This is a genomic window from Rhizobium sp. SRDI943 (assembly GCF_057653695.1).
In genome coordinates, this window is sequence record NZ_JBYGKN010000004.1 from 1 (window position 1) to 56,460 (window position 56,460).

The window sequence follows — 56,460 nt, forward strand, 5'->3', positions numbered from 1 at the left end:
ATGGATCAGATGACGACCCGCAAGCCAACGAGCGAATCCTCCGCTGCGAAGATTACACGCCAAGCGCAGATGTTGTCAGCGCAGTTGCAGTCTCTTCGCACCCATATGTATCCGCCGGAGGCGATGAAATCGTTGCGCACCTTTACCTCGCGCGACGTGGCCACCATGCTTGGGATCGCTGAATCGACGCTCCGACAGATGTCGTTGGATGGCGAAGGCGCAATGCCCGAGAGGCTGGAGAATGGCCGCAGGAGCTACACGCTCGCCCAGGTCAATGAGATCCGTCGATACCTGGCGGTGAAGCGGCCCATGGAAGCCTTGGATTTCTTCCCGCGCCGGCGTCCCGGTGAGAAGTTGCAGGTTATCGCGGTTGCGAACTTCAAGGGCGGATCGGCCAAAACGACGACGACCGTTCATCTCGCCCATTATCTTGCTCTGACGGGTTTGCGGGTGCTCGCGATCGATCTTGACCCGCAGGCATCCTTGTCGGCCATGTTCGGCTATCAGCCGGAGTTCGATGTCAGCGACAACGAGACCATATATGCGGCGATTCGCTATGACGACGACAACCGCCGGCCGATGCGCGACGTCATTCGCAAAACCTATTTTGACGGAATCGATCTCATACCCGGCAACCTGGAGCTCATGGAATACGAGCATGAGACGCCGCAGGCGATCGCAAGCGGCGGCGGGCGCGGCGACGGGATCTTCTTCCGGCGGCTCGGCGCCGTCATAAACAGCGTCGAGGAAGACTACGATGTCGTCGTCATCGACGCGCCGCCGCAACTGGGCTATCTGACCCTGGGCGCGCTTTGTGCGGCGACCTCGCTGCTGATCACCGTTCATCCGGCGATGATCGACGTTGCCAGCATGAACCAGTTCCTGGCAATGATGAGCGATGTCATGCACGTCATCGAGGAGCGTGGCGGTGTTCTGGAACACGATTTCATCCGATATGTCATCACCAGGCACAATCCGAACGACGTCCCGCAGGTGAACGTCGTCGCGCTCCTGCGCTCCCTGTTCGGCGAGGACGTGCTGGCGCCAGCGGTGGTGGACACGACCGCGATTGCCAGCGCCGGCCTTGAGAAGAAGAGCCTTTACGAAATGGCGCGTGGTTCGGTTGGTCGAGACACGCTCACGCGCGCCCTGGATTCCGTCGACGCAGTCAATCTCGAGATCTTCAACCACCTCAAATCGGTATGGGGACGGTCATGACGAATGCCAAAGAACGCTCCAGTCGGATGAAAAGTCTGTTCGCGAATGTCGATTCCGCCGAGCTTGCCAAGCAAATCTCAGCTGGGCCTGCGGTGAAGGTCGGATCTGGAGCCGTCAAGTCGATGGACCGGGCCTTCGTTGCCGTCGAAGAGGAGAATGAACGCCTCCGCCTGCAATTGAGCGGCTCGGAAGCCATTGTCGAAATTGACTCCGCTCTTGTCGTTCCCTCCTTTGTCAGGGACCGCCTCGATATCGAGGGAGATCCGAATTTCCAGGGTTTCGTCGAGGGCATTCGGGAAAGCGGCCAGAGACTTCCCATCCTCGTTCGCCCCTCCCCCGACAAGCAAGGCTACTTTCAGGTCGCTTACGGCCACAGGCGCTTGCGCGCCTGTCAGATCCTTGAACGGCCGGTGAAAGCGATCGTCCGCGATCTTACCGACGATGAACTGGTGGTCGCTCAAGGTATCGAGAATACCGAACGCGCCAATCTCTCCTTCATCGAGCAGGCGTTCTTTGCCGCGACCCTCAAGGCGCGCGGCTTTCGGCGGGAGACGATCGCCGCCGCGCTCGGCAGGGCGGATGGCAAGCTGACCTACGTTTCGATGCTGATTGGAATCGCCGAACAGGTCCCCGCCGAACTGATCGGCATCATTGGTCCGGCTCCTTCGATCGGCCGCCCCAAGTGGGAAAAGCTCGCCGCCCAATTCAAGGATGGCAAGGCACCGGCTGCGGCCCAGACGATCATTGATAAGCTGACTTCGACGGCTGTATGGGCCGCTGCCACGAGTGACCAGCGCTTCGCCGCGCTGATGAGCGCGCTCGAACACAAGGCGGCTAGGGGAAACCAGGGCGAAGAGGTCGACCTCGGCGGCGGCGCCGTGATCACCGCGAAATCTTCGCGTTCTTCAACGCTTATCACGATTCCGGAAAGCAAGGTGCCGGGCCTCTCGGCCTGGCTCGTCGAAAGGCTTCCGGCGCTGGTGGAGGAGTACCGAAAGCAAACGGGAGAGACGCCGATGGGGTAGGCTAATTCAGAAATAGGAAAGGGCCCACCGACGGCAATCGGCGAACCCTTGAATCCTAGCCGACAGTACGAAAACGTCCCGTCGACATCAGCTCTTACAAACTGATTCTATGACGGACCGCTGGCACAATCAACCCCTGCGTAACAGCCGGGAATGAAAAACTGTGCCCGTCTGCTGGCTTTCATCAACAAGAATCTCGATGGAGCCGCACGCCAAGGCGTTGCGGGCAGCTAGCCCATGACAGAAGCAACGGCAATCGCATCGTTCAGACGCGTCAGTCCGGCCATTCTCGCAAGCGCGCGGATGGCGATGGCCAACGACATACCGGACACCTCGAAGTCGGAGATCTCTCTCCTGTTGAAAAAGGCAGCGCCGATCCTTGGGATCGACGGCACGACCTATCATGTCCTGGACATTCTCCTTGGCCTCTCGCGCGCCGATGACTGGAAAGGCGCCGGGCGACCGATCGTTGCCATCTCGAACGCCAAGCTCGCCGAATACACGCTGCGCTCCGAACGCACAGTGATGCGTTGCCTGCGCAGGATCGTTGAGGCTGGGATCGCCGCCTACCGTGACAGTCCGACCGGCCGGCGTTTCGTGTACCGCGACAATGACGGGATGGTTGCCAGCGGCTTCGGGCTTGATTTCACGCCGGCGCGCGTGCGGCTCGCAGAGATCAGGGAGAGCGTCGAGAACTACCAGAGGGAACTCAAGGCCAGCCAGGATGCACGTCGCGCGGTCACGCGGTTTTCCAGAGCAATCATCGATGCCTGCGAGGCGTTCCCGGAAAAGGCAGACATCTGGAGGAGCGCCGCACAAGCAATCATCGATGCCGTAGCCGGCCGGGCAGAACAGGCAAGCGGTCTCGAATCACTCCACGGAGAGGTTCTTGAGTACGCGGAGCAACGCTTCCGGGAACAAGACTTGTCATGCGCGGGTGACATCGGCGTCACCTCTAATATTAATACAACCCCTAAAAACCTTTCTGATAGTAATCAACGGACCCGCTCTAACGAGCGAGACATAATTTCCACTGACGACGGCTTCGCCGTCGATGTGGCTTATGAAAATAAGTCTGAAGCGGCTGCGGGTGACATGCAATCCCGATTGCGGCAGGCGGAAAAGACGGTTGGTGATATCCAAGTCGTCGTTCTAGCTGCGGTGCCGATTGGTTTGCTTCAGGTTGGGTGCCGCGCGGCGCAGGAATGTGTCAGCGTGGAGTTTGACGGATGGTCCGATGTAGTCGGGGCGGCTGAAACGATGCGGCGCATGATCGGCCTGTCGGAGACTGCATGGGTAGACGGTGTAGGGAGGGTCGGCCGATATGCTGCGTCCGCCATCTTGGCGACCGTGCTCGAAAAATCCTTGCGCGACCCGGAGCTAATTGCAAAGCCCGGGGGCTATTTCCGTGCAATGGTCGACCGGGCTGTCGATGGAAGTCTTCACCTCTCGAAAAGCCTTTACGGTCTTGCGGAAAGCGAGATGAACACACGGGATAGATAGGCGAAAAGTAACAGCTGTTACCCTGCCCTTGGCCTTGCGGGACGGATTAATCGCGACGAGGTTTTGGGGCGAAGCCGCCGCAGGAATGGGTCGAGTTCAGGGGCGTGGCCTCGCCATCTGGGGCGGATGGGCGGCAACGGGGCGGGCGAATACAGGAAGAGTGGTCGTTTCGTCGGGTATCCATTTTCGCCCGACGTCGATGCAGCCATATCCATCTGGCTTCCGCAACAAGACGGCGAGGGCGGTACAACTGCCCTGAAGTAACTTCAGACAAAGCTGTTGCCGAGAACTGCCATTCCTACTGTCGATTGAAATGGGATCTGCTTGGCTGCCGATCGAGGGCACCCCTCAGATCTGAATGTGTTGCCGGTGATAGCCCAGCGTCGACGGTTCTGGCGGTTGCGATCTCGCTCTCTGGCTGCGTGGTTCATACTTTTCGGGGATGAATTTTTGCGCGTCCTTGGAGCCACTCCGCTCGAGGAAGAACGTGGATGTTGGCGGGCATAGACGAATTCGAAGGAGCGGGGGCGGCCCACGGCGAGGGCATTGGGTAAGGACGTTCGCATATACGTCCATGATGCTGCGGGGTGGCAGCTGAGCGTGCGCGAGGGATGGAGTTTATGATGAGAGTGAGGGAGAGTCGTGAAGAAGGACGTCTTCGAATGTTCATTCAGCAACCCATGCCACCTGTCTCGGCCCGCCTGTGGCCCGCTCAGAGATCATGTGCATTGCTGCTTAAAGGGACCGAACGTCAGTCGGGGCGTGCGGCACCCGCCATGCAAAAGAAGTTCCAGGAAGGCCGGCAATGGCGTTTGCGCGATGGGTGCTGCAGGCCGTCTTGCTGGAGAGATCGACGGGTGGAGGGTTGCCTATCGTCGCTTCTGAAATGAAAGTTGCCTATCCACGGACGGAGAGGTCCGTGGGCAGGATCCGGTCGACACGCCCGTTTCGCGCTGTCATCATCGTGAATGTTTTTGTCGCTCGCGTTGGACCGACCAGGCGATCTTAACGAGAAACCCAAAAGGTAACAGCTGTTACCTTTTGGGCGTTGCGTGCCGACAAGGATGTGACCCTTCTCCTTCTTCAAAATGCTCAATCACCAAAGGCGACACTGCTTCCTGGAGCTCGGGTAGGTGCCGAGCGGTCTGACTTTCAAGGCGTAAGAGACGTGGAAGGGTCCGGCGCAGGGCGGCAGAAATCGGTGCCACTGGCGACGTCGACACTATGGCGTAGCGTGCACTTGATGCTGGAGCGGTGGCAGCGAGAATGACTTGCGGACAGAGGGCCGAGCGCGATCGTGATAGGCGGGGCCTAAAAAAGTAACGGCTGTTACCTTCTGCGACACGGCTTTAAGACACGCAATGATGCAGCGTTTGAACACGCAATCGTTTCAATCGCGGCATGCGCGCGAATTGCTCGATGACTTCACATCCGCCGCATTGCATGACTTTTTTTGGGCCCCCGTGTCGCCTCGACTGGTTCGGCCTCTTCGGTCCTTTGTCCAAGGGGACGCGGCGGTTGGGATCTATCTCTTTTTCTTAATCAGGGCAGATTTAGTGCATAGCGTGCGTGCCGGCGATCGCCGGTGCGCGTGAGCGCTTCTTTCTCCACCAAGTCATGAAGATCGCGCGTCGCTGTCGCTCGCGAGGTCCGCGTTATCGAAATGTAATTCTCAGCGCTCAATCCGCCTTTAAACCCCCCAGGACCTTCTCGAAACATCCGAGCGAGGGCCTTCTCCTGGCGCTCGTTGAATTGCCTGCGGAACCTGTCATAGAATTGCGCCTTGCTGATGTAGAAGGCCACCCGCATCAAGGTGGTCTGTTGTGCATCAAGGATGGTTCCCGCAAAATACACCAGCCATTCGGTGATATCGAGCGTGCGCTGATGCCGTTCGAGCTGATCGTAATAGGCTTTCCGGCCATTCTCGATCGTGTAGGCAAGTGCAATCAAGCTCGGTTGCCCGATATTTTGGGCAAGCGATTTTTCGGCGAGCGCTCGGCCAAGCCTGCCATTTCCATCTTCAAACGGATGGATGCTTTCGAAGTACAAATGGCCTATGCCGGCACGGGTGAGCGCGGGCAAGGGGAGTTCACCGTGCGGCGCCGTTTTGTTGAACCACTCGGTGTAGGCCGCCATTTCCGCCGGGACCTGCCTTGATGGTGGAGCCTCATAGTGGACGGTCGGATTGTCCAGACGGCCGGACACAATCTGCATGGCATCTTCATGCGTTCGATATGCGCCGATCGCTCCAAGATGGCGATTGCCTGTCATCAACATGCCGTTCCAGCGAAACAGGGTTTCATCATTGAGCGGGGCCGACCAAGTGTCGTACACATCGACCATCATTTCCGCGATGCCGCGCTCTTGCGGAGTTGATGGCCGATTGTCGGCATCGAGACCAAACTGGCGGCGCAATGAGGATTGCACGCTCAACCGATCAAGCATTTCGCCCTCAATCTCGGAGGTTTTCACTGCCTCGTCGCTTAAAAGCTCGATACGAAGCAGATTGCGTTCCTCATCGCCGACATGACGGACTGCGCCGATCACTTCCCCCGAGGACAGAAGGAATCGGCTTTCGAGTGGTTCAAGCGGCGCATGATCATAGATGAAATGCGGCCAACCTTCCTGCGTCCAGTTCCACTTCATGAGTTATAGGCACCTTTTCTATAACTCACTATAATGCATTGCGATGAGTGATAGAAATGAATTCTATCGCTCATGCAATGGATCGAAGGTGCTCGCGGAGACCCAGAGAGCACCTTGAAAGGTTAGAATCGACTATATCCAAAGGGCAGCAAACCCATATGTCGCCAATCAAACGCGCCTCGTCGGCTGCGTCACAACCGGCACTCATAAGCGTATGGCCTGAGGACGCGCTTCGTCCAACAGCGCCCTCGGATTGTTGATGACGCTCGCGCCCGGGTTTGGAAGACATTGCGATAGCAGCCACGGCTAAAGTGCACGGATTCACGGTCTTGACCCGCAATATGCGCCATTTCGGGCCCTGGGCGTTCAGGCACTCGATCCGTTTGAAACATTGCCGGAGTTATAGGTGAGGGGCTTTTTCTGGAAGTCCGGCCGCTCAAGTCAGATTGGTCGGGAGACGAGAACCTGGGCATACAGGCATGGGAAAGACGAAGATCATGGGGGCTCCTCTAGGCGATATGCATCTATCTATTCGCTAAGTAAGACTAATCAGAGCTTTGCCTATCGAGACTAGCGGCATTGCTTCCACATCGTGCTTTAGGGGGAAAGTTTCCTGCCCAGGGTAAACGACGATGCGTCGTGCCGGGTCGAGATCTTCACATGCAAGATAGAAGCCTTTCTCGAGTTTCGGTGTCAGGCTCCGCTTGATTTCGATAGCCCAAGGTCGTTCGCCCGGGGGCGTTAGAAGAAGGTCGATCTCGGCACCAGCCGACGTCCGATAAAAATTGCTCTGAGTTCCGGGCGGCGCTGCTGCAATCAAGGTCTCGATCACGAACCCTTCCCAGCTTGCTCCGGCGACCGGGTGCCCGAGCAGGTCCTCCTGAGTGGTCAGCCCCAAAAGGGTGTGGGTGATGCCGCTATCGCGAACATAGACCCGCGGTGATTTGACCAGGCGTTTGCCAATGTTCACGTGCCAGGGCTCTAGGCGTCGTACGAGGAGTAGATCAACCAGGAGATCGAGATAGGAGGCGACCGTCTTGCCATCGACGCCGAGCGAACGCGCAAATTCCGCGGCATTTAACAGTCCGGATTGGTGATGCGCGAGCATGGTCCAGAAGCGCCGCAATGTCTCGGCTGGAATGCGAGGACCAAGCAAGGAAATGTCTCGTTCCAGATAGGTTCGTATAAAGTCTTGCCGCCAGCGCTGGCTTTCACGATCACTCGCTGCTAGGAAACTATCCGGGAAGCCGCCTCGCACCCATAGCGTATTCAGATCGTCAACTGGCACTTCCAGGCCGTCGATCGGACCCATTTCAAGGTAGGCGATGCGACCTGCCAGCGTCTCACCCGACTGTTTCAATAGATCGATGGATGCGGACCCGAGCAGCAGGAAATGGCCAGCCTTCCTTCCATTTCGCCGGCCCCGGTCGATAAGCCCACGCAAATTCTGAAAAAGATTTGGTAGCCGGTGAACCTCGTCCAGGATAACGAGCTTGTCGCTGTGCTGGCTGAGATATAGTTCCGGCTCGGTGAGTTTGGCGCGGTCGGCATCCGATTCCAGGTCGAGATAGATTGATGGGCGCTGTTCGGCTATCGCGAGCGCCAGCGTCGTCTTGCCGACCTGACGCGGGCCAATGAGCCCAACGGCGGGGCTCGAATCGATCAACTCAATCAGTTTTGTAGATATTCGACGTTCAATCATCCTTGCATTTATGGAGGATAATTCCGCAATTGCAAGGATTACATATTGATGTTTGGGCTGCGTCAGTTGGCGCGTCGCTCGGCGTGTGCGATTTGAGGGTCAGTTCCTTCAAATGACCAGCCTTGCGGCCCGCCCGTTCTTCTGTTCTGCGTTGTTGTAGTAGCTTGCAGCCTGCGCACCGGTTTATGAAGGGACTGCCGCTTTCGCCGAACTGCGACCCAAAACATCACCATTGGCGAGGCAACCGGGCCAGGAGTTCTTTTTCGGCGAGCTTTTCGCGGACCATAAGATGAACGGTGCGACGGAGGCGCTCGAGGGGAAATGCTCGGTCGGGCCCTATCGCGTCAAGCGGATTCATATTGCGGTCGCATGGGGTCACGCAGGGCAATTCAGGTAAATAGGGCAATACAGACGGCCATCCAGATTAACGCCGTCCCCAGTACCATCGCTCGCCTGGCGACGACGACTTTGTCTGCATCGTCCTCCGCTACAGGTGTAGTCACAATCCAAGGCACGGAACCAAGTGCTGCAAATCCGATGATAGCCAGACCCATCACAAAATAGTCGAATGAATGCCAGGCCCCATGTTCATATACCCCCCAGTAACCCAGAAAGGCCATTCCGACTGCAAACATTGTGGCGGACGCCGAGCAGAGGCCTGTGACGGATCCGGTAGGTGCGCGCATGTTCCTTTTTTCACGTGTTTCCAAGTTCATGACGCGATATCCATGACGGTTGGCTGCCTCTCTGCAAATATGTCAGGAATTGAGCGCGGCGTGAAGCGCGTGTGACTGTCTGGGACGGCCGCGAAATTCCCCGCCTCGGCATGGGATGCTGGGCAATCAGTGGCCACTCTCCTGCGTGACAGAAGAGCGCTGCATCCGCGCGTCGCATACGAACATCATATATCACACCATTTGAGCTGCCCGTCCGCTTCGACGTGTCGCGCTGTTGTAGTAACTTGATGCTTGTTGAATCGAGCGGTGGCGGGACTGCTCCATCGCCTCGGGCAGGGGGATGCCACGGTTTGCCGCCTCGGTCAGATATCCAGATCGTAGCCCGTGCGCGGAAAACTCGCCGCTATCCAACCCAGCCATCACCGCCCGCTGCTTGATGATCGCATTGACCGACTGCGGATCGATCTGGCGCCGCGACACCGTGCCCCATCGCCCGATCGCCCGAAACACGCTGCCGCTCTCGATCTTGGCGGCCACCATCCAGGCATTCAGCGCATCCACCGGCCGACCGGTCAGATAGACAACGTCGTCCTCGTCCCCGCTGGTCGTCTTGGTGCGTCCGAGATGGATGGCGAGAGAGGGGAGGGAAGGGCCATCGTCCCCCGGGATTGGCGGCTCGACGGTCAGCTGCTCGCTGCGCAGGCCGGCGATCTCGCTGCGCCGCCGACCACCGGAGGCAAAGGCAACCATCAGGATTGCACGGTCACGGAGATCGCGCAGACTGTCGGTCGTGCAGGTTGCCAGCAGTTTTGCCAGCACATCGCCGGTGACGGCCTTGGCGCTCTTGCGACGCCGCGTCCGGGGGACGGCGCGAACGGCGAGGCGAATGGCTGATTTGAGGGCAGGGGAGGCGAAGGCGCCGTCAAAACCGCGCCATCTGGTGAGCGTCGACCAGTTCGCCAGCCGCCGGCGCACCGTCGATGGCGCGTGCGGGCCTGCGGATCTGAGAAAACCCTGGCTCCGAAGGTCTTCGTCGACGTCGGCCGGCATGCCGTGATCCGGATCGGTCTCGCGGTGCTGCGGATCCCAGAGGTGATGCGCGACGAATTTCAGCAGCAGCGCCTCGGGCGCCGGCCAGGGCAGGGATTGTCCGGTCGCCGCCAACCCCCAGGCTTCCAGATAGGCGAGATCGGAGGTCAGGGCGCGAAGTGTGTTGTCGCCCATGCCTTGGTTGACGAGGTGGCGCAGGGTCTCGACGTCGTGGTCGGTGAGCAGCTCGGCGAGCTCGTCGCGGCGCTCGATCGGCAGTACGGCGGCGATGGTGTCGAGCTCTTCGGCGCGGCGCTCCACGGCGGTCAGTGATGTCTTGGCTTTGGCCACGGACGCTCCAAAATAGCGGGCTTCGGCGGTCTACAGGACCGTGATTTGCTACGATTCTTTCTGATTTGGGCCGCCAAATCAATCTACCATCGATAAGAGCTACTTATCGATGGTTGTCAGGCCAACTGTCGGAACCACGTAGTGACGGACACAAACTAGCTTCTTGTGTCCGTTTGGAAACTCATTTACCATAATTTCAATGTCTTACGATCTTTCCAAATTGCCCAACCAAAGTCTGCTGCGGCCGATTTCAGACGCGGGATCTGCATTGACCCGTCTCGACGAGCGCGTCGCCCGTTCGCCGGTGGGCGACGGTTTTGTCGAACGGTCGCATTTTTCCGACGCCTGCGCCTCGCTGTGGATCGATGGCGAACTCGTCCATCTCGAAGACCTGGTCCTCCATGACGCTACCAAGGATATTCGCACGCCTACCCACGAGCTAACCATCGCCCGCGACGTTTTGAAAACCCGCCGGCGCATCGCCGCACAGACCCCCGGTTGGGCCTTGGGTGCCGATGGCCTCCGCAGCTTGCGTGGCCAGGCGGCGGCGGCTCCGGATGGCACCGAGACGAGCAGTGAGGCCGGGTCGTTCACCGACGATGTCGTCGGAGGAGGGGAGGGGGACGAAAGCGACGATGGCGCTGGCGTGCTCGACGCCGAGTTTGCCGCCATTGATGCCGTGCTCGCACGATCGGATGCCGCGATCGAGCAGGCAAAACTGCCCGGCCGCGCCGGTACATCGGAAAAAAATCCGCTGGTTTACGATCTTGACTGGGATGAAAACGAGCGGCTGGAGGAATGGCGCAGCGTGTTGCGTCAGGCCGAAAACCTGCCGGCGGTGCTGCAGGCGGTGGTCGCCCTCGATGCCTGGAACGAATTGTCGGTGCTGCAGCACGCGCCCTGGCTCGGCCGGCTGCTGTCCGCCGCGCTCCTGCGCCACGCCGGCATCACTACCGGCGCGCATCTTGCGGCGATCAATTTCGGCCTGAAAACCATTCTGGTCGACCGGCGCCGGCATCGCGACCGCGAGACACGGCTGCTGGCCATTCTCGCCGGCATCATCGCCGCAGCAGAGCTCGGCCTGAAGGAACATGACCGTCTGCTGCTTGCGCGAAAAATGATGGAGCGCCGGCTGGTCGGGAAACGCACATCGTCAAAACTGCCGGAGCTGATTGGGCTGGTGATCTCGCGGCCGCTGGTGTCGGCTGGGATGATCGCAAAAGAGCTTGCCGTCACGCCGCGGGCAGCGCTGCGGATTGTCGAGGAGCTGGGCTTGCGGGAGATGACCGGCAGGGGGAGGTTTCGGGCGTGGGGGATCGTTTGACTCAAAGGATCGACTTTTCTCGTGACGGAAGAGTTGGAGACTTGGTCGGCGGTCACCACGTTGGCCAGCGCCTCGCTCAGTGATCGGCTTGCTGAGGCTCATAGCTATGATGAGGGAGGCTGTGTGGAGCGCAAGATAAAAGAAATTCTCTTTGGCAACAGAGGTAGCCGGGCTGGCGCATTGCCGCTGGTGCACACCGCTCCCGCTTACTTCATTCAGAAAATCCTTCAGTCCAAGGAAATTCGGCCACGGCCATGTGACGTTTTTCTCGGCGAGCAGCTTGCTTATTTCTTCGTGGGCCGACCCGCCTATAAGTCGGTGGGCCATGACATCGCTCATTGGGAAATGCCCTCCTGTGTGATTGCTGATTTTCAGACTGTTCATTCCAAGCGCATGTATCCATTCGACAGTGGCGCGTTCGAAAGAGGCTTGGTGCCAAAATACGCCACAATGATCGACCGGGAGGATTACGCCCTTGAGCCGCAGCCCGACGTTGTAGAGCGTTATATTGGCACCTTCTTTGGCAGTGCTCGCGCATATTACATGGGTGAGGCCATCGACAAAAAGAGCTTCCTGCAGCGGCATGGCATCCTGCCGACGGAAGCTTCGCTCCACGCACTTATTTCGCTGCTCAACGGGGAGCGTATCGGCAAAGAGCTTGATGAGCGGCGATCATCCATTGAGATCCAGGTCGACCAGGCGATCCAGCTGGAAAGCGGAGCAATCAAGGCCGTCATACTCCCGGAGATTTATCTGCAGGATAAGAAATTCATTCGTGAGATTGAGACATTGGGAGCGCAGGTTATCACATATCCGCGGTATCCGTTAAACACAGATCATTTCTATTTTGCGATGTACGAGCGCTGCGCGGCATTCTACGAGAAAAATGGGTATTTCGATGTATAAATGCACTGGCGCTGCCTTTTTCCGAAACGGATCGACGGCGGAAGTTGGCTTTGCGCTGTTTTCACGTGAGGGAGCAAATCTTCAATTCGTGGCGGAGACCGACAACTATTTCAGAATTCAACAATTTGTGCCCATCATCGACACTCAAGACCTACAAATCCAGCCTGTGGATAGGGATGAGCAATATACTGTCGGCCAAGCTGTCCCGATCCCATCGCGGTCGTCAGCTTTCGGCTTCATTGTTGAAGATGTCGCGCGACTGATCGGCACATTGTAGGCACTGAACTTCAGCAAATGTGCGTCAGAGCCACTTCTCGGTGGAAACGCCGGGTCAGCTCTCAGTGGAAATCAACAGGACGGGCAACGCGTCCATGGTCGGCAGCATTACGCGCTGAAACAATCGGTCGAGATTAGCCTGAAATACGCGAGGAAGCTGCTCGCGGGGGGTCACGCCGACGGCCAGCCCAGAGTAGACCTCTGGTCTTTCAAGTAGCCCTTGAGACGCGCCCAGTGATCCGCGCTCTCCATCGCAGCAAAATTCCTGCAGAAGATCGAGTTTTGCTCTCCCGTACATCTGTCGTTTGATGAGCTTCAGTCGTGTGATCTGACCTTCCGTCTGCCCATTTGACCAAGGCGAGATGATTGCATTTCTCACAGCGTCCATGTCCTTTTCGACACCGCCAGCGAAAGATCCGACCAGGCTGCTCTTGGCAGCCTCAAGCCATTCATCAAGCTTTCGTGCTGTCTTCGAGCGGATCATGGATTGGAAATCACCAATGGCTGTCCGGGCGATCACCAGTTCCGGAACGTTTACTTCGATTGCCGCCACCAGGATCGCCTCGGATTTTACCAAGTCATCGCGTGCGGTGGTCAGCAGCCGGGCGATGACGCGCGCTGATGGCGTTCGCGCAAGGCCGCTCTGGTTGGCTTTCTCCGCGAGGCGTCGGCGTTGAGCCCATTGCGAAATGACGCCGCTCTGTCCGGGAAAACCCTTTGCTTTCATCTCGCGCCAAAGCGCCAAGGCGTTCCGAGCCCCTTCTTCCCAGCGGCTGTTGAGCCAGGGCAGCCAGCTATCCAGCGAACTTGGCCGTGTTCGGAAGACATCGAGGCGCTGGCCTCTCAAGACGTCGCGAACGAGCTTCCGGCTATGGCCGGTTTGCCGCACGATCTGCCGAATTGAGGTTCCCTTCTTAGACAGCTCCCGGACCGCCTCATTCGTTTCCTGACGGCGTAGATATCCCTCGTATTGCAGCTTCTCGGCGTAGGTCAAAAGCTTGGGATCAACGACATTGCTACCGACCGCCTGCCTGATCTGGCGCATCGACTTGCCGACCGCATCGAGAAATGCCCGACTGGAGTTCTCCATCAGGTGCCAGCGGTCGGCAACCTGCTCAGCATCAGGCAAGGCCTTTGTGATGGCCTCACCATAGCCGCCGCCCCGATCGCGAGCGACGATCGATATGGACTGGTGCCTGGCAAGCCATGCCCGAGACGTATCCAGAGCGCGATCCGGCAACAGGGTGACAGGCTTCCGGCGCTCCAGGTCGCAAACAATTGTTCCGTAGGTCTGGCCGCGCCTGAAGGCAAAATCATCAATGCCTATGACGGTGAGCTCATCGTTCTGATCAGTAGTACGGCGGCGAACCACCCGCAGCAGGGTGTCGTTACTCACCGGCATCATCAGGCGATTGGCAAAGGCCGCGGCCGGTCTGCCGCCAAGTGCCAAACCAAGGTGGTGGACGATTGTCTCAAGCCGTTGGGTGCGCCGACCATAACGAGCCAACACGCCGTCGCCGAACTGTTCGCAGAAAATGCGCCGACCGCACAGGACTGCATCGCACCAGAACCGGCGCGCCACGATCGTCAATTCTACTCGGCGGCCGCTGAGTGGTAGGTCAGCGGGTCGCCGCATATATCGACTTTGAACTCTCTTACTTGGCCGCCCGCAGTCCGGACAAATCCCCGAGCAGCGGCGCGATCGCAGCAAAATCTGAACGCTGTCCGCGACGATCTTCATCTCATCTACTGCGAGGCCGTCAGGGGCAAGCTTTGCGCGCTGAAATCGATGCTGCATATGCTGATCCTCCGATGAATCAGCCAAAACCTCGCCCACAACAGCAGCAATTCTGAGTCAGAGCCAGCTCTCAGTGGAAATCAACAGCATCAGGACTCTCTCCTGGTCGTTGACCGAAGCCCCTCGATCTCTCGCCGTTGCTCGGCATGTTTTTCTGGGTTCTGCGCCTTCAGCTTCTCAAGGTTGAGAATCTTCCAGCGGACGGCCGGCAGATCAGCCGCTTGCGGCAACCCGATGGCTTCGAAATCTGGTTTACCGTCGTGGAGTGAAAGCAGAAAGCGCATGGCGTCGTCGTCGAGCCGTGCAAGAAGATCCGTCGTCAGTTGCTCTCTTGCGGCTTTCAGCTCATCGAGGCTGATGGGCTGCGTCGTCATTCCCTCGAACTCTTTCACGAATGCGTCTTCCAGCGCTGCAAGCGAGGGCCTAACCAGCTCATGGGGCGGCCGCCCGGAACTTGCGACATAAATCAGGAAGGTCCGAAACAGCCCGTCGGTCAGTCCCTCGTTTTCATAAAGCAGCTTTACGTCGAACAGATCACGCGGATGCTGACGATCGACTGCTGCATGCAGCTTCCCGCCAAACAGGTCCTCAAACGAGACGACCTGCATCTCAGCGAACCCGAAGACGTCCTCGACTTTCTCGCTCACCCGGCGTCGTTCCGACGGATGAACGGTGCCCCTCGCGACAGGAGAAGTCTCCACTTTGATTTCGACGTTGCCCTGCCGGACCAGGAGGCGGGTATCATTGTTGCCGCCGCCGGCGATCCTCTGAACGCCAGTGTTCCGCAGATTGCGTAGAAGGTCCTACCGGATGTGATCAAGGATCGTGTCGATGTTCTTCAGCGTCGTTTGACGGTCTTCAACAGGCAAATAGGTCAGATCGATATCGACCGAGAGCCGAGGCATGTCGCGATAGAAGAGGTTGATCGCCGTTCCACCCTTCAGGGCGAAGGCTTCGTGGCGGGCGATGAATGGAAGGGTCCGCACCAGGAGTTCGACCTGGCGCATGTATTGGTCACGGGCCATACGGGGCCTCCTTTGGCATCAAGTCATCCGGGACTGTGATGCGATAGATGGGGTGCAGCCGGCCGCCTGGGGTCAGCGCCCGGTCGCCCTTGCCGAGATCGACGGAGGAGACGTCGATGTGCCGGCGCCAGGCGTGATTGTGCTTGTCAGCAAACACGAAGAAGAGGCGCTTGGTTTTTACGCTTCGGCATAGGGTAAGGAGTGTCGTCAATAATCTCGGGCGCAGATTGGCAAGGCTCTCGAACGCCACGTCCACCTTGTGGAAGCTTTCGCCCTTCGGGACTTCGTCTAGCATTTCGAGAATCGCGCGCTCGGGTGAGGACATTGGCATTGGCCAGCGCCATGGGCTTTGTGCCAGCTCTGGATCCTCGTCGTTGGAAAGGTCGAAATCCGCGTTTTCGACGCCGATTTTCCCTTCGCCGAACAGGACATTGCTCCTATTCTTTACATGGGCGTCCATCCGCAACTTCGATAGCCATGGCGGGATATCGGATCCGTAGAGATAGAGGGCAAATTCACCGCCGAACTTGAGGTAATGAGCATGGCCCCGCAGGGAGAGGGAACTGGCCCCGCCGACATGAAACTCGTGCCGCATGAGCCGGACGGCCGAGAGCAGGGGGATTTTCCAGCTCCCGACAGCTTCTGGATTAATATCCGAGGAGAATGGGCGGCGGTACACACCCGGCGTGACCGGCTCGAGCCAGCCCTGCTTGAGATAGCCCGACACGGATTGTCGCGAGATGGCATGGTCGGCCATCCACCGTGAGTCCACCAGGAAGCCGGGGGGTACTTGCTGGAGAAGGTGCTTTAGCTTGCTCTCTGTTTGTCCATTCATGTTTGACATTATGCCAAAAGATCAAAGCATACGCAAACTTTACAGGATATCAGTTATGTCAATTGAAAATTGACTTTCCTAGATCCCTGCAAAGCGGCTCACGCATTAGAATGTCTGGACACAGCACAGCTGCATTGGACGGGTCGTTGCGGGCGCAAGGCAGCTTGGGACAGTTGCCCGGGAGTACAGACGGGAGGTGTATCACCGACGGTCATATGCCGCGAGTTGATCTTCGTCGTTCCATAACCATCGCTGAAGCACAGGCGCGAGGTTAAGGATGGGCAACAACCGTTCCCGGCCAGTATGCCTATTTCTGTCAAAGTGGAAAACGCAGAAGCGGCCTTCGGTCCCCAGCACGTAAGTATCTGCCTGGATTAAAAAAATTGATGCCAATATACTCGCCGAACGACGGGTCCGCGGTTCATATCCCTTCAAGGCGAAGGGACGTAGGGTCTCGGCATTTCACTAATCGGCGGCATCCGGCCGTGGGGATGCCGTTAAGTGGTTGCGTTCTGAAGCTCGAGTTCCAGTACACTGAACCGCTTGCTGTCAGTTCACGGAGACGGGCCATCAAATCGATCATCTGTCAAATAGAGGCCACGGCGTCCGGTCTGTGCGACAAAGTGTCGGCCCCCGCCGGCGGCCTTCAGCCCCGAAATTCGCCTTCGTTCATGTCACGTTCGTCGTAGTTGAGGTCCCAATCCTTGGCATCTCCATCTTTGCCCGGTGTCTTCTTATTGACGGTCGCGTCGTCCGAATGGGTGATGACACGCGGCTTGGCGCTGCTCACGCCGTTGTTGGATCCTCCGGCATGATTGCTTTCCGACTGTCCTCTGGCGTCGCGCTCGATTTCCGCCTTCTACGGCTTTTTACTTTTTTCCATGTCGCTAGCGTTCCTTAGTTGTCGACCGTTGCCGATTTCATGCCGGCCAATAGGCCAAACTCAATTTTTCATTCTTGATGCCCCGGCCCCTCTTGAACCGATAACCGCCCAAATTAAATAAATTATGCTGGTAGCTCAATTGGGACCGGCAAAGTCCAGGAGACGCCGGGTCGCTCTTGGCGTCTCCTTGTATCCATGTTGCTTCAAAGGAGGATATGGCTATGAGGACAAACCTCGATTTCTCTCCCATGTTCCGGTCAAGCATCGGCTTTGACCGGATGTTAAGTGCGCTTCAAGCCGGGATCGACACCGTCGATAACTGGCCGCCCTACGACATCATCAAGACGGGTGAGGATGCATACCGCATCGAAATGGCGGTGGCGGGATTCTCCCAGGACGAACTGTTGATGACGCAGGAGCAGAACCTGCTCGTGGTCGCGGGCAGGAAGGCGGATAGCGATGACGACGTGCAGTATCTTCATCGCAGCGTCGCTCAGCGAAGCTTCCAGCGCCGCTTCGAACTTGCCGACCACGTCAAGGTCGAAAGCGCTGAACTCGTCGACGGACTGCTGATCATCGATCTGAAGCGCGAGATCCCCGAAGAAATGAAGCCGCGCCAGATCGAGATCGGAACTGGCCAGGCGCTTCCAAAGTTCGAGACCAAGCAGATCGAAGCTGAGACGCAAGCGGCTTAAGCCTCGAAAGGCACATCGGTGCCGGGCACGCCCGGCGCCGATATGCGCGCTTCGCTGCTAACCAAGAGAAAGGAGAAAAGACATGAGTGTTCGTGATCTCATTCCCTGGAGCGGGAACAACGGCCATAAGGCTCCCAGCCTTTTGCGTGATGACGATCGTGATCCGTTCCTGTCCCTGCATCGCGAGGTGAACCGATTGTTCGATGACGCATTCCGCGGCTTCGGTTCCAACTTTCCGTCGTTGACTGGCCGCAGTGGCTTTGGTGGCGGATGGCCGAACGTCGAGATCTCCGACAACGAAAAGGAGATTATGGTGACGGCCGAGGTGCCTGGACTTGAGGAAAAGGACATCGAAGTCCTGCTCAATGACGGCGTGCTGACGCTGAAAGGCGAAAAGCACTCCGAGACCGAGGACAAGGATCGCCAGTTCTCCGAACGCTACTACGGCCGCTTCGAGCGTCGCATTCCGCTCGGTGCGGAAGTCAAGGAAGACAATATCGACGCCCGATTCAGAAACGGCGTGTTGACGGTGACCTTGCCGAAGAGTGAACAGGCGCAGTCGCAAGTCAAGCGGATCGCCATCAAGAGCTAACCAACCGATGAGCGACCGGCGGCCGGCTTTGCGGCGGCCGCCGGCATCCTTCGCCGATAGGGAGGGATATGATGATGGACGTTAACAGAGAGACCCACAACAGAGAGACGCAGAAACCAAACACGGCTGTTTCGGATACGTGGCCAGCAAATGACAACCAGCGGCAGCCTCTGTCATTCGGCCGCTCAGTATTTCCCGAGGGTGCTGTCGCCCGAATCTTCAAGCCATCGCGCTCGGTGATGACGTCAGGCACCCCGCAAACGAAAGGTTGGCAGCTCGTCTTCGAGCGCCGTAGCGCACCGTTCATCGAGCCTTTGATGGGCTATACGGGTAGCTGGAATTTCCAACCCTTGAATCAGCAATCCGTTATGCGGAGCGGCAGGGGCTGACCTACAGGGTGCAGCGTCGGGTGAATAAGCCGGCGGCAAAGCAGAGAACCCGCCCGCGAACGTACCGACCTCATGCCTTCTCCGACTCGACATTGCTACGGCTCGGCCTCGCGGCACGTCAGGAGAGCTACGGACAGGCACTGGGCGCCGGGTTGCAGACCCACGATGGTCCCGCAACATGGCCATCGCCCGCTGACGTTGTCCGCGATCGCACGCTGACGCTGCAAGCAAAGCGGACGATCCTGATGAACTGGGCCTGGACGGAGTACCTGATCGACCGGCCAATCAACGAGGGAATGCCTGAGAACAACCGGCCGTCGCGCCTTCACGAGGTCGAGCAGGCACTGCTTGACCTCGAGCGCAACGTCGAGAGGCGAGATCTTCAGCCGACGATCAACCGAGATGCCGCGTGAGGTGGAGCCATGAACCCATCTATCGTCTTCGATTGCGAGAAGATCCTGCCCAACAGGTTCGCGCTGACTATGGCTGCGGCCGCACGAAGCCGCGCCCTTTATCGAGGGGCGGAGCCGAGGCTGGATCCGTTCTCCAGCAGCGAGCTCGCACCCTTTCTGGGCGGACCGGCAGGAACAAAGCGACTTCACTCCGCCGATCCGGCCACTCACCTCGCGGCAACGGCGAACAATCGCCGCTGCAGCACCCGTCTCCACGCCACCGGAGGCGGTTCAATGATGATGCAAACAAGTGAGGAGAAACGACAATGATGAAATCTCAGTCTTCGAAGGACCGTGCAGCATTCGATATCATCAATATCGTTGCTGGGCTGGCTCTTTTCCTGTCACCCTGGCTCCTTGGTTTCGCAACCGAGGCCTATGCTGCGTGGAATGCCTGGATCGTCGGCCTTGCCATTGCCGTGATCGCCGCCGCCGCTCTCTTCGCATTTTACGAGGCGGAAGAATGGATCAACCTCGTGCTCGGCGTCTGGGCCGTAGTGGCGCCATGGGTTCTGGGTTTCTCGGCTGTGGGCGCTGCGATGTGGGCACATCTGATTGCCGGCATCGTGGTCGCGGTTTTGGCCGCAGGCAGCATCTGGCTTACCCACAACCACCCGCTGTCGACCACCTGAGGCAAAACGAGCGGGCCCGGAACTCCGGGCCCGCTTCTTTGTTTGCATTGGGCTGAGCGGCATTGACCTCCCGTCAAATCCAAGGAGCAAACCATGTTCGATATCCTCCAGGGATTTCATAGGATTGCCGCGTCGGTCGTGATCGCCTTTGCAGCAATCCTGCTTACGATAGCGCCGGTCACCGCGCAGACGCCGGAATCCGGCACCGCTTCGGCGTCACCTCCATCCCTGGCGCCGATGCTTGAACAAGTCACGCCGGCCGTCGTCAACATCGCGGTCGTCTCCCGCGCACCGTCGCGAGACAATCCTCTCTTCAGCGATCCCACCTTCCGCCGGTACTTCAGTCTGCCGCAACAGCAACGACGATCGAGGATGAGCGCAGGATCCGGCGTCATCGTCGACGCCGCAAAAGGCTATGTTCTCACCAATCATCACGTCGTCGACGGCGGCAGCGAGATTTCAATAACGCTGAAGGATGGACGAGAGCTTTCGGCCAAATTGATCGGCAGCGACAAGGAAACGGACATCGCTCTGTTGCAGGTCAATGCTGCAAATCTTACCGCTATCCAGATCGGGGATTCCTATGCGCTTAAGGTTGGCGACTATGTCGTGGCGATTGGCAATCCGTTCGGGCTTGGCCAGACTGTTACGTCAGGCATCGTCAGCGCGCTGGGGCGAAGCGGCCTGAATATCGAAGGTTACGAGGACTTCATTCAGACAGATGCCTCAATCAACCCCGGAAACTCAGGTGGTGCCCTGGTGACGCTCGACGGCAAATTGGTCGGCATCAATACCGCAATTCTAAGCCCCGCCGGCGCCAACGTCGGTATCGGCTTTGCTGTGCCGAGCAGTATGGCGGCGACGGTCATGAACCAGTTGATCGCGCACGGCAAGGTGGAGCGCGGTGAGCTCGGCATCGGCATTCAGGATCTGACGCCGGAGTTGGCGGAGGCTCTCGGACTCGGTGACCTCCGCGGCGCATTGATCGCCAACGTCCAGTCGGGCTCGCCGGCTGAACAGGCCGGACTGAAGACCGGAGACGTGGTCACCGCAACCGACGGACGCCCGATCGGTGGTGCGACTGATCTCAGGAACCGCATTGGCCTCATGCCTGCCGGGAGCAAGGTGAGCCTCACAGTGAAGCGCGGCGACGAGGAGAAGGTGATCACGGCTACCATTGCCATGGACGATCGGTCATCCGCAGCTCTCTCCGGCACGCCGCTCGAGGGCGCTATGATGAGGAATGCTTCTGGCGAAGAGGCGCAGCAAGCCGGAGGTCACGGTGTGGTGATCGAAAAGGTGGCTTCCGGCAGCGCGGCCGCCGGTGCTGGCCTTCAAGCAGGTGACATGATCGTCGCGCTCAATAGAGTTCCGGTCGCTTCCGTCACCGAGTTGCAGCGCAGGATTGCCGAAAAACCCGCCGTATTGGCGCTTGAACTGATCCGTGAGGGCGCGCGACTCCTTCTGGTAATCCGGTAGGAGGACCGTCAGGCGCTCCCTCATGCGGGGCGAGCGCCCTCTGTGCGTTCATTGACTGTATCCTTATGCCATGCAGGTCATCACTCGTTATCTTTCTGCATGGGATCGGTGCATCCGGCGCGCAGCCTATGCCGCTCGCCTCCTGGCACGCGAGCCTGCCGATCACCCGCTTCGCAGCACCGGACGCTCCCTTCTCAGATCGCTATGGCCATCAGTGGTTCAGCACGGATGGAAACCCGCTCGATCGATCCCGGATCCGAGCAGCTCGCGAAGCACTCGACGGACTGATGGACGACGCCAGGATCGCATCATCGGCCTCTCGCAGGGCGCGATTGTCGCGCTGGATGCGGTAGCGTCCAGACGATAGAGGATCGGCGCGCTGGTTTCCTTCGCCGGACTTCTGCCGCCTCAGCGGATATCCTCCGCGAGTAGGGAAACTCGGGTACTTCTGGTGCATGGGCAACATGACACGACGATCCCTGCGGCCGCCCTCGACGCTTGCGCTGCCAGCTCGGAGCGGCTGGCATCAAGGTGGATCTGCATATAGAACCAGTAGTCGGTCACATGATATCCTTTTCAGGGCGGAGAAGACGCTCGCGTTTCTGAAGCAGACGATCGCGTAGTTCGGTTGCCTACTTCCGCCGGACCGGGACCGTGCTGCGGTAACCTGCCGCGGCATACATTCATGGAAGCTACTCGGAATGCTTTGATTCCGCCGAGCCGGAAGGCTCCGCCTCGAAAGAGTTGCATTCCGCACCCGGCCAGGTCGTACCCTGCTGCTGTGCGGCCATCAGGTGTCGCGGCTTTCTCTCCCCTTATTGTTGTTGCGTGTCCGGTTGCGCACAGACGTCGACGGAACGGGAACTGGCGCGAAACAGGAAGGTTCGTTTAGCTGGCATCATACGCAGAAGGAGGCCCGTCAATGGAGACGGTCATCAAAGCTGACCCGCACATCAGATGGGGAGTTCCCGTGTTCGTTCGCATAGGCAATGGCTTCCTTGAGCGTATCGACGGACCTAAGGCCGCACTGGAAGCCTTGACTCATCGTTGGCCATCGCAATCTCAACCGCAATTCGCGGCTGCGAAGTGCAGATGCGCAGACGCCATCATGCACCACGGAAACGCTGAACTCGCTCGCAGGACGTTCATAGATGCTGCTGTCGCAGCCAAGGTGCTATCATGAGCGTTCGTCCGATAGATACCGTTCAATCGGCGATGATCCCGGGATCGCTGGTGTTGGATCGCGGCCGGGGAAGACCACTATGGCGACAGTCTCTCGGGGCCGGCAATAGTTGGCTGGGCTCTCTAACCATAGACCGGCAAGCACTCATCGAATTGACGTCGCACGTAAGCATTGCAGCTGAAGCGACACCTCGCTGTCTTCCGAAAATAGCCTCTACCATCCTCCCACGTTTCGGGTTGGTCAACCGCCGCGTTTAGGGTCGTAATGACACGGCTGATATGACTGCGATCGACCCCAGCATGCCGGCCATTCTTGACGAAAGATCACCTCCCTTAGCTTCCAAGGAAACATTGGAATCCCCGGAGATCGCTCCGAGAGACTCGGAGGGAACCGAGCTTTCGAGCCTTGAGGATGCACGGTTCGACGCCAGGGAGGATGCATCGATGGCCTTTCCACGAGCGTCTTCTTCGTTCCGCGGCTGATCTTCTCTGCACGACGAAAGCCTGGCTTGCCGGGCTGGCTTCGATGGAATGCGATTGTCAGCCGCGTCACTGGGTCGCGGCGTTCGGATCAGGCAGCGGCACCGGCGAATCGGCGAGCGTGCGCAGGTAGAGAATGACGTTGGCGCGGTCCTGATCCTTCGCCAAACCGGCAAAGCCCATGGCGGTACCGGGAACATCCTTTTTGGGCGCCAGCAGGAACTTGTTGAGGTTTTCGAACGTCCACTTCTCGCTGCTGCCCTTGGAGAAATCCTTCATGGGAGCGGAATAGGCGAAGCCTGCATGCGAGGCGATCGGGCGATCTACGACACCAAAGAGGTTGGGACCGACCTTGTTCGGTCCCCCTTTGGTGCCGTCATGACAGGCCTGACACTTCTTGAAGACCGTTTCACCGGCCTTGGCATCCGCAGAAGCGAGCAATTGCGCGATCGGAACGGCAACGGCAGGCGCAGCCTCGCCGCCAGCGGCGGGCGCCTCTTCGGCAACGATCGCGAAACCTTCCTTTTCCGGTGCTTCGGAATGGAAGATCCCTTCGGACGCGATGGAGACCGACATCAGAACGAAAATCGTTCCGAGCAGCGCCCCCACGGCCGTATTGACGTATGAATTCATCTGCAATGCTCCCCTTGCAGCCGGCAGACCATAAACCGGACGATCTTCAAATCGCGCGGAAGCGTCAAAAAGAGCCCCGCTTTGCTTGTGGGGCGAGTGAGCGTACATGAAAGGGATCGACGAAGGCCAAAAAACCTTAGATCCGACCCTCGAACGCATCGAAGTCGGAAGAGTTCCCCGAGCCTCCGAAAAACACTAAAACGAGGCGTGGATATATCGTTTTCACCTGGCGAACGAATCAACAGCCTGCTAATCAGCTGTGACTAATGATGGCTCGGGGCGAAGAGGATTTTCTTGCATTCACGAAGGTCAATCGCGGAACGCACTATCGCGCGGGCGCGGGAGCGCGGCATGCCAATGACGTGGAGTACATGACCCTGGTTGAGCTCTGGATCGAAGGCGAGATCGATGTCCAGGGCATGCGTCACCGCTATAACGAGCTTGTTGCCCGCCGGTCCGCGGATCGAAGAGCGCGAAAATCCTCCTTCCCAAAGCTTTAAGCCGGTTCCGGTGTTATGCTTCATGTTCCCGCCCTGGGTCTACCCCTTCAGGAGCTGGGCGCTGCCATCCGCTACGGGATTCGATTAAGCGACCGCGTCCGCGAAATTGCAATCCTCTGCGTTGCCGCCGAAACCGACAGCGCCTTTGAACGATATGCCCACGAGCGGGTTGGGCGCGCTGTTGGGGCCATGGTGAAACCGAGCTGAATGACCTGGCCGCAAGCCGCTTTTCGGCACCAAGTTCCTCGCCGGCGAGCTGCCGATGTCTGATGAGGAAGTCGCTGACAAAAGGCATAGGCCGCTGTTTCGACTGGAAAGGGCAAGTATTTCACCGGACGGACGGTTATTACTGGATCACCGGCCGCGTCGACGACGTGCTGAACGTCTCCGGCCACCGGGTCGGCACGGCGGAGGTGTAATCCGCTCTCGTCTCGCACAATCTGGTCTCGGAAGCCGCGGTCGTCGGATCCGATCAAGGGCCAGGGTATTTATTGCTACGTGACGCTGATGGCCGGTCACGAGGGATCGGATATGCTTCGCCAGGATCTGGTGAAACATGTGCGTTGCCGAAATTGACCAGATCGCCGCACCAGACAAGATCCAGTTTTGCGCCCCGGCCTGCCGAAGGCCCGCTCCGGCAAGATCCTGCGCCGCATCCTGCGCAAGATTGCCGAAGACGACTTCGGTGCTCTCGGCGACACTTCGACGCTTGCCGATCCGGCAGTCGTCGACGATCTGATCGCCAACCGGCAGAACAAGACAGGTGGCGGCGCGTAACACAGGCGATGGAGCGATGTCGACCGGCTCAATTACATCGCATCGAAGTTCCACAAATACCCCTTACGCCACCGACCAATAGCGGGGTCAATGATTCTGGCAGGGCGAGAGCTTCGAGGCCGGCGTCCGACTTGTTGCTATGGGGTTCACGTTGCAAACCAGGCAGATCGCACAATGGATTGACGGGAACTCACGATCTACTCGTGGTGATCAGGTGCAAGGCAGAATTGCCCCTTGTAACCGCTGCTGCTGACAGCTTGCGATCGAAGGTTGCCAGCTGGCCCCCACGCGCCTTGGCGAGCGCGAGCAGGTGTCAGTTACCTGCCCCGATGTTAGAATTTTCGCGGGAGCGATATCACCTGACCCGACAAGGCTCACATCGTCCGGCCAAAAACTGTGACCGGGGAGCGACCGCAATTTGCGGACAATTTCCATCACGAGTGACGGTGAACCGGGAGAGTTGGGATATTTGGGGTTGCCGACAATCCGGATGACACCATTTTCGGTAATGGGGCAGGTAGCCCACGCGCTCTGACCTATCGCCGCGAACCATTCGTGCGCATCATCATGGGCTACATGGCCCGGATCGATTAAGGCAATCAGCACATTGACGTCGAGCAGGAAAGTCACGGCAGTTCGTCACGCATGGCGTTCACGATTTCGAGCGTCACTGGCGGCGTATCCGGCCGTGTTGACAAGAGAGGAATGCCATTGCGCTCGCCGCTGCTCGGCGGTCGGCGCAGAGAACGTCTCGCCAGCTCGGAAATGACCTCGCCGACGCTCCGGTGCTGCTGGGTTGCCATCGCTTTTGCGGCGGTCAGCACATCGTCGTCGATTGCCAAGGTCGTTCTCATCTTCGTCTCATCGCGCATCAATCATCACGCATCATATAAAGCAGGTGGTCGGCCTTCTCAAGGTGGGTACCGAAAGAACGCACCACTACGCCAATCTGTTCACCTGCGAAAACGGTTGCAATCAGGTTCTCAAATGCGCCCAAACCACGGGTCTCCGGTTCGAACCTGCTCAAGCCGCCCAACCGCCCGTAGCCGGAACCGTCTCCTTCAGATTCTTCCGGTGTAGGATGAAGAGCCCCGCAACTGAAATGATTGCGGCGCAGATGATGATCCGTGCACCGGGAACATCGTTGAAGAAGAGGTAGCCGAGGACGATCGCCCAGAGCAGCACCGAACATTGCAGCAAGTGGCGAGGCCGTTGACTTCGGGCATCACCTTGTCTTTCGTCGTCTGGTAGAGAGGCAGCATCACGTGACCTTGGGCTTTTGCTGAAGGCATATCCTCCTCGTCACGGAAGGCGAAGGTTGAGAACGAACGGAGTTTCAACTGTGGTACGGCGCTGTTGTGGACTTCCCATCGTTAAAGGCGCTCGCGATCTTCGAGGCATCCGCCCGCCATTCGAGCCTCACCGTGGCGGCAAATGAGCTCGACATCACGCCGGTGGCCGTCAGCCGGCAGGTCAAGGCGATTGAGGACGAACTCGGAGTCCAGCTGTTCATTCGCAAGGGACAGGGAGTGACGTTAACAACCCATGGGGAGGAGCTATACAATGTGCTGGCAAGCGCCTTTTCCCGGACCTCTGACGTCGTCAAATCGATAAAGCGCGGGGATAGGGCGCGCAACGTGACATTCACCGCCCCGGCCACGCCCGCCGCTTTCTTGCAGCGACGTCTTCGCCACCATGTGGCTGATCCCGCTAATGCCCGACTTCTGGCGCAGCCATCAGGAGGTGATGGTAGACCATCTCATTTCGACGACGTGAAGAACTTTCGCCGGGCCGAAGTGGAGTTGAGGGTGCGGTATGGCCTTGGCGCCTGGGTCGACGAGACGGCAGAATTCCTGTTCGATGACTGCGCCTATCCCGTGTGCAGTCCGAATTTCGCTGAACAAAATCGGCAAGCGACGAGAACCGAACTCGGCGAACTGCCGCTACTGAATGTTGACTGGCTCGGCCCCGACTGGGTGGGCTGGGAAGAGGCACTTCTTCGAGCCGGTGCTCCTCATCGCGGCCAGGTCGGCCGCAGATTTGGAAAGTTCAATGTGGCGCTGCAAGCGGCAATGGCCGATCAAGGCCTGGTGATAGGTTGGCATCGCTCGTCGGCCACAGGGATCGAGATAGGGCGGCAAAGATCGTCGGGCTGTCGAAGTTCGGCCAGCACATGAAATCGATGGCGCCGTCCTTGGCGACGAGCGCCAGAGTTGCGAGATCGCCGAGCACCCCATGATCGGCAATAGAGCGAGGGATCCCGCCATCTTCAGCCGAAACGCGACTTGAGGCACCAGCTTCCGCCTGCATATTCATAGGATACTCCGTCCTTGGGATTTCGGACACGTAGGGGCAGTCGGCAAGACGCCGCAGCGTTTCCGATCCCGGCATTCCTGTGTGCCTTGCCGCTCGAGCCTCAAGGTCGATGGGCTATTAGTCCTCACGCATCCTGCACGCTGTTCGCTATTCGCAAGTTCTGCTTAGCCAAATGGTCGTGGGGATGTATCTCGCCGGCAAGCAATTCCGCGTGGGCACGCAGTCTCTCCGATATGAACTCCGTGAAGAGGCGAACACGCTTGGTCTTGCGCGCCTCACCCTGTGTCAGCACCCATAGGGTTCCATGAGGGCCGAGACGTGTGCCTGGAACCCTGACGAACAGCGGCTCAGCGTCTCCCACGAAGCTGGGGAGCGCCGATATCCCCAGTCCCAGGCGCATCGCCTCGAGGTGGGCTGCATCTTCCAGGACACGGAACGGGGCGCCGGTGACTTCGACAACATCGCCGTGAGCCCACTCCGGCACGCCTTCGATGTTCTTCGAGATCCACCTGATGTCGCCAGACGTGCCGGCTTTCCAGGCCGCAAGGAGGTCGCGGGACATATAGACACCGACAGAAAGATCCGGCCCTTTCACGCCGTGGAGGTTCTGCGGCAAAGAGTTGCGATTAAACACGACCCTCAAGGCGACATCGGCTTCGCGATTTGTCAGGTTGGCGTTTTCCAGCGAGGAGTGGATCTCCATTTCGATTTCGGGGTGCTGTCGCGCGAAATCTGCAAAGTCAGGCATCAACAGATGTGTCGCCAGTGTGGGCGCCATCGTGACGCGCAGCGGACCCCGCACGGCCTGATCACGACCGGACACGCGGCTGACCAGCAGATTGGACGAAGCCTCCATCTGTTCCGCCAGTTCCTGCACCTGTTCGCCCGCCTCGGTGAGGCGATAACCTGCAGGCAGCTTTTCGAACAGCTGCGAATGGAGCCGGGTCTCAAGCTGCGCGATGCGTCGTAGGATCGTGGTATGATTGACGTCGAGCTGGGCCGCGGCGGCGCGAACCGAACCGTGTCGTGCCACGGCGAGAAAATAACGAACATCATCCCAATCGATTGTCATTGTCGTTTCCTCATCGCAATGCTGATGCCTTCAAGCGGTGCTATAGCACAGAACCTACGCAGTCAGCGGTGCATTTCTGCACCACGGTTGTGCGGCTTTCCCCACTGATAGGCTCGACCGCGAGCCCCTACTTCAACGAAGCGGGTCGAGGCACCGACCCAAAACAATTTTCTGTTTTCCGCTCAACGTAAATGAAGGACGTATTCCATGACCAGACTGAATGGAAAGACCGCCGTGATCACCGGTGGTGCAACGGGTATTGGCCGCGCTGCTGCAAAGCGTTTCGTCGAAGAGGGCGCTTTTGTCTATATCTACGGTCGCCGGCAGGAGGCGCTTGACGCCGCTGTCGCCGAGCTTGGCCCCAACGCCCGCGCGGTGAAGGGCTCGGTCTCCGATGAGGCCGACCTGGATCGGCTGTACGCCACGGTGAAGGCAGAACGCGGAACGCTCGACATCGTCTTCGCCAATGCCGGCGCCGGAACCCCGCTTCCGCTTGGCCAGATCACCGGCAAGCACATCGACGGGACCTTTGAAACCAACGTGAAGGGCACGATCTTCACGGTCCAGAAGGCGCTGCCGCTGATGGGCAAGGGGGGTTCGATTATCCTCACCGGATCAAGTGCCGGCACCACGGGCGCACCAGGATTTACCGCCTATAGCGCAAGCAAGGCCGCCGTGCGCAACCTCGCTCGGACTTGGGCGGAGGATCTGAAAGGCACGGGCATCCGCGTCAACGTGCTATCGCCGGGGGCGACGGCGACCGAACTCGCTAAAGAAGCGCTCGGTGAGGAAGGCCAGAAGGCCTATGGCGCAATGACGCCGCTCCAGCGCATGGCCGATCCGTCGGAAATTGGTGCGGCAGCTGCCTTCCTGGCATCGGACGACAGCAGCTTCATGACTGCCAGCGAAGTCGCCGTCGACGGCGGCCTTGCCCAGCTCTAAGCCGCAGCCATCTTCGGTGCCCCATTCAGTCGCGGGCGCGCCGCAGACCGTGATACACCCAAGGAGAATAAACATGAGCTACGCAATCATTGGCTTCGGCAATATCGGCCAGGCACTGGCCAAAGCATTCGCCCACAAGGGAATCGAAGTGTCCGTTGCAACCACGCGGGACCCGAAAAGCTTTTCGTCCACTGCGGCCGCAATCGGACCAACCATCATTCCCACCACACTGGCGGAGGCCGCCAAGGCGGATGTCTTGTTTTTGGCTGTTCGTTTTGAGGCCGTCCCGGATGTCGCAAAGGCGCTTCCGACCTGGGATGGCAAGACCATCGTCGATGTGACCAATGCCTACGGTGTGCCTCCAAAGGAACTGGGCGGACAACCGTCTTCAAAATTCAACGCGCAGGCCTTCACTGGTGCAAGTTTAGTCAAGGGCTTCAATCATCTGGGCGCAGCCTCCCTTGCCCAGGATCCCGCTGTGAAGGGCGGCAGGAGAGCCGTGTTTCTGGCAAGCGACGATGACGCTGCCGCGGCAGCGATTTCCACGCTTGCGGAAAATCTCGGCTTCGCTCCGATCAAGCTTGGCGGGCTTTCGGAAGGCGGGTTGCTCGTGCAGGCGCGTGGAAACACATGGGGCCAGCTGATTTTCAAGGACCTGATCAAGTTCGATTGATCAATCGGGATCGCAGATGAAATGCGGTCCCGCCTCGAGCCCAACGACAGACAGTGAAGGAGAGATACGATGAGCGTCGAAAAGAATGTCCAGATTGTGAAGGATTTCTTCACAGCGATAGGCAGCTACAAAGAGCACGATCTGCTGGCGCTGGTCGCAGACGATATTGAGTGGATCATTCCCGGTCGGAACTGGCCCTTGGCCGGCACACACCGCGGGCATGCGGAATTGGCGGCGGTGCTGAAGAAGGCATCCGAAGAAGTGGAAATGGCCTATCCGAAGCCACCGGAATTCGTGGCCCAGGGTGACCGGGTCATGGTGATCGGCGTCGCTACGGGAAAAATCTACGCAACGGACAAGCCGTACAACGACGATTGGGTCTTCAACATGACCGTGCGAGATGGCAAAACTACGAAGATCCGTGAGTACATCGACACACAGGCACTGGCGCGAGCCTCCGAGACTGATGGCCCCGTTACGTGAGCACCACAAGCCGTCGCGAGACGGGCTTCTTCGTCGGGGCGGTCGGTAAAGCTATCCCAGTATGTTTCGCACGGTCTGCACGAAAATCTTCGACCCAACTGGAATGAGTTCGTCTGGGAAATCGTAGTCGGGATTGTGAAGCCCGGCATAGGTTTCGCCCGCGCCCAGGAACAGCATAGCAGATGGTGCGTAGCGTCCGAACACACCGAAATCCTCCCCCGGTCGCATCGGAAGTATTCCGTCGCCTTCATCGAATGTCACTCCGACGTCGCGCATCGCTCGGCGAAGTTCTGAAACGGGCTCGGGTGCATTGCTGCAATGTTCGAAAATGCCAATACGACGAACGCGGGCTGGCTGGTCGCCGGCATTGCCACCGGAACCTGGGCGGAACTGTTCGGCTATCATTCCGTTTTCGGCCTCTGCGCTGCTCTGAGCTTTTTCGGCGGGACGCTGCTGGTCTCAGTTCGTTCCTGGGTGCCGAAACGAAATCATCTCGAGCGTGGTGAGGCGTGGCCGACAAGGTATCGCTGGCGAACTACTATTCGGGGGGGTCATGAGCGCGCCCGATGAAGGCAATATGTGCTCGACCAAAGCCGTCGGATTTCCTCCGCAATCCAGTGCCGCAGCGCGGAATGGCAGCGGTCTCGGAACACAATCGATAGACGCGCGAATGAGCCGAAAGATATGCCCAGGGTCAGAATATACAAAAAAGGACGCGTTCAGTTCATCCACGTGAAGGTTGCGAAGCCAGGCTCGCCCCTTTCAACCAAAGTCCTAATTTCGACCCACATTCGAGAGCGCGAGCTAAATGGATCCATTAGAAACACGTGGCCCGTTTCGGTTCCACCTCATCAAAACGGCCAAGGACCGGAAACCTGCCCTGCCGACGGCGCTACACGGGACTGTCCTGCCGTTCAGTAGTCCGCGCGTTAGTAACGCTGACTGCTGTCGAGGTGGCTCGCTTCCACGGTCAACACCTCCTGATGTCTGATCGACTCCCGAAGCCGCGCCTCCCGCTCTGCCCGTTCATCGCGACCCCGAGCATGGAGGCGAAGCTTTCAAGGAACGCAACGTCCGATTTGTCGAACTGGCCCTCGCCGGGTGTGTCCACTTTGGAGGACGTCGTAACGCCGCTCCTCGCAGCGGATAATCACGTCGTTTAAAGTGCGCTTGATACCATGTTCCACGTGTAGCGCCGGCGTTCGAAATCTCTCCTCGTTCGAGAGATCACCGCCTTCTCCGTGTGAAAAGCATAACCCGCCGGGCTTTCCATATCGTCGCCAACCCTCGCATGTCCAACCACGCTGGGCTCCCAACCGACGCCTGCGGCTCAACGACAAGCCCGCCGATCGAGCCGGTAGCCATCGCTGCGACGAAAGCGGATATTATAGGCAGGAACATGGGCAATAATAAACATATGTCTCTCTTGCAGCGACCGCGAAAGCGGTCAGTTCCCGCGCATCGGCCTGGAGACGAATCCGGCCGAGCGAAGGTGAGCCTATTGCTATCATCGCCCGGTCACGAGGTCGACACCACTTTGATGTCGCCCCGGCGGTCGATGACCTCGACGACAACCTGCCGCCCCGACCGGCGCAGCGCGACATCAACCGTGCAGTTCGAAAGCCGCAGGTTCCGCAGCGTGACATCATCAACGAACGACGGCAGGGTGGGCTCGTCAAAGCTGATCTGCCGACCGTTCGGATCAAACTCCAGACCTAGGCATGACTGCAGCAGCAGGAGAGGGGCCGCCGCGGCCCAGGCCTGCGGAGCACAGGCGACAGGGTAGAAGGTCGGACCCTGCGCCCGTTGGCGCGACATGCCGCAAAACAGCTCGGGAAGCCGGCGCAGCTCGATGTAGGTCGACGCTGCAAACAGACCCTCGAAGATCCGCGCTGCTTCAGCGCGATATCCATAACGTGCAAGACCGCTGGCGATCATCGCGTTGTCATGCGGCCAGATCGAGCCGTTGTGATAGCTCATCGGATTGTAACGCGCCTCGGTCGAGGGGATCGTGCGAATACCCCAGCCGCAGAAGGATGAGGCGCCCATCAAGGTGTGGGCGACCTGCGCAGCCCTTTCGGGATAGGCGATGCCGGTAAACAATGCATGGCCGGCATTCGAGGAACGGACCCGGCAGGGGCGCTTGTCCCCGTCGAGCGCCAGTGCGTAGGTGCCAATTTCCTCATCAAAGAAACTGATGTCGAAGGCACGGCGGAGCCCTTCCGCCCTTGCCAGGAATTTTGCCGCCCGTTCCGGCCGCTCGAGCCGTCGAAAGATCTCAGCGGCAGCGTTCCAGGCACCATAGACATACGCCTGGACCTCAGCAATCGCGATTGGACCTTTGGCAAGGGTCCCATCGCCATGGAAGACGGAGTCGTGGCTGTCTTTCCAGGCCTGGTTGATCAGCCCTTCTTCGCTCAGTCGCCCATACTCGACGAAACCGTCGCCGTCGCGATCGCCGTGCTCGTCGATCCAGGTCAGCGCCGCCTCGATATTCGGCAGGACCGTTTTGATAGTGGTAAGGTCGCCGGTGCGCTTGAGGTATTCGCCGGCCAGCATCACAAACAGGGGCGTCGAATCGATGCTGCCGTAGTAGCGCCGGAAGGGAACCTCGCCAAGTTCTGCCATTTCGCCGTAGCGCACCTCGTGCAGGATCTTGCCGGGCTCGGCATCCGCGGCCGGATTGAACTCCGTCGCCTGGTTGGCAGCCAGATGTCCAAGCACGCCGCGGGCAATCTGCGCATCGAGCCAAAGCGTTTCCAGCGCGGTAATCAGCGCATCACGGCCGAAGACCGTGCTGAACCAGGGAATGCCGGCATAGGGATAAGGTCCTTCTGGCGTATCCGTCATCAGCATGTGGAGGTCGGACACACCGCGTCGCGCCACCTCGTTGAATATCTCGTTGGACGTTACGATCGAGGCCGCTCGCGAGGCGGACGAGCGCAGTGCGCGGCGGGCGTCGCGAAATGCGAAGAAAAAGGAAAGGTGGTTCGGTGCCCGGGCTTCGGCTTCGTCGCAGCCGATCTCGACAAATAGCGATCGGGTCTCGTGCGGGGCCAGGTGAAGATCATAAACGGCAAGATCGCCTGCCAACCTATCGGGAGTAGGATCAAAGGATAAACGCGTCGACCGCTTTCGATCGTCGAGCCCGAGATACGAAAGGAGGATGCTGTCCGCCTCGATCACTGCTGGAAGAGAGCGTCCTTTCTTTGCCCTGACGGTTCCCCGAACCTCGAAAAGGTCGGCGAAATCGGCTGCAAATGCGATCTCGATGCGGACCTGCTGGGGCCGTTCGTCGTAGTTCTTGACGGTCAGCCGCTCGTAACAGCGCCTATCCCAGAGGAAGCGTGTCCTGCGCAGGTGGACAAGGTCATGCGCGAGCGCAAGCTTGCCCTTTTTATCGAAGAGATCGGGATTGGTGAGGTCACAGGTCAGCGCCGCGTTGTCGTCGCGGAGCGTCGACGACAGCAGCATCGGCCGCGTGCTGTTGATCGTCAAAGAGAGGTGTGAGAGATACCGCGTATCTCGGTGAAACAGGCCTTCGGGGCTGCCGGGCCCAGAAAGCGCGTCGCCATTATGGTCGAAGACAGCGAAGGTGTCGCCGTGCTTCAAGCTGCGCGGCCGCCGCTCCTGCAGCGATGCGGTGGCCGGAATGAAAAACTGGCCCGTAGGCGACAACTGCGTTGACGTTGCCGGCATCCCGTTGCTGTCTGTCAGCGCGCTCGACATGGCTTCTCCTTACGAGACGACGTTAAGGTCGGGAGCCGTCCCATTGGACCGGCGCATGCGAGCGGTCTCGGTGCGCACTCCCGGCAGACGTCGGTATATATCAAGGTAGTCGGAAGCCATGCGGCTTGCGGAAAAGCGTCTCCCGAACGTTTCGCGCACCCTGTGACGATCCATGCGCAGAGCCCATTCGACGTTTTCCACCGCTTCCGTGACTGTATCGACGATGATGCCGGAGAGCCCGGGGTCGATCAGTTCAGGCACCGAGCCGCGGTTGAAGGCGATAACGGGTGTCCCGCACGCCATGGCTTCGATCATCACCAGCCCGAAAGGCTCGGGCCAGTCGATCGGAAAGAGCAGGGCACCTGCATTGCCGAGAAATTCCGCCTTCTGATGTTCGTTGATCTCTCCGATGAACTCGACGTTGGGATGGCTCTTGACCATCGGTTCGATCACCGTGTCCCAGTAGGCCTGGTCGGCATTGTCGACCTTGGCGGCCATCCTTAGCGGCATCCCGGCTTTCGCCGCGATCTGGATCGCTCGATCGGGACGCTTCTCCGGCGAGATGCGGCCAAGGAAAGCGAGATAATTGCCTTTCGACTTGGCGGTGAAGGGCAGGCCATCAGTGGCAAGCCCGTGATAGACTGTTCCGGCCCAGTTGACCGGCGGCATGGGATGGCGCTGGTCGTTGGAGATCGACACCAGCGGAATATCGGGGAACGCCTTGTAGAAGGGCCTGAGGTCTGGCAGATCCAGCCGCCCGTGCAGCGTCGTGACGGTACGATCGGCAAAATCCCGGATCAGCGGGAAATGCAAGAGATCGATGTGGAAGTGTAAGACGTCGAATTCATGCGCCCGGCGGCGGACCTCCTCCAGCATGACGACATGCTGCGGCAGGTGGTCCTTGACGGCCGGATTAAGCCGCAGGGCGACGTCAGAGCAGGGCACCAGCCTGGCATCGGTGACGGAATCGCCGCTGGCAAAGAGGGTGACATCGTGACCCCGCCGAACCAGCTCGTCGGTCAGGTATGAAACAATGCGCTCGGTGCCGCCGTACAGCTTGGGCGGGACACTTTCAGCGAGCGGCGCGATCTGGGCGATCTTCATCGGCAAAACCTCCGCAATTGAGCAAAGAGTCGACGGTAAAAATCAGATCCGCATCCTTGCTAAGGCATGCGGCAGATTAAGCCGTTTCTACATCTCGAATGGCTGTCGCAGGCGGTCTCCTCTCCGGAAGCTACACAGGCTGAAGCCGCCCATCCGGCGTGGTTGTGGTCTGCGGCGCTGGCTTCGGTGGATGTTGGCGGCAACGGGTAAACCTTGCTCTCCAGCGCGCGTATCGCCCTCGTCCAGATGTTTCAGCGCTTGGATGATCTCGTCATAAGAGACGGCCTTATCCGTGCCGGGGTAAAGTCGTAGGGCGGGTGCGGATTCGATCGCGAATATATCGGATGCCCACGAAGCGAGAATGGCCCGCTTCTCTTGCTTGCCAATGCCCTCGGCCGCAAGCACGTCCCGCGGGTGATTGAAATGTTTGGCCGGATGCAGGAGATGGGCAGCACTGATGGCCGCGGTGGCTTGCTTTGGAAGAGTATTCTCGATGTCCTTTCTCATAGGTTGGCTCCATTGATGTTGCTCGACGGAACGGCTGGTACGGATATGAAATGTAAGGGAAGGCCCGCTGTGGCGGCCTGCGCGGGCCTTCCCGCAGGCCTTAGAAGTCCATGCCGGCCCCAGCGGGCAGGGCGGGGGCGGCATCCTTCTTCGGCTTTTCGGCGATCATCGCCTCAGTTGTGACCAACAGACCCGCGACCGAGGCCGCATCCTGAAGCGCGGTGCGCACCACCTTCGCAGGGTCGATCACGCCCTGCGCGTATAGATCGCCATATTCGCCGGTCTGGGCGTTCCAGCCGAAGGACAACTCCGACTTTTCGCGCAGCTTGCCGACGACGATCGAACCTTCGGCGCCAGCATTTTCGGCGATCTGACGCACCGGCGCCTCGATCGCCCGACGGACGATGTCGATCCCGACGCGCTGATCGTCGTTGGCCGTCGGAAGACCGTCGAGCGCCTTGACCGCACGCAGCAGGGCGACACCGCCACCGGGCAGAATACCTTCTTCGACGGCAGCACGTGTCGCATGCAGCGCATCGTCGACACGGTCCTTCTTCTCCTTGACCTCGACCTCGGTCGAGCCTCCGACGCGGATGACGGCAACGCCGCCGGCGAGTTTGGCGAGGCGCTCCTGCAGCTTCTCACGGTCGTAGTCGGAGGTGGTTTCCTCGATCTGAGCGCGGATCTGGGCGACCCGTCCATCGATCTCCGCCTTGGAGCCGACGCCATCGATGATGGTGGTGTTTTCCTTCTCGATCGAGACCGTCTTGGCGCGGCCAAGCATGTTGAGTGTCACGTTCTCCAGCTTGATGCCGACGTCTTCGGAGATCACGGTACCGCCCGTGAGGATGGCAATGTCTTCCAACATGGCCTTGCGGCGGTCGCCGAAGCCCGGGGCCTTGACGGCGGCGATCTTCAGACCGCCGCGAAGCTTGTTGACGACGAGGGTCGCAAGGGCTTCGCCTTCCACGTCCTCGGCAATGATCAGCAGAGGCTTGCCGGACTTCACCACGGCTTCCAGGACTGGAAGCATCGCCTGCAGATTGGAGAGCTTCTTCTCGTGAATGAGGATGTAGGGCTCTTCGAGCTCGACCCGCATCTTGTCCTGGTTGGTGACGAAGTACGGGCTGAGATAACCACGGTCGAACTGCATGCCTTCGACGACTTCCAGCTCTGTCTCTGCGGTCTTGGCTTCCTCGACGGTGATCACCCCTTCGTTGCCGACCTTTTCCATCGCTTCGGCGAGATACCTGCCGATTTCCTCGTCGCCATTGGCCGAAATGGTGCCCACTTGGGCGATTTCCGAATTGCTGGTGATCTTGCGGGCGTTCGCCTTCAGTTCCTTGACAACGGCGTCTACGGCAATGTCGATGCCACGCTTCAGGTCCATCGGGTTCATGCCTGAGGCGACAGCCTTTGCACCTTCCTTGACAATGGCCTGGGCAAGGACGGTCGCCGTCGTGGTGCCATCGCCAGCGAGGTCATTGGTCTTCGACGCCACCTCGCGCAGCATCTGGGCGCCCATATTCTCGAACTTGTCTTCCAGCTCGATTTCCTTGGCGACGGATACTCCGTCCTTGGTAATCCGGGGCGCTCCGAACGATTTGTCGATCACGACGTTGCGTCCCTTCGGGCCTAGCGTAACCTTCACGGCGTTTGCCAGAACGTCGACCCCACGCAACATGCGTTCACGGGCATCGGTATTGAATTTGACTTCTTTCGCAGCCATTGTTCACTCCTTCAATAGGCAGCTTTTTGACTGATGAGCGGCGTGTTACGCGGCCTGCTTCTGTTCGGCCCGGGCTTCGATGATGCCCATCACGTCGCTTTCCTTCATGATCAGCAGGTCTTCGCCGTTGATCTTGATCTCAGTGCCTGACCACTTCCCAAACAGGATGCGATCGCCGACCTTGACATCGAGCGCCTGGATCTGACCGGCTTCATTGCGAGCGCCAGAGCCTGTGGCGATAACTTCGCCTTCCTGCGGCTTTTCCTTGGCGGTGTCAGGAATGATGATCCCGCCCTTGGTCTTCTCCTCAGAGTCGACGCGGCGGACGAGAATGCGATCATGCAGCGGTCTGAACGACATGTTTTCCTCCATGGACAGACAAGATGACGTTGACCCCGCGCCGAACCAGATGACCGGTCCAGCCGGGTGCGAAGCCTCTTCGAGCGTTTCGCGCGAAAGATTTATTTTCTAGATTTTCCGATTTCAAGAGGGTGCCGCAGAAAAATTAGCACTCTCGCACGTCGGCTGCTAACGTGCTGGAAAGGAACAATAAGGCATGGGTTTCCGTTTGAAAAACAGTTGATGACCGGGCGCACTCGCGGCATCCGTCCAACGTTACGAAAAGGAGATGAAGCATGCAGTTTTCGTCGGATCTTGAGCGGCAACTCAATGGATATGGCCTCACTACAGCGCATATCCTGTATCACATCCCCGATTTTGAAACCGTCCTGCAAGCGTACGTCTGGCAGGACTACGATCTGGCGCCGAATTTCCCGGAGATGCAGAAGTTCCTCGATTATTGGCAGGCCAATCTCGACGGGCCTCTGCACTCGGTCCGCTATACCCATCAGCGTCTCATCGGCCCGAACGAATGGCGGCGCGTCGACGGCGAGTTCAAGCTGCACTGAATCTTGAATCCGGATTTTTCTCTTCCCAATTCTCCGAGCGATCGAGGCTCCACGAGCTCGGTCGCTATCGAAGGTCTGTTTAGAGTGAGATGATATGGAAGAGCAGATCAGGAATATCGGAGACCTCAGCATCGAGGAACGGGAAGAGGTCTTGTCGATGTCGCTACGGCCCTCGAGGGCACGGCACGTGAGGCCTTTGCTGAAGGTAACCCGCACTTTGCAGCGCTTTGGGCCAATATGGCGCAAGCAATCCGCGTCAACGCCGATGAGCTGGCTCGTGACGATTTGACAAACACCGAACGTATCTTGCGGCAAGCAGCTGCCATGATTTCGCAGTTCAACGCGACGCATCCGTATCGTATGGTCAGTCACGCCGTCCATTAGGCGCTGCTTCGTTGATCCGGGCGCAGTCCTGGGCGGTCGCTCAGAAGTGCCAGAGTGCGGCGGCGGTACGAGCTAGAACGAACGGGCATCGAAATCTTTATCCAGGGCGGCACGTAAGCGTCGCTTCACCGCTGGAGCCTCGTTGCCGACAGCCGAGATGAGGTCGCGCATGGCCATGCGAAGACCGTGAAGCTGATCGACGAGATCCATGATGACGTCGATGCCGGCCTCGTTGACGCCCATGCAGCCGGGCGCGGGCGAGATCTGCATCCCAGGAACTGGCGCTGGTCCTCGTGAGTTTGCGGCTGAAGCCAACCTTCCTGGATCCACAGTTCGAGCTCGGTTACTTCGATCTTGAGGCGATGACGGGATTCACGATCGTCCCCCAGCCAGTTAGCGTTTTCACACGGTCGGGGCCATTTTTCTCGCACGGCGGCGGGCCGTTGGGCCGACGGTGCCGTGGAACCGAGACGGCTGTCAAATCTTTTGCCATTGCTTTGATCGAGATATGGCAGATGAACACGAAGATAAAACCCGAACGCGCCGAAATCCTCCGTCTTCGCGCCCGCATTGTCGCCGTCGAGCGCGCAACCCTCGCAGCACTCGAACTCGTCCTCCTCCTTAAACCAAAAGAGCTCGAAGCTTTCCTCGAAAGCCGAAGGAAAGAATTATCGCAGAACTATTTGGACGAGACGTTCGCGACGGATTTGGTAGATCCGGCTGAACGAGACTTCGTCGCTGAAGAGGTGGAAAGATTGATGCGTGCGCTTCAATCGGAAATGGATTTCAAGGGTGGAGTTTCAACTCCGGAAAGCGGATGATCAACGCCACGGGCCTATAAGCCGCTCGTACTCTGCTTCCGATACACCGTAGCAACCGTTAGACCGTTTGGCCAAGCCAGCACGGTCAATGATCTCGATTGTGCCCCGGCTGGCCTTGATGAGCCGCTCTCCTTCAAGAATGTGGGTTGCATCAGTGACGCTGGGCCGTCTCACGCCCAGCATCAGCGACAGAAAGTCGTGGGTGAGGGAAAGGGGTGACCCCAGACGATCTGCCGACATCAATATCCAGCGGGCGAGCCGTTCTTCAACGTTGTAGCGGGCATTGGCGTAAGCGGTCTGACCGACTTGCAGCTGGAAGACGTGAACATAGCGCAGGAGGAGCTTTCGCAGGGATTCGCTCTCGTCGATCGCTCTCAAAAGGGGTGCGACCGCTATGCGTCTAGCTGGACCGCCAACCTGCATGAATGTCTTGTGTGGCGTTTGCATGGCGCCAAGGATGACCGGCACGCCAATAAGCCCTTCGTAGCCCTGCGCACCGATCTCGGCCGAGCCGTAAACCTCGTCAGGCATTACCGTCGAACCCAAGCCGCCGTCCAGAAAGTATACGTGGGTCAGCGGTCGCTGGCTCTCTATGCACACATCGCCCCTGTTGAGGGCGACGGGCTCGAGGTGATCCCAAAGCAAATCCCCATCCGCTTGCGATAAGGCGCGGAGCAATAGGTTCGATCGGCCAGCGGGCAATGTAGACAGTTGGTTCATGGTAAAATCGTCGAAATAGCTTTTGGCAGAACGCATGACAGCCATCAAGAGTTCAGTATAGAATTGAAAATGGTCTTCAGTTTTCAGAGGCAACACGTAGCTGTCGGAGGCGTTCGTTCTTCTCCTCGCGTCGTCTGCGTTCCTCTTCAGCGGCTTCGGCCGCGGCCTTGTTTGTTCGCTCGAATGCTTCCGCGCGTTCCTGCACGGTCAGAGTGCGTCTGATCCTGCTTACCATTGGAATGTTCCTTGAGGGTCTTCTGATATATGGGTGGATTGCCAAGCCGCCTCAACACCTTGAGCGAAGTGTCTGTAGCGTACCGCCCTTGAGCGGGCGCTTGCGAAGGGCGCGATCGGGCCACCCCATAATCGTGAATCTCCCCAGATGTCCGCCGGCGTCCGCCTCGATGCTCGCGCGTCGGGTGAGAGGGCGGCTCCCATTCTCGGGTGAGCCCCCTCGGTCCAGTTCAGCAAGCTACGGAAAATCATGGCCGCTTACGATCACCTCGTCATTTTTCTGCACGGCATCGGGGCGTCTGGCGCTCAGCTCATGCCATTGGCATCATCCTGGCGAGCACAGCTTTATCCTGTGTGCAAAGAGAGATGAATGAACCACCGTTCCACTTAGTTCATGACGCGCTTGCCTCGCAACCCTACTCGGTCGACATTCGCGTCAACCACTCTCCGGCCTCCGCCGCAAACGTCGCCGGGATGGTTCGGGCGCTCCCCATCGGGTCGAGCGTCCTTTTTTAACCGCTTCCTGGTGACACGCTCTCATCGCCCTTGTCGGGCAATGCTCCGGCGCCGGGCGTCTTGCTTTCGTCCTGCAGGTGCTCCTTGTCATGAGGACCTGCAGCGGGTTGATCCTGACCGTCGACTGGTTTCTTGCGTGTCTCCTCGATTGCCTGCTCGGCTTTGGTGTCCTGGACAGAGCCGTTCGGCGGCACTTTGAGGATGCCATCGTTGGAACGGCAGTCTCTCAGAGCAGCCCATTTCCCGACGGCGATGGTCAGGGATGCGGCGTCGTTCGGTGTCCCCGGTGCGAACGACCTTCCAGACCTGCGGAACGAAGCTGCAGACGGAACAGACGGAGGCAATATCCGACAATGAGCGCTATATCCATAATTTCGATCTCCTGACTCCGCCATTCACGGCCGTCGGGAACTATCGCCGCTGATCCGTGTTCCAAAACGCTCCCTCCGCCTCAGGGCGGTTACCGATAATGGATGATGGAATGGATGTAACAAAAAGAGACTGCATCATCGTCGGAGGTGGGCCTGCCGGACTGACGGCGGCGATCTACCTGACGCGCTATCACCTGTCTGTGACGGTTTTTGATGACGGAACCAGCCGGGCAGCCAACATCCCGGTGTCCCATAACCATGCCGGCTTCCCCAGCGGCATCAATGGTGCGGACCTGCTCCGCCGGATGCGCGCTCAAGCCGTCATGTACGGCGCGGAAATCGACGATAAACGAGTGACGGCACTGCGCAAGGCAGAAAAGGATTTCGTCGTCTCTTTCGCCGACGGCTCCTTATCGGCCCGAACGGTTCTCGTCGCCACAGGTGTTGTGAACCGCATGCCGTCGATGCCAAAAGACAAGCACGACGAGGCAGTGAAACGAGGGCTCATCCGCTACTGTCCGGTTTGCGACGGCTTCGAAGTCACGGACAAACGCGTGGCGATCATCGGGCAAGGCTCCCAAGCGTTCAAGGAAGCGGTATTTCTCAGAAGTTATAGCCGTGACATTACTTTGGTGTCACCCTCCGGCGAGCATGAACTCAAGGCGAGCGAGGAGACGCGGCTGCAGCAGCTGGGCATATTGGTGAAGGGTGGCCCTTTCGAAATCGATGTCGAACAAGGCGCGATCGCGATCCGTACAAGCAGGGGCACGCATCGGTTCGACTCCATCTACCCCGCGTTAGGATCGGACGTCAGATCGGAGCTCGCCTTAGGGGTGGGTGCAACGGTTTCGGGGGAGGGATGTATTTGCGTCGACGGTCACCAACGCACAGACGTCCGGGGCCTGTATGCCGCTGGAGACGTGGTGATTGGACTGGATCAAATTAGCCACGCGATGGGCCAGGCTGGTGTCGCGGCCACGACGATCCGGAATGATCTTAGCGATTTGTCACCATTGATCCGCTGAGCCCAGCGGGCCCGATGCGTATAATTAATTGCTGAGCGACGTTGCATGAGTGTCAAGGAAGTCGCACCTCAGCCATATTAGCGACGAAGGCTGGCCGACGCGTTCCGAGAACGCGGCGGATGGACGTCATTAGGTGCTCCTGACCCGATTCGCGTGGGGTGACATGTTCTGGCCAGACGCAAAAAAGGGCGCTCGTCGAGCGCCGTTTTCCATTCTGGTTGGGATCGGGCTGCCTTGTTCCCCTTAACATTCGCGGACGCTTCGGCGAGCTGCGTCAGTTTCTGGTCGGTCACTTCTTCCTCGGCAAGGTTGGCTTGCAAGAGCGGTACGGCGTCCATGCGAACAGCGTGCCGTCGCGGGCGATCTCGTAGTGTTCTACACCCTGTGCAGACGAAATGAGACCAGCGTCGAGGGCCACGGTGCCGTTGTATTCCTCCATGATCTCCTGGACTTCGGCGATAATACCCTGGATGGCTTCGCAGGTCTTGCCACGGGCCGTCCCAGGACGGCATCCCGGAGGGTTGAGGAGTATTATGAAAAATGCTTGAATTACATGGCCGGCCGCAAGGCCGATTAAATATCTCTCGGACGGGAACAATTTGGCTCCGCGGACCGTAAGGAGTCGGGTCGTGGAGAGATTTGATATGGCAGCCACCTTACACTTCAATGTGCGGCCCGCCGCAATCCAAACCTGCCCCGTCTTAACTAAGGCGGGGCTTTTCTTGGCGTTTCGCCGATCGGCTTCGACATTCCAGGAGGTTGGATGAGCGACACCGACAAGCCGGCGTCCGCATCGATGGCCGATATCACTGTCAATGATGAGACGCGGACGATGGCGCGTTTACCTGCAGCGAGTGAAGGCTATCAAACTTCATGATCAGCAGCGTGACCAGTTCCTCGCGCGTCCTATGTCCTTCATTATAGAGGTCGACCGCCGCGCTGCAAAGCAGCTGCATTGATTGTTCCGTCGGCGCAGCGTGATTGTGCCGGTACCAAGTCTGGACGGCATCGGAAAGCACGTTTACGTCGTCCATCTGAAGTGAGAGATTGAAGTCCGTCATCTCATGCTCCTTGAGCGTCGCAACAATTCGCCCGGACCGCGATAGGAAATCTGGTACTGCATTAACCTCCCAAGGACAACCATCAGTACGGTTGCGAACGGTTGCCGCGAGCCTCCGCCAAGTCACCGCGATCCGCTTCTCCAACGATTTGTACGGAACCGCGCAGGAACCGGTATCGCACGCGCCCGGTTAGAAAGGCGGATCGCGGGAGGGGAAGCCATGTTTCCTTGCACAACGCCCTTTGCACTCTCCGCGATCCACCCTCCCAGGGGATTGGCCGCGCGGAGGCAGGGTTGTTTGGTGTTTCCATCCAATGCCTTCGGTAACGCTCTGCGCGGCCTCCTGTTTTAAATCTGCCGACGAAGGAACAAGAGTGGCCGCCGAGAGTAAGGCCGATGGGCCACGCATCCGTTTCCTTTTACGCGGCCTACTCCTCCAAACTTCCCCAACTCGCCCCGCCTTTTACGCGGGGCTTTTTTCTGAGTCTCATGCGGCTAGGTTTGAATGTGGTCAATCGACAGCCCGGGTGGAACAACTTTGCTATCGAGAGGTTCGGTGGGATTCTCGTTGGTGGAGCAAACCATGCCGAAGTATTTTTTCCACATCCGCCGGAACGATGTCTTCGAGGAAGATTTAGAAGGCATCGACTTGGCTTCGCCTGAACAGGCACGGGAGGAAGCGGTCGCGGCCGCTCGTGAAATAGTGGCGGAGGGGATCCGGAGGGGCGATCCGGCAGACGGAGCGACTTTCGAGATCATGACCGAAGAAGGCTCGCTGGTCGCAACCGTTCCTTTCCGGTCGGCTGTCGGCCTGGAATAGCGCCCTCGCGCAAACGGTTTCAATTGTCAAAACCGCACAGAGCCTGAAGCCTTCGAACGAAAGGAGTAGGTTCTCGTTTTACCATTCGACGGATGGTGCGATGTTATGACAGAATTGCTGCAGAGGCGAGTGAATAACAGATTGTTGCGGCGGTTTCCGGAGGATGCCTTCGAGCTTCTGGCGCCGTTCCTCGAACCCGTCGATCTTCCTGTCAAACGCCCACTCATGCTGCCGCGCAAACCGATCGAGCATGTCTGCTTTATCGAAAGCGGCCTCGCCTCGATGGTCGCCGAAAGCGCCGAGGGCAGAAGCCTCGAAGTCCGCCACATCGGCCGCGAAGGGATTGCCGGATACCCCGTTATCCTCGGCGTGGATCGGACGCCCAATAAGACCTTCATGCAAGTGTCAGGCCACGGGCTTCAGGTCGCTAAGGAGGATTTTCTTCCGACGCTTGAGAACGCGGATGTGCGGCAACTGCTGCTGCGCTATGTCCACACCTGCGAGCTGCAGCTTGCCCACACGGCGCTGGCTGCGGCGAAATTCAACATGCATCAGCGCCTAGCGCGCTGGCTGCTCATGTGTCACGACCGCATCGAGGGCAATGATCTGCCGCTTACGCATGATTTCCTGGCATTGATGCTGGGTGTCAGGCGAGCCGGCGTCACCGATGAGCTGCACATCCTTGAAGGCATGCACGCCATCAAATCGACACGCGGCAACGTCCGCATCCTGGATCGCGACATGCTGATCGAAATCGCCGGCGGCTGCTATGGTGTGCCGGAGCAGGAATACGAGCGGCTGATTGAGAACTCGCCGCAGCCGTCGGCTCTGCCCGTCCAACTAAACGGCAATCGCCATCATCATACGCTTTGAGCAGCCGCCCCAGGGCCCAAAGCTTGCACCGACCCGCACCGCGCGTAATATAATCCCACGTCGTCCCCGCGCGCGCCATCTCCCAAAACTGACCCAACAGTGAGGGTTCCTTTTTGAGCACTCCCACTAAGGGCATCCCAGGGGTATCGCTAAGGAACCGAGCGTCGGCGGCAAGGATCGCACCGACATTCATTGTTCGGCCCTCAGATCGTATCGGTTCGGCATGCGCAAGCATTCCGTCTGGCAACTTCCGCGAACTGGGCACAGGCTTAATAGCCCGGTCCCGGAGAACCTCACCATATGCATGCAACCAGTCTGCGAGTTTGCGATGAAACCAAATCGCAGCAATATATGGCGTCTCATGCGTGCTCCGTGATTAATGAGCGATCGGCAAAGTAACGCGATGGCGTGGTCCCAAGCGCCTTCCTGAACATGACGATGAAGGCTGTCGTGGATTCATACCCCAAGTCTCCTGCTACCCGCTGGACTGTCGCACCGCCGGCAAGTTCCCGCAGCGCGATGACCAGATGTAGCTGACGCCGCCAACGGCCGAAGCTCAATCCTGTCTCTTGGACCATAAGCCTCTTCAACGATCGCTCGCTCACCGCGACATGCTCAGCCCATTCGCCAAGGGTTCGGCGGTCGCTCGGGTCTGCCAAAAGAGCCGCGGCGATCAGGGCGATCTTTGGATGGTCAGATACGGGCAGCTCCAGCCTCTCCCGCGGCATCAGCGCGAGCTCATCGAGCATGACCCGCACGAGGCGATCGACATGAGCGTCGCGGGCGTGATTTTCCGATAGGTCCGCTACCCGGTGTATCATCTCCCGAAGCATCGGCGATACCGAAAGCGTGCAGCATACAGCCGGAAGCATGGCCGCGCCGGGCTCGACAAACAGGTACGTTAGACGAGCATTGGACGTGACCTGATTGCTGTGAGGAACGCCACCTGGTATCCAAACTCCGCAGTCGGGCGGAACGATCCAGACCCCACTTTCCGCTCTGCAGGTCACCGCGCCATGGAGCGCCAGGATCAGTTGACCCTGCGGGTGCTGGTGCTGCACCCCCTCGGCTTCATAGTCGGCGAAGTCCATCCTGATCGCCATCGCAGGCCCATGCAAGAGGCTTAGATCTATCGCGGCACTGCAGGGTGGCTTATTCGAAGGTTGGCCCGATTTCGAGATCATATGGCATTATCTCCACTTTTGCTCGCGGGGCAATCCTTTAGGCTCCTGGTTTAGCAACTCTCAGGAGATCACCCATGCGTATAGCCGTGGTTGGCGCGACCGGCAGGATCGGTGCCAAACTTACCGAGAACCTCTTGGCCAAAGGCCATTCAGTCAAAGCTCTTTCAAGAGGAGGGCCGGCCCTCGATGACCTTGTCGCGAAAGGAGCAGAATCGTTCCTTGGCAGCTTCGATACGGGTGCTGGTGAACTTAACGCGTTCTTCGAAGACGCTGACGCTGCGTTCCTCATGGTCAAAACCATCTGGGGCTCGGAGGACCTCCATGGGCACTACCCTACGGTAGCGCTTCGGTTTTTCGACGCCCTTCGAGATTCCCCTGTGAAATTGGCCGTGAGCCTGACCGGAATGGGATCCGAGGTCAGCGGAAACACCGGCCATTTTCAGGGCTTTCATATCCTGGATCAGATCCTCAACCGACTACGCGACATCAAAGTGGTGCACCTGCAGGGTGGCTGGTTCATGCAGGACCTTGCCGGGTGGACCGACTCCATCGCGCAGCACGATAGGATCGGCTGGTCGCTTGACCCAAACGTGAAAACTCCTTGGATTGCCATTCAGGACATCGCGGATCTCGCGGCGAAAGAGTTCGACACGCCGACTGACCAGCACCGATCCGTAAAGCAACTGGGCATCGATTACACGATGACCGAGATCGCCGCGATTATCAGCCGGGCACTCGCTAGAGAGGTGGACTATCGCTTCATCGATAGGAGCGATCGCGAGGTCGAGGCGGTATTCCGGGAGAGGTTCGGAGCTCTCGGACGGTGGGTCTACGATAACGACACCTTGGCTGCTCTTAACGATGGGCGTGTAAAGTTTCACGATGATCGTCCTGCACTGCGCACCACAATGGAAGAATTCGTCAAAGACACACTCCGGCCGCTGATCGAGAAGGCGCGGACGGATGGCGTCAAACCAGAGACCTTCCTAACGTGGAGCTCACATCGCTAGAGCTTTCGGAGATTCCGCAGCGAGCGGGCAGTGGTGGCTGGGCCAATGACAACGATCAACTTCTCGGCGCGTTTGAGAGCCTGATCGTTGATGAATTGGCGACCGATGAAGCGGCTGGAATCTGCCGATGAAGATCAGGCATTCTCGGTGAGCCGCCGCCCACTTTGGACGTGATTGCGCAGTTTCCATCTACACCGCCGAAGGTTTCTTCCGGATCAACGGCTTCGCTAATAGTAAACACGTCGGCGGTTAGACCCCGTTCAAGGCGGCTGCCATGGACCAGGCCCCAGGTCGTTCCAATCATCGGTGGCAGTAAGGATCTGCATCCAGGCCGCCGCATCCGGCGTCGCGGCCAGCTATACGTTTTGAGGCACGTCCACAGCCTTATCACGGGACGATGTTTTAATCGTCTGACCGATCCTGAGCAGAAAGGCGGCGACATATGGCAGCGAGGCGGGCACCCACATCAACAACCCGGCCAACTGCTGATCTTCGAGGGGCGTGAGACCGTAAAGGTCGGTGGTCAAAAAATGCGGGCTGAACAGAGGGTGTGGAGTGAGCGTCAGAAATGCCCCAAGCATCGTCATCTGCAATATCGTGCCACCGCAGATGGCGAGCGCACTGCCTGAGGCGCGTCGCGGGTAGAGGATTTCACGCCAAAGCCACAGGGCCGACAGAAGGAGAGGGATTTCCATTGCCCAATAGGCAAAATTGCTGGAGAGAGCCCAGGCGTAGGGAAGAGGCAGATGCCAGAGCCAGACCATCACTGTGTGTACGACGAATGCGGCCATGGATGGAAAGCGATCAAGCGTAACAGATGATCCAAAGAAAAAGCGCCAACCGAGCGGCGCAGCAAGCGATACCAAGACAATATGATGGAAGGCCCGTGCCGAGAAGAGGGCGGAGCTGAAGGCACATAGGGGCGAGACAAAGGCGAGGACACAAAGACCCATGAACAGGGCCCACTGACCCACCCGGTCTTCCGCCATAGCTCGGCGCCATGTCCACAGCGCCACTAGAGCGATTGCCGACAGCAGGATTGGGTCGAAGTTCCAGTCCGCCATCAGGGCCTCAGGTGCTGGAGCGTTACCGCAGTAGGGTTCGAGCTGGAAGGTCATGATAAAGCCATCACCGGACAATTGACGAGGAACCAACGCTCGGCCGAATTGTTCCAGGCTTGCCAGTTGCGTCGAGCTGGGAGCTACTATGTGTGACCATGTCAAATCGAAAGAAACCTGCGAAGGCCGCGACTTTACCGGACAAGCTGTTCACTGGCCCGTTCCGGCAACAATATGGCGCTCTCTGTTTTCGGCGGACTGAAGGCGCCGCGATCGAGATACTGGTCATCACTTCGCGCGACAGCGGCAGATGGATCATTCCGAAGGGGTGGCCGATGAAGCGAAAGAAACCATACGAGGCTGCTGCGATCGAAGCCTGGGAAGAGGCAGGCATTCGCGGTGCCGTTCATAAGAAACCCGTCGGCCGTTACACCTATCTCAAGGAACTGGATGACGGAGACGTCGCGCCATGCGTCGTTGAAGTGTTTCAGATCGAGGTCCACGAGCTGAATGCGGACTTCAAGGAACAAGGACAGCGTACGCGTGAATGGGTCAGTCCGGATGAGGCTGCGAGGCGTGTGCGGGAAGTGGAACTCAAGTCAATGCTCGCGGATTTCAGGCCAAGGACAGGGCGAAAGATGCAAGCCGAATGATCGCGACTAGGCCGCACTCAGAACGGAGAGATCTCAACGAAATGTCGCGTCTGCGGGAACCGGCTGCCTAAGAGAGGGTTTTCGCCTCAATGTGGAGGTCTCAACTATGCGCTGGCGTTCCTGGTTGACGGATTTAGGCACATGGACTGCCAGCCCCATCGCTTTTGCCATTGTAATTTTCTATGGGATCTCCTGGCTCATCTTCAGCCCCGAGACGCTGGAATGGCACGGCCTCGCCACGCTGATCACCTGGATGATGACGCTTTTCATCCAGCGGGCGGAACATCGGGATACACAGGCAATCCATGCCAAGCTCGATGAACTGCTACATGTGCATGGCGATGCGAAAAACGAAATCACCCAGATTGACGAGAAGGAGCCAGAGCAGATCGAGCGCTTTCGGGCAACACATACCGAATCGGAGTAATGGGTATAGCTGGAATGTGTCGCTGTGGCATAATTTTAAACCGTCTGTCTATTCGAAGACATCCACTCGGCAGGATGTGGGATAACTCGGGAGCGAAGGACCATCGGTGAAGACGCGAGTTCGGACAATTTTATTGGGGGCCGCTCTTACTGTTGCAATGCTCGCCGCTGGCGCGTGGCTCATCACCAAACCAAATATCTCTTTTGAAGAGAATGATCCGGCGTTCGTGAAGCCGGGCGATCCTGCTCGTGGCGAATTGATATTCGCCGCAGGAGATTGCTCATCGTGCCATGCGACACCTGGGCAAAAGCATCGGTTGCAACTCGGCGGCGGCCTTGCGCTCGCCTCGCCGTTCGGCACGTTCCGGCCTCCCAATATCTCGCAAGATGCGAAGGACGGAATTGGTTCGTGGACCGCCGCCGATCTTGGCAACGCGCTGATCGGGGGCGTCTCTCCCGACGGACAGCATTATTATCCGGTCTTTCCCTATCCAAGCTACACCGGAATGACGGTGGACGATGTTCGGGACCTGTTTGCCTATCTGAAGACTCTACCAGCAGTGTCGGGCGGCGCGCCGCCCCACGACCTCGTCGCACTCTTCCGCATCCGGCGGTTCGTCGGCTTCTGGAAGCTGCTGTTTTTCGACGAGGGAAAGTCCGAAGCCGTGCTGAGTGGCGATCCCATCCATGACCGAGGCGCCTATCTCGCCGAAAGCGTTGCCCATTGTGCCGAGTGCCATTCGTCGCGCAATGTCTTTGGAGCGATCAAGCAGGCGACGCGATATGCCGGGGGTGAGGATCCTGAAGGAACGGGGTTCGTTCCGAACATCACGCCCGCGCGTATTGGCGATTGGTCTCAGGCCGATATTTTCGAGGTTTTGACCAGCGGCAACACCCCGGACCACGGGCGCGTCGGATCCTCCATGGCCGACGTTGTCACTAACACCGCCAAACTCCCCGCAGGTGACCGCGATGCCATTGCAACTTACATTAAGTCGCTGCCAGCACGACCGACACCGCAGCCGTAGTCACTGCCCGTAAAGATAGGCAGCCAAGTCCCGCGCTTCGGCTTCTGAAATACCGGTGTCCGGCATCGCCGTTTTGGCATCGAACGCACTCGGCGCCACAATCCAGTGGACAAGCGCCTCCGCGTCATTATTCGCGACTCCCGCTAGGTAGACGCGCTGGCGTATGTCGACCAGTGGGCCGCCGACCTTGCCGTTGGCTCCCGCGATGCCGGGAATCGTATGGCATCCGGTGCAACCATAACGCCGGAAAATCTCAGGCGCACGGGCGGGATCGCCGCGAGCAAGTAAACTTGCGACTTCTGTCCTCCGGTTGCGATCTCTAACCTGGTACGTGAGGACCCCCGCCGCGAGCCCGAGCATCGTGACCAGTAACGGAACTACGATCTTGACGGGAAACCCTTCGCCGCTCATTTTCTGTCTCCGGCACCGTTTCGGATCAGTGTTGACAAGGGTTTATTATAAAAGTGGCCGCGGCCTGCATCGCCAAGGCAAACGCAAATGCTGATCCCGCGAGAACGCTGATCGTCCTGATGAACGTATCTGACCTCGATTTCGGGCTTCTAGGTGCCGCCAAAGGCGCCAGAACACCGACAACCGCCAACAGTGCTAGAAGCACCGTGGCCATCGCGGACCATGGCCTGCCCATCCGGCAGTCCACATAGGGCATGACTTGGCCAATCTGTGTGCTGACGGCCCAAGCTAGTGGGGCGAAAACCAATCCTCCAGCGACTGCGATGGAATATCTCATAGACGCGGCACCCAATAAAGACAGAGATAGAGCGGAACCCACGTTGCGACAACAAAGTTCCAGTACATGACGTTGTCCCCCACATCGCCATAGCGCCTCGGATTGTCGCCGTGCCGCGTGAACATCAGGCACATCAGAACCAGCGTGTCGATCAGATCGGTCAGGATGTGGGTGGTGTGCAGTCCGAGCAGCACCCAGGTGATCGAACCATAGGCGTTGCTGTCCCACATCACGTGGAGGGCCGGGAACTCAAATACCCGCAGGAAGAGCGGGGCGACGCCGAGCAAAGCCATGACGATCAGGCCGATCCGGACCTTTTTTAGCTCTCTGCGTTCAGCCCAGCGCGCCACCAGCACGTTCGGTATTACGCTGACAGCGAGCACAGCGGTCAAAAGAGTGCCAGGCAGCAGATCAGGCGCCGGCGCGTTGATCGGCCAGACGCTGGCGATGCTCATCAGGTAAAGGTAGACGACTATTCCGAGAGCAAAGCCGGTCCCTTCGATCAACATGAACGCCAGTGTTCCCCACCAGGTCGGGCTGGCGGTGCCGGAGCCGTGCAATGGCAGGTGCGAGACATCGAGAACCAGGCGCTCTTTCATGACTCATCCTCCGGGTCGCCCTTTGGCCAAAACCAGCCGGTCAGGGCGATTGCGATCGGGATTGAACCCCAAACGACCGCCCATGGCGAGAACATCGACCATATCAGCATGATCGACGTCGCGATGGCTGCAATGAGTGGCCAGATCGAATTGGTCGGCGAGGACTCCCGTGCTTCAGGCTCGGCCTCGACGACGCCACTGACGATCAGTTCCCGTCGGTCCAGCCGCATTCCGCTGACCACCGGCAGATCCGACGAGCCTGACCATAACGGTTCACGCTGGCTGACAACCGGGATGCGCCGGAAATTATAGGGGCTGGGAGGTGAGGTCGTTGCCCATTCCAGCGTGGATGCGTTCCATGGGTTCTCTTCGGCAACAGCGCCGGAGCGCGCACTGCGGACAACGTCCATGAAAAACAGGAGAAATCCTACGGCGAGAATAAAAGAGCTGAGGCTGACGAACAGGTTCAGACCGGCCCAAGGCATCTCGGGCTGATAGGTATAGATACGACGCGGCATACCGAAGAGACCGAGAAGATGCATCGGGAAGAACGTCAGGTGGAAACCGGTGAATATCAACCCGAATACCCAGCGGCCGATCCGTTCGCTCATCATCCTTCCGGTGAATTTTGGGAACCAGTAATAGATCGCTCCAAGCAGCGGGAAAACAGAGCCGCCAACGAGGACGTAATGGAAATGCGCGACGACGAAGTAGGTGTCGTGCACCTGCGTGTCGAATGGCACCGACGCCACCATGACGCCAGTCAGTCCGCCAAGCACGAAGGTGATGATGAAGCCGATAATGAACAGCATTGGTGACTTGAACACCGGTCTTCCATCCCACAGTGTTGCGAGCCAGCAGAAGATCTGAATGCCGGCGGGCACGGCAATAGCCATGCTGGAGGCCGTGAAAAAGCTCTCGCCAAGTCGCGGTAGGCCGACGACGAACATGTGATGCACCCAGAGGCCGAAGGCGAGGACGCCCGTCGAAATCAACGCCATCACCAGGGCCAGGTACCCAAACACCGGCCTGCGGGCGAACGTCGAAATCATCGTCGACACCATTCCCACCGCCGGCAGGAAGATAATGTAGACTTCCGGATGGCCAAAGAACCAGAAAAGATGCTGCCACAACAGGACGTCGCCGCCCTCGGCGGGATTGTAAAAATGGGTACCAACCAGACGGTCGAGAATCAAGGTGCTGCTTGCAAACATGATCGCCGGCATCGCCAGGATCACAAGGAATGAGGTGACCAGCATCGACCAGACGAAGAGCGGAATTCGATCCAGGGACATTCCCGGTGCGCGCTGCTTGAATACGGTAACGACGATCTCGACAGAGACAGCAAGCGCCGAAACCTCCGTGAACGTGATCATCTGCGCCCAAATGTCAGCTCGCTTTCCGGCACCATATTGGGGGCCGGAGAGGGGGACATAGGCAAACCAGCCCACATCGGGACCGACGTCCAGCGCGAATGCGATCCATAACAGCAGGCCGCCGGCTAAAAATATCCAGTAGGAAAAAGCGTTGAGGCGCGGAAAGGCGATGTTGCGGGTGCCGAGCATCAGCGGCACGAGATACACGCCCATGGCCTCCATCACCGGTACGGCAAACAGGAACATCATGTTGGTGCCGTGCATCGTGAAAATCTGATTGTAGCGATCGGGACTGATATAGCGCGCCTCGGGCGTGGCCAGCTGGAGGCGCATCGCCATCGCCAGGATGCCGCCAAGTAGAAGAAACACAAAAGCCGTGACGATGTAGCGCCGGCCGATGATTTTGTGATCGACGGTCGAAAGCGCGCCCCACAAGCCTGTTGGCGTTTTCCAAATCTGATGAAGCCTGAGGTCGATCACCTCGTCGCCAAGATCCACATCGGTCAGCGGGGGAGGATCAGCGCTCATTTGAGACTTTCTAGGTAGGCGGAGACCTGTTTCAACTCTTCCCCGGAGAGCGGCACGAGCGGCATGTTGTTGCCGGGCTTGAGCGTCTGCGGGTCGGCGATCCAAGCAGCGAGGGACCCGCGAGTATTCGGCAAAAGCCCTGCCGCGATCGTCTGCCGGCTTCCAACGTGCGTCAAGTCAGGCCCGGTTACCCCGGCCGCCGATGTGCCGCGAATGGTATGACAGGCGGCACAAGGCTTGCTCATGAACACCGTTTCGCCGGCTGTGACCTGTGGATCTGCCGGCGGGAGCCGTTCACGCTGCTGCCCCTGCACCCATTGCCGATAACTCACCTCGTCTTCAGCAATGACAAGCACCGCCATGTGGCTGTGCTGCAGCCCGCAATATTCCGCACACTGGCCGCGATAGATTCCCGGTCGATCAGCATGCAACGTTAGTTCGTTGATCCGGCCCGGTATTAGATCCAGCTTTCCCGCCAGGCTCGGAACCCAGAAAGAATGAATGACGTCGGCGCTCTCCAACCGTAGTTTCACAGCTTGTCCGACAGGGATGTGCAGCTCGTTGGCCGTCTTGAAGTCTCGCCCCGATCCATCATCGGGATAGATGAACTGCCACCACCACTGCTGACCTCGCACGGTGACGGTCAACGCTGTTTCGGAGGCTTCGCCAATCTTGCGCGTCGTATAAAAACTTATGATCGTCAGGCCGGCGATGATGAAAGCGGTGGCCGCCACCGCTCCGGCGACAACCTTACGCGCTTTCTGGTCGTTGCCAGCAACCCCGCGTCCGTCACGCGGTCGTAGCAGGGACCATGCCAGCACCAGCATCACCACAAGCCAGACAACAGCGCAGACCACGACAATGACAACGATGAGCTGTTTCAGGGCGGAAGCCGATGCGCCGGCTGCGTCAAGCGCAGACTGCGACCCCGTACAGCCTGAGAGACAGAGAGACGCAAGGGACGGGCCGATGATCGAAGAGCGCGTCAAGGCGATGGCCCCTGATCAGGGTGCGCGCCGGCGGGTCCCTCGTCGAAGAGAGCCGCGGCCGGTGCGCGGTTCTCGGACGGCCGGGTGTTCTTGTCGTCATTGCGACTGGGCGCGGTCGTTTTTGCCGAATAGGCGCCGATCGTTCTCACATAGCCGGCGAGCTGCCAGATTTCATCGATCGTCATCTTGTCACGAAAGGCAGGCATTCCGTGGGGCCTGCCATCGCGGATGGATGCTACGACCGAGATCATCTCAGCACCGTAAAGCCACCATCCGTCCAGAAAAGATGGGCCGGCCGCACCCCGGCCGTCGCCGTGGCATGCCGGACAGCCAAACCAGGAATAAAGCCGCTTTCCCTGGCTCAAATCGTAAGCGGTACTTTCGTATGGCTTTCCCAGCTTGAAATAGATTTCTGGCGGCGCTCCGCTGATGTCATTCGGCATCAAGCGGATCTTCTCGAACTCGGCCGAAAGCGGCGGATCCAGACGCAAGGTGCGGCCTTCTCGTGCCCAGCCCACGAGAGCGCCCGCGCCGACGACAACGGCGCCACCAAGTGCGATGGCTATAGCTGAACGACGATTACCTCGAACACTGCCCATGGAAAGCTTCCCGTGCCGGATCAGTCCTTCGGCTGCTGCTGTGACCTGGTGACGAATACCGGAAGCAGCTTGTAGGACGGCGTCTTCGACTGGGCATCGTGGTGTCCCAACGGAAATAGCGGGTTGCATTCCGGATAGTATGCCGCGCAGCAGCCTTGCGGAATATCGTACTCGACGACCCTAAGCGCGCCTACCTGGCGCGCGGTCGAGTGATCGATGGCCGTGCGCAAATCGACGCTGTCGCCGTTGGCGAAGCCGAGGCGAGCGACGTCATCGCGATTCATGAAAACGACTTTGCGGGTTCCGTTGACGCCGCGAAACCGATCGCTGTAGCCGTAAATGGTCGTGTTGAACTGGTCGTTCGATCGCAGTGTCGACAGATGCAGGACGTCTTCTTGCGCGCCATCGATTGCAAATTCAGGAAACAGCCGGTCCGGCGTCAGGAAGTTCGCCTTGCCCGTCTTGGTAACCCATTTCCGTTCGCGCGCTGGCAGGGGCCGAGCGAACCCACCCGGCTGGAACAGCCGCTTGTTGAAGTCGCTGAACGTTTCGGGATAGGTGCGCTCGATCGCGTCTCTGATCCGGCTATAGTCGTCGATCCATGCATCCCAGGGGACGTCACCACGGTCCAAGGTGGCTTTCGCCAATCCGGCAATGATCGCTGGCTCAGATCTTAGATGGCTACTCGCCGGTGTCGCTTTGCCGCGCGACCCATGGAAGTGTGCGACTGAGCTCTCGATCGATACAGCCTGTGGACCGGTGGCCTGGTTGTCGATCTCCAACCGCCCCAGACAAGGCAGCAGATACGCGATCTCGCCGTGGAGCACATGGCTGCGGTTTGGTTTGGTCGCGATCTGCACCGTCAGGCGCAATTTCCTCCAGGCCGCCTCCATCGCCTCTGTCTCCGGCACGGCACGCAGAAAGTTACCGCCGAGGCCAATGAAGGCACGCGCTTCGCCATCGAGA

At 58.8% G+C, this 56,460-nt stretch carries 51 protein-coding genes and 10 pseudogenes (1 of these 61 only partly in view); 27 read left to right on the forward strand and 34 right to left on the reverse strand.

The features are described from left to right. The 3 genes from repA (at position 1) to repC (ending at position 3,746) form a co-directional block, all read left to right on the forward strand. On the forward strand, positions 1-1,218 hold the full coding sequence (gene repA / locus AC245Y_RS33040; RefSeq protein WP_012760236.1) for a plasmid partitioning protein RepA: 1,218 nt from the start codon (positions 1-3) through the stop codon (positions 1,216-1,218). Further along, positions 1,203-2,243 (forward strand): plasmid partitioning protein RepB, encoded by a 1,041-nt coding sequence (gene repB, locus AC245Y_RS33045; protein WP_017997447.1) that lies wholly within the window; start codon positions 1,203-1,205, stop codon positions 2,241-2,243. Before repA ends, repB begins: the two co-directional genes overlap by 16 nt. 237 nt (positions 2,244-2,480) lie before the next feature. Next, a complete protein-coding gene (gene repC, locus AC245Y_RS33050; protein WP_032997083.1) occupies positions 2,481-3,746 on the forward strand; it encodes a plasmid replication protein RepC in 1,266 nt (421 codons plus the stop codon). A gap of 1,542 nt (positions 3,747-5,288) precedes the next feature. On the opposite strand, the gene AC245Y_RS33055 is transcribed toward repC, so the two are convergent. The 5 genes and pseudogenes from AC245Y_RS33055 to AC245Y_RS33075 form a co-directional block, all read right to left on the reverse strand. Then, on the reverse strand, positions 5,289-6,392 hold the full coding sequence (locus tag AC245Y_RS33055) for a Fic family protein (protein ID WP_017997444.1): 1,104 nt from the start codon (positions 6,390-6,392) through the stop codon (positions 5,289-5,291). A 535-nt stretch (positions 6,393-6,927) separates the two neighbouring features. Continuing rightward, positions 6,928-8,094: an ATP-binding protein gene (locus AC245Y_RS33060; RefSeq protein ID WP_017997443.1), complete on the reverse strand. Its 1,167-nt coding sequence runs from the start codon at positions 8,092-8,094 to the stop codon at positions 6,928-6,930. Between the two features lie 108 nt (positions 8,095-8,202). Next, positions 8,203-8,294, reverse strand: a pseudogene (locus AC245Y_RS33065) (integrase); the annotation flags it as partial. 189 nt (positions 8,295-8,483) lie between these two features. Further along, positions 8,484-8,810, reverse strand: coding sequence for a hypothetical protein (locus tag AC245Y_RS33070; RefSeq protein ID WP_020487171.1), 327 nt, complete (start codon positions 8,808-8,810; stop codon positions 8,484-8,486). A 192-nt stretch (positions 8,811-9,002) separates the two neighbouring features. Beyond that, the gene (locus AC245Y_RS33075) at positions 9,003-10,151 is read right to left on the reverse strand and encodes a site-specific integrase (protein WP_017997441.1); all 1,149 of its coding nucleotides are present in this window, start codon (positions 10,149-10,151) and stop codon (positions 9,003-9,005) included. A 190-nt stretch (positions 10,152-10,341) separates the two neighbouring features. On the opposite strand from AC245Y_RS33075, the gene AC245Y_RS33080 reads away from it, so the two are divergent. The 3 genes from AC245Y_RS33080 to AC245Y_RS33090 are packed head-to-tail and all read left to right on the forward strand — an operon-like array spanning position 10,342 to position 12,658. Continuing rightward, complete coding sequence (locus tag AC245Y_RS33080; RefSeq protein ID WP_026157737.1) at positions 10,342-11,475, forward strand: RHE_PE00001 family protein; 1,134 nt, start codon at positions 10,342-10,344, stop codon at positions 11,473-11,475. A gap of 21 nt (positions 11,476-11,496) precedes the next feature. Continuing rightward, complete coding sequence (locus tag AC245Y_RS33085; protein WP_020487170.1) at positions 11,497-12,381, forward strand: hypothetical protein; 885 nt, start codon at positions 11,497-11,499, stop codon at positions 12,379-12,381. Further along, positions 12,362-12,658: a hypothetical protein gene (locus AC245Y_RS33090; protein WP_157628395.1), complete on the forward strand. Its 297-nt coding sequence runs from the start codon at positions 12,362-12,364 to the stop codon at positions 12,656-12,658. Before AC245Y_RS33085 ends, AC245Y_RS33090 begins: the two co-directional genes overlap by 20 nt. Before the next feature lie 264 nt (positions 12,659-12,922). Here the strand turns inward: AC245Y_RS33090 and AC245Y_RS33095 are convergent. The 4 genes and pseudogenes from AC245Y_RS33095 to AC245Y_RS33110 all read right to left on the reverse strand — a co-directional run. After that, positions 12,923-14,455, reverse strand: a pseudogene (locus AC245Y_RS33095) (ISL3 family transposase); the annotation flags it as partial. A gap of 89 nt (positions 14,456-14,544) precedes the next feature. Further along, positions 14,545-15,480, reverse strand: a pseudogene (locus AC245Y_RS33100) (nucleotidyl transferase AbiEii/AbiGii toxin family protein). After that, complete coding sequence (locus AC245Y_RS33105; protein ID WP_017997436.1) at positions 15,470-16,315, reverse strand: type IV toxin-antitoxin system AbiEi family antitoxin domain-containing protein; 846 nt, start codon at positions 16,313-16,315, stop codon at positions 15,470-15,472. The pseudogene AC245Y_RS33100 and the gene AC245Y_RS33105 overlap by 11 nt, the downstream one beginning before the upstream one ends. Positions 16,316-16,961: 646 nt before the next feature. After that, entirely contained in the window at positions 16,962-17,105 is a 144-nt protein-coding gene (locus AC245Y_RS33110; RefSeq protein ID WP_017997435.1) for a hypothetical protein, read from the reverse strand. A gap of 314 nt (positions 17,106-17,419) precedes the next feature. On the opposite strand from AC245Y_RS33110, the gene AC245Y_RS33115 reads away from it, so the two are divergent. From AC245Y_RS33115 to AC245Y_RS33140, 6 genes and pseudogenes are all read left to right on the forward strand, one after another. Beyond that, positions 17,420-17,893 carry an Hsp20 family protein gene (locus AC245Y_RS33115; RefSeq protein ID WP_017997434.1) on the forward strand — a complete coding sequence of 158 codons (474 nt, stop codon included), beginning with the start codon at positions 17,420-17,422 and terminating at the stop codon, positions 17,891-17,893. Between the two features lie 82 nt (positions 17,894-17,975). Further along, on the forward strand, positions 17,976-18,485 hold the full coding sequence (locus tag AC245Y_RS33120) for an Hsp20/alpha crystallin family protein (protein WP_017997433.1): 510 nt from the start codon (positions 17,976-17,978) through the stop codon (positions 18,483-18,485). A gap of 71 nt (positions 18,486-18,556) precedes the next feature. Then, positions 18,557-19,287 (forward strand): annotated as a pseudogene (locus AC245Y_RS33125) (NADH dehydrogenase ubiquinone Fe-S protein 4). Between the two features lie 305 nt (positions 19,288-19,592). Beyond that, entirely contained in the window at positions 19,593-19,958 is a 366-nt protein-coding gene (locus tag AC245Y_RS33130) for an SPW repeat protein (protein WP_017997431.1), read from the forward strand. A gap of 93 nt (positions 19,959-20,051) precedes the next feature. Beyond that, positions 20,052-21,437 (forward strand): Do family serine endopeptidase, encoded by a 1,386-nt coding sequence (locus AC245Y_RS33135; protein WP_017997430.1) that lies wholly within the window; start codon positions 20,052-20,054, stop codon positions 21,435-21,437. Positions 21,438-22,359: 922 nt separating this feature from the next. Continuing rightward, positions 22,360-22,620, forward strand: a complete 261-nt coding sequence (locus AC245Y_RS33140) for a DUF982 domain-containing protein (protein ID WP_017997428.1) — start codon at positions 22,360-22,362, stop codon at positions 22,618-22,620. Between the two features lie 548 nt (positions 22,621-23,168). Here the strand turns inward: AC245Y_RS33140 and AC245Y_RS33145 are convergent. Next, positions 23,169-23,732: a c-type cytochrome gene (locus AC245Y_RS33145; protein ID WP_017997427.1), complete on the reverse strand. Its 564-nt coding sequence runs from the start codon at positions 23,730-23,732 to the stop codon at positions 23,169-23,171. An 806-nt stretch (positions 23,733-24,538) separates the two neighbouring features. On the opposite strand from AC245Y_RS33145, the pseudogene AC245Y_RS33150 reads away from it, so the two are divergent. Beyond that, positions 24,539-25,009, forward strand: a pseudogene (locus AC245Y_RS33150) (AMP-binding enzyme); the annotation flags it as partial. 190 nt (positions 25,010-25,199) lie between these two features. Here AC245Y_RS33150 and AC245Y_RS33155 read toward each other — a convergent pair. From AC245Y_RS33155 to AC245Y_RS33165, 3 genes and pseudogenes are all read right to left on the reverse strand, one after another. Beyond that, positions 25,200-25,639, reverse strand: a pseudogene (locus AC245Y_RS33155) (TA system VapC family ribonuclease toxin). Continuing rightward, a complete protein-coding gene (locus tag AC245Y_RS33160; protein WP_003555338.1) occupies positions 25,636-25,863 on the reverse strand; it encodes a hypothetical protein in 228 nt (75 codons plus the stop codon). The pseudogene AC245Y_RS33155 and the gene AC245Y_RS33160 overlap by 4 nt, the downstream one beginning before the upstream one ends. A gap of 17 nt (positions 25,864-25,880) precedes the next feature. Next, complete coding sequence (locus AC245Y_RS33165) at positions 25,881-26,036, reverse strand: hypothetical protein (protein ID WP_157628394.1); 156 nt, start codon at positions 26,034-26,036, stop codon at positions 25,881-25,883. A 397-nt stretch (positions 26,037-26,433) separates the two neighbouring features. On the opposite strand from AC245Y_RS33165, the gene AC245Y_RS33170 reads away from it, so the two are divergent. Beyond that, entirely contained in the window at positions 26,434-27,186 is a 753-nt protein-coding gene (locus AC245Y_RS33170) for a LysR family transcriptional regulator (protein WP_487762885.1), read from the forward strand. On the opposite strand, the pseudogene AC245Y_RS33175 reads toward AC245Y_RS33170, so the two are convergent. Next, positions 27,140-27,319 (reverse strand): annotated as a pseudogene (locus AC245Y_RS33175) (hypothetical protein); the annotation flags it as partial. The gene AC245Y_RS33170 and the pseudogene AC245Y_RS33175 sit on opposite strands and share 47 nt — an antisense overlap. A gap of 130 nt (positions 27,320-27,449) precedes the next feature. Further along, entirely contained in the window at positions 27,450-28,397 is a 948-nt protein-coding gene (locus AC245Y_RS33180) for a LysR family transcriptional regulator (RefSeq protein ID WP_017997420.1), read from the reverse strand. 207 nt (positions 28,398-28,604) lie between these two features. On the opposite strand from AC245Y_RS33180, the gene AC245Y_RS33185 reads away from it, so the two are divergent. From AC245Y_RS33185 to AC245Y_RS33195, 3 genes are all read left to right on the forward strand, one after another. After that, on the forward strand, positions 28,605-29,339 hold the full coding sequence (locus AC245Y_RS33185) for an SDR family NAD(P)-dependent oxidoreductase (protein WP_012760491.1): 735 nt from the start codon (positions 28,605-28,607) through the stop codon (positions 29,337-29,339). A 73-nt stretch (positions 29,340-29,412) separates the two neighbouring features. After that, on the forward strand, positions 29,413-30,012 hold the full coding sequence (locus AC245Y_RS33190) for an NADPH-dependent F420 reductase (RefSeq protein ID WP_017997419.1): 600 nt from the start codon (positions 29,413-29,415) through the stop codon (positions 30,010-30,012). A 69-nt stretch (positions 30,013-30,081) separates the two neighbouring features. Further along, positions 30,082-30,495 (forward strand): nuclear transport factor 2 family protein, encoded by a 414-nt coding sequence (locus tag AC245Y_RS33195; RefSeq protein ID WP_017997418.1) that lies wholly within the window; start codon positions 30,082-30,084, stop codon positions 30,493-30,495. A gap of 51 nt (positions 30,496-30,546) precedes the next feature. Here the strand turns inward: AC245Y_RS33195 and AC245Y_RS33200 are convergent, their stop codons facing one another. The 6 genes from AC245Y_RS33200 to groES form a co-directional block, all read right to left on the reverse strand. Next, positions 30,547-30,900 (reverse strand): M20/M25/M40 family metallo-hydrolase, encoded by a 354-nt coding sequence (locus AC245Y_RS33200; RefSeq protein ID WP_017997417.1) that lies wholly within the window; start codon positions 30,898-30,900, stop codon positions 30,547-30,549. A gap of 1,113 nt (positions 30,901-32,013) precedes the next feature. Beyond that, positions 32,014-34,224: an amylo-alpha-1,6-glucosidase gene (locus AC245Y_RS33205; protein ID WP_017997416.1), complete on the reverse strand. Its 2,211-nt coding sequence runs from the start codon at positions 34,222-34,224 to the stop codon at positions 32,014-32,016. 9 nt (positions 34,225-34,233) lie between these two features. After that, positions 34,234-35,328 (reverse strand): glycosyltransferase family 4 protein, encoded by a 1,095-nt coding sequence (locus AC245Y_RS33210; RefSeq protein WP_017997415.1) that lies wholly within the window; start codon positions 35,326-35,328, stop codon positions 34,234-34,236. Positions 35,329-35,415: 87 nt separating this feature from the next. Next, positions 35,416-35,835 (reverse strand): hypothetical protein, encoded by a 420-nt coding sequence (locus AC245Y_RS33215; RefSeq protein WP_017997414.1) that lies wholly within the window; start codon positions 35,833-35,835, stop codon positions 35,416-35,418. Positions 35,836-35,935: 100 nt separating this feature from the next. Then, positions 35,936-37,564 carry a chaperonin GroEL gene (gene groL, locus AC245Y_RS33220; RefSeq protein WP_003555343.1) on the reverse strand — a complete coding sequence of 543 codons (1,629 nt, stop codon included), beginning with the start codon at positions 37,562-37,564 and terminating at the stop codon, positions 35,936-35,938. A 45-nt stretch (positions 37,565-37,609) separates the two neighbouring features. Beyond that, positions 37,610-37,924: a co-chaperone GroES gene (groES, locus tag AC245Y_RS33225; protein WP_017997413.1), complete on the reverse strand. Its 315-nt coding sequence runs from the start codon at positions 37,922-37,924 to the stop codon at positions 37,610-37,612. Positions 37,925-38,199: 275 nt separating this feature from the next. Here groES and AC245Y_RS33230 point away from each other — a divergent pair, with 275 nt between their 5' ends. After that, the gene (locus tag AC245Y_RS33230) at positions 38,200-38,472 is read left to right on the forward strand and encodes an usg protein (protein WP_003555345.1); all 273 of its coding nucleotides are present in this window, start codon (positions 38,200-38,202) and stop codon (positions 38,470-38,472) included. A gap of 94 nt (positions 38,473-38,566) precedes the next feature. Next, positions 38,567-38,856, forward strand: a pseudogene (locus AC245Y_RS33235) (hypothetical protein). A gap of 72 nt (positions 38,857-38,928) precedes the next feature. Here AC245Y_RS33235 and AC245Y_RS33240 read toward each other — a convergent pair. Further along, positions 38,929-39,245, reverse strand: a pseudogene (locus AC245Y_RS33240) (chaperone modulator CbpM). Here AC245Y_RS33240 and AC245Y_RS33245 point away from each other — a divergent pair. After that, the gene (locus AC245Y_RS33245) at positions 39,150-39,677 is read left to right on the forward strand and encodes a hypothetical protein (RefSeq protein WP_172643746.1); all 528 of its coding nucleotides are present in this window, start codon (positions 39,150-39,152) and stop codon (positions 39,675-39,677) included. The pseudogene AC245Y_RS33240 and the gene AC245Y_RS33245 overlap by 96 nt on opposite strands. Here AC245Y_RS33245 and AC245Y_RS33250 read toward each other — a convergent pair whose 3' ends face one another. Together AC245Y_RS33250 and AC245Y_RS33255 are read right to left on the reverse strand one after the other, a co-directional pair. Further along, a complete protein-coding gene (locus AC245Y_RS33250; RefSeq protein ID WP_245274078.1) occupies positions 39,678-40,493 on the reverse strand; it encodes a Crp/Fnr family transcriptional regulator in 816 nt (271 codons plus the stop codon). A gap of 650 nt (positions 40,494-41,143) precedes the next feature. Then, on the reverse strand, positions 41,144-41,341 hold the full coding sequence (locus tag AC245Y_RS33255) for a hypothetical protein (protein ID WP_003555350.1): 198 nt from the start codon (positions 41,339-41,341) through the stop codon (positions 41,144-41,146). Between the two features lie 287 nt (positions 41,342-41,628). On the opposite strand from AC245Y_RS33255, the gene AC245Y_RS33260 reads away from it, so the two are divergent. After that, complete coding sequence (locus AC245Y_RS33260; RefSeq protein WP_017997411.1) at positions 41,629-42,543, forward strand: NAD(P)/FAD-dependent oxidoreductase; 915 nt, start codon at positions 41,629-41,631, stop codon at positions 42,541-42,543. A gap of 227 nt (positions 42,544-42,770) precedes the next feature. Here AC245Y_RS33260 and AC245Y_RS33265 read toward each other — a convergent pair. Beyond that, positions 42,771-43,039 (reverse strand): annotated as a pseudogene (locus AC245Y_RS33265) (YciE/YciF ferroxidase family protein); the annotation flags it as partial. A 316-nt stretch (positions 43,040-43,355) separates the two neighbouring features. Further along, positions 43,356-43,604, reverse strand: a complete 249-nt coding sequence (locus AC245Y_RS33270) for a hypothetical protein (RefSeq protein WP_003555407.1) — start codon at positions 43,602-43,604, stop codon at positions 43,356-43,358. A gap of 582 nt (positions 43,605-44,186) precedes the next feature. Here AC245Y_RS33270 and AC245Y_RS33275 point away from each other — a divergent pair. Both AC245Y_RS33275 and AC245Y_RS33280 read left to right on the forward strand, forming a co-directional pair. Further along, positions 44,187-44,423: a DUF6894 family protein gene (locus tag AC245Y_RS33275; protein WP_003555408.1), complete on the forward strand. Its 237-nt coding sequence runs from the start codon at positions 44,187-44,189 to the stop codon at positions 44,421-44,423. 105 nt (positions 44,424-44,528) lie between these two features. Continuing rightward, on the forward strand, positions 44,529-45,296 hold the full coding sequence (locus tag AC245Y_RS33280; protein ID WP_026157731.1) for a Crp/Fnr family transcriptional regulator: 768 nt from the start codon (positions 44,529-44,531) through the stop codon (positions 45,294-45,296). 359 nt (positions 45,297-45,655) lie between these two features. On the opposite strand, the gene AC245Y_RS33285 is transcribed toward AC245Y_RS33280, so the two are convergent. Beyond that, on the reverse strand, positions 45,656-46,480 hold the full coding sequence (locus tag AC245Y_RS33285; RefSeq protein ID WP_012760476.1) for an AraC family transcriptional regulator: 825 nt from the start codon (positions 46,478-46,480) through the stop codon (positions 45,656-45,658). A gap of 74 nt (positions 46,481-46,554) precedes the next feature. Between AC245Y_RS33285 and AC245Y_RS33290 the strand changes: the two genes are divergently transcribed. After that, complete coding sequence (locus AC245Y_RS33290) at positions 46,555-47,490, forward strand: NmrA family NAD(P)-binding protein (RefSeq protein ID WP_017997409.1); 936 nt, start codon at positions 46,555-46,557, stop codon at positions 47,488-47,490. A 356-nt stretch (positions 47,491-47,846) separates the two neighbouring features. Here the strand turns inward: AC245Y_RS33290 and AC245Y_RS33295 are convergent, their stop codons facing one another. Next, positions 47,847-48,608: a cytochrome c oxidase assembly protein gene (locus AC245Y_RS33295; RefSeq protein WP_032997101.1), complete on the reverse strand. Its 762-nt coding sequence runs from the start codon at positions 48,606-48,608 to the stop codon at positions 47,847-47,849. A gap of 98 nt (positions 48,609-48,706) precedes the next feature. Here AC245Y_RS33295 and AC245Y_RS33300 point away from each other — a divergent pair, with 98 nt between their 5' ends. The 3 genes from AC245Y_RS33300 to AC245Y_RS33310 all read left to right on the forward strand — a co-directional run bounded on the left by AC245Y_RS33300 (position 48,707) and on the right by AC245Y_RS33310 (position 50,655). Continuing rightward, positions 48,707-49,201 (forward strand): NUDIX hydrolase, encoded by a 495-nt coding sequence (locus AC245Y_RS33300; protein ID WP_003555358.1) that lies wholly within the window; start codon positions 48,707-48,709, stop codon positions 49,199-49,201. A gap of 106 nt (positions 49,202-49,307) precedes the next feature. Further along, positions 49,308-49,628, forward strand: coding sequence for a low affinity iron permease family protein (locus AC245Y_RS33305; RefSeq protein WP_003555359.1), 321 nt, complete (start codon positions 49,308-49,310; stop codon positions 49,626-49,628). A gap of 157 nt (positions 49,629-49,785) precedes the next feature. Then, complete coding sequence (locus AC245Y_RS33310) at positions 49,786-50,655, forward strand: c-type cytochrome (protein ID WP_017997407.1); 870 nt, start codon at positions 49,786-49,788, stop codon at positions 50,653-50,655. On the opposite strand, the gene AC245Y_RS33315 is transcribed toward AC245Y_RS33310, so the two are convergent. The 6 genes from AC245Y_RS33315 to AC245Y_RS33340 all read right to left on the reverse strand — a co-directional run. Continuing rightward, complete coding sequence (locus tag AC245Y_RS33315; protein WP_017997406.1) at positions 50,656-51,066, reverse strand: c-type cytochrome; 411 nt, start codon at positions 51,064-51,066, stop codon at positions 50,656-50,658. Positions 51,067-51,399: 333 nt separating this feature from the next. Then, on the reverse strand, positions 51,400-52,002 hold the full coding sequence (locus AC245Y_RS33320; protein WP_017997405.1) for a cytochrome c oxidase subunit 3: 603 nt from the start codon (positions 52,000-52,002) through the stop codon (positions 51,400-51,402). Then, entirely contained in the window at positions 51,999-53,906 is a 1,908-nt protein-coding gene (ctaD, locus tag AC245Y_RS33325) for a cytochrome c oxidase subunit I (protein ID WP_012760472.1), read from the reverse strand. Before ctaD ends, AC245Y_RS33320 begins: the two co-directional genes overlap by 4 nt. Next, complete coding sequence (gene coxB / locus AC245Y_RS33330) at positions 53,903-54,895, reverse strand: cytochrome c oxidase subunit II (protein ID WP_017997404.1); 993 nt, start codon at positions 54,893-54,895, stop codon at positions 53,903-53,905. The genes ctaD and coxB overlap by 4 nt, the downstream gene beginning before the upstream one ends. Next, positions 54,892-55,494 (reverse strand): c-type cytochrome, encoded by a 603-nt coding sequence (locus AC245Y_RS33335; protein WP_017997403.1) that lies wholly within the window; start codon positions 55,492-55,494, stop codon positions 54,892-54,894. Before AC245Y_RS33335 ends, coxB begins: the two co-directional genes overlap by 4 nt. Before the next feature lie 20 nt (positions 55,495-55,514). Next, positions 55,515-56,460, reverse strand: partial view of an FdhF/YdeP family oxidoreductase gene (locus tag AC245Y_RS33340; RefSeq protein ID WP_017997402.1) — the end only. 1,457 nt of this gene lie beyond the right edge of the window; 946 of the gene's 2,403 nt are visible here — the last part of the coding sequence; its start codon lies off the right edge, out of view; its stop codon occupies positions 55,515-55,517.

What these genes read in the sequence shown, in the direction of transcription:
- repA (WP_012760236.1), top strand. Translation starts at nt 1, where the DNA reads ATGGATCAGATGACGACCCGCAAGCCAACGAGCGAATCCTCCGCTGCG.
- repB (WP_017997447.1), top strand. Translation starts at nt 1,203, where the DNA reads ATGGGGACGGTCATGACGAATGCCAAAGAACGCTCCAGTCGGATGAAA.
- repC (WP_032997083.1), top strand. Translation starts at nt 2,481, where the DNA reads ATGACAGAAGCAACGGCAATCGCATCGTTCAGACGCGTCAGTCCGGCC.
- AC245Y_RS33055 (WP_017997444.1), bottom strand. Translation starts at nt 6,392, where the DNA reads ATGAAGTGGAACTGGACGCAGGAAGGTTGGCCGCATTTCATCTATGAT.
- AC245Y_RS33060 (WP_017997443.1), bottom strand. Translation starts at nt 8,094, where the DNA reads ATGATTGAACGTCGAATATCTACAAAACTGATTGAGTTGATCGATTCG.
- AC245Y_RS33070 (WP_020487171.1), bottom strand. Translation starts at nt 8,810, where the DNA reads ATGAACTTGGAAACACGTGAAAAAAGGAACATGCGCGCACCTACCGGA.
- AC245Y_RS33090 (WP_157628395.1), top strand. Translation starts at nt 12,362, where the DNA reads ATGGGTATTTCGATGTATAAATGCACTGGCGCTGCCTTTTTCCGAAAC.
- AC245Y_RS33105 (WP_017997436.1), bottom strand. Translation starts at nt 16,315, where the DNA reads ATGAATGGACAAACAGAGAGCAAGCTAAAGCACCTTCTCCAGCAAGTA.
- AC245Y_RS33115 (WP_017997434.1), top strand. Translation starts at nt 17,420, where the DNA reads ATGAGGACAAACCTCGATTTCTCTCCCATGTTCCGGTCAAGCATCGGC.
- AC245Y_RS33120 (WP_017997433.1), top strand. Translation starts at nt 17,976, where the DNA reads ATGAGTGTTCGTGATCTCATTCCCTGGAGCGGGAACAACGGCCATAAG.
- AC245Y_RS33130 (WP_017997431.1), top strand. Translation starts at nt 19,593, where the DNA reads ATGATGAAATCTCAGTCTTCGAAGGACCGTGCAGCATTCGATATCATC.
- AC245Y_RS33135 (WP_017997430.1), top strand. Translation starts at nt 20,052, where the DNA reads ATGTTCGATATCCTCCAGGGATTTCATAGGATTGCCGCGTCGGTCGTG.
- AC245Y_RS33140 (WP_017997428.1), top strand. Translation starts at nt 22,360, where the DNA reads ATGGAGACGGTCATCAAAGCTGACCCGCACATCAGATGGGGAGTTCCC.
- AC245Y_RS33145 (WP_017997427.1), bottom strand. Translation starts at nt 23,732, where the DNA reads ATGAATTCATACGTCAATACGGCCGTGGGGGCGCTGCTCGGAACGATT.
- AC245Y_RS33160 (WP_003555338.1), bottom strand. Translation starts at nt 25,863, where the DNA reads ATGAGAACGACCTTGGCAATCGACGACGATGTGCTGACCGCCGCAAAA.
- AC245Y_RS33180 (WP_017997420.1), bottom strand. Translation starts at nt 28,397, where the DNA reads ATGACAATCGATTGGGATGATGTTCGTTATTTTCTCGCCGTGGCACGA.
- AC245Y_RS33185 (WP_012760491.1), top strand. Translation starts at nt 28,605, where the DNA reads ATGACCAGACTGAATGGAAAGACCGCCGTGATCACCGGTGGTGCAACG.
- AC245Y_RS33190 (WP_017997419.1), top strand. Translation starts at nt 29,413, where the DNA reads ATGAGCTACGCAATCATTGGCTTCGGCAATATCGGCCAGGCACTGGCC.
- AC245Y_RS33195 (WP_017997418.1), top strand. Translation starts at nt 30,082, where the DNA reads ATGAGCGTCGAAAAGAATGTCCAGATTGTGAAGGATTTCTTCACAGCG.
- AC245Y_RS33200 (WP_017997417.1), bottom strand. Translation starts at nt 30,900, where the DNA reads ATGATAGCCGAACAGTTCCGCCCAGGTTCCGGTGGCAATGCCGGCGAC.
- AC245Y_RS33205 (WP_017997416.1), bottom strand. Translation starts at nt 34,224, where the DNA reads ATGTCGAGCGCGCTGACAGACAGCAACGGGATGCCGGCAACGTCAACG.
- AC245Y_RS33210 (WP_017997415.1), bottom strand. Translation starts at nt 35,328, where the DNA reads ATGAAGATCGCCCAGATCGCGCCGCTCGCTGAAAGTGTCCCGCCCAAG.
- AC245Y_RS33215 (WP_017997414.1), bottom strand. Translation starts at nt 35,835, where the DNA reads ATGAGAAAGGACATCGAGAATACTCTTCCAAAGCAAGCCACCGCGGCC.
- groL (WP_003555343.1), bottom strand. Translation starts at nt 37,564, where the DNA reads ATGGCTGCGAAAGAAGTCAAATTCAATACCGATGCCCGTGAACGCATG.
- groES (WP_017997413.1), bottom strand. Translation starts at nt 37,924, where the DNA reads ATGTCGTTCAGACCGCTGCATGATCGCATTCTCGTCCGCCGCGTCGAC.
- AC245Y_RS33230 (WP_003555345.1), top strand. Translation starts at nt 38,200, where the DNA reads ATGCAGTTTTCGTCGGATCTTGAGCGGCAACTCAATGGATATGGCCTC.
- AC245Y_RS33260 (WP_017997411.1), top strand. Translation starts at nt 41,629, where the DNA reads ATGGATGTAACAAAAAGAGACTGCATCATCGTCGGAGGTGGGCCTGCC.
- AC245Y_RS33270 (WP_003555407.1), bottom strand. Translation starts at nt 43,604, where the DNA reads ATGACGGACTTCAATCTCTCACTTCAGATGGACGACGTAAACGTGCTT.
- AC245Y_RS33275 (WP_003555408.1), top strand. Translation starts at nt 44,187, where the DNA reads ATGCCGAAGTATTTTTTCCACATCCGCCGGAACGATGTCTTCGAGGAA.
- AC245Y_RS33280 (WP_026157731.1), top strand. Translation starts at nt 44,529, where the DNA reads ATGACAGAATTGCTGCAGAGGCGAGTGAATAACAGATTGTTGCGGCGG.
- AC245Y_RS33285 (WP_012760476.1), bottom strand. Translation starts at nt 46,480, where the DNA reads ATGATCTCGAAATCGGGCCAACCTTCGAATAAGCCACCCTGCAGTGCC.
- AC245Y_RS33290 (WP_017997409.1), top strand. Translation starts at nt 46,555, where the DNA reads ATGCGTATAGCCGTGGTTGGCGCGACCGGCAGGATCGGTGCCAAACTT.
- AC245Y_RS33295 (WP_032997101.1), bottom strand. Translation starts at nt 48,608, where the DNA reads ATGACCTTCCAGCTCGAACCCTACTGCGGTAACGCTCCAGCACCTGAG.
- AC245Y_RS33300 (WP_003555358.1), top strand. Translation starts at nt 48,707, where the DNA reads ATGTCAAATCGAAAGAAACCTGCGAAGGCCGCGACTTTACCGGACAAG.
- AC245Y_RS33305 (WP_003555359.1), top strand. Translation starts at nt 49,308, where the DNA reads ATGCGCTGGCGTTCCTGGTTGACGGATTTAGGCACATGGACTGCCAGC.
- AC245Y_RS33310 (WP_017997407.1), top strand. Translation starts at nt 49,786, where the DNA reads ATGCTCGCCGCTGGCGCGTGGCTCATCACCAAACCAAATATCTCTTTT.
- AC245Y_RS33315 (WP_017997406.1), bottom strand. Translation starts at nt 51,066, where the DNA reads ATGAGCGGCGAAGGGTTTCCCGTCAAGATCGTAGTTCCGTTACTGGTC.
- AC245Y_RS33320 (WP_017997405.1), bottom strand. Translation starts at nt 52,002, where the DNA reads ATGAAAGAGCGCCTGGTTCTCGATGTCTCGCACCTGCCATTGCACGGC.
- ctaD (WP_012760472.1), bottom strand. Translation starts at nt 53,906, where the DNA reads ATGAGCGCTGATCCTCCCCCGCTGACCGATGTGGATCTTGGCGACGAG.
- AC245Y_RS33335 (WP_017997403.1), bottom strand. Translation starts at nt 55,494, where the DNA reads ATGGGCAGTGTTCGAGGTAATCGTCGTTCAGCTATAGCCATCGCACTT.